At 69.8% G+C, this 56,475-nt stretch carries 53 protein-coding genes and 5 pseudogenes (1 of these 58 only partly in view); 35 read left to right on the top strand and 23 right to left on the bottom strand.

Features of this window, described 5'->3' with window-relative positions; translation table 11 throughout:
• The 5 genes and pseudogenes from CLM62_RS51880 to CLM62_RS26410 form a co-directional block, all read left to right on the top strand.
• A pseudogene (locus tag CLM62_RS51880) lies at positions 1-166 on the top strand (amidinotransferase); the annotation flags it as partial.
• Between the two features lie 317 nt (positions 167-483).
• Complete coding sequence (locus CLM62_RS26390) at positions 484-816, top strand: hypothetical protein (RefSeq protein WP_143659152.1); 333 nt, start codon at positions 484-486, stop codon at positions 814-816.
• Positions 817-2,181: 1,365 nt separating this feature from the next.
• A complete protein-coding gene (locus tag CLM62_RS26395) occupies positions 2,182-2,907 on the top strand; it encodes a DUF4142 domain-containing protein (protein ID WP_095752407.1) in 726 nt (241 codons plus the stop codon).
• A gap of 559 nt (positions 2,908-3,466) precedes the next feature.
• A complete protein-coding gene (locus tag CLM62_RS26400) occupies positions 3,467-4,186 on the top strand; it encodes a Crp/Fnr family transcriptional regulator (RefSeq protein WP_257004095.1) in 720 nt (239 codons plus the stop codon).
• 630 nt (positions 4,187-4,816) lie between these two features.
• On the top strand, positions 4,817-5,314 hold the full coding sequence (locus tag CLM62_RS26410; RefSeq protein WP_095752409.1) for an RDD family protein: 498 nt from the start codon (positions 4,817-4,819) through the stop codon (positions 5,312-5,314).
• Positions 5,315-5,442: 128 nt separating this feature from the next.
• Here the strand turns inward: CLM62_RS26410 and CLM62_RS26415 are convergent, their stop codons facing one another.
• Together CLM62_RS26415 and CLM62_RS26420 are read right to left on the bottom strand one after the other, a co-directional pair.
• Positions 5,443-5,955 (bottom strand): hypothetical protein, encoded by a 513-nt coding sequence (locus tag CLM62_RS26415; RefSeq protein ID WP_095752410.1) that lies wholly within the window; start codon positions 5,953-5,955, stop codon positions 5,443-5,445.
• A gap of 124 nt (positions 5,956-6,079) precedes the next feature.
• The gene (locus CLM62_RS26420; protein WP_095752411.1) at positions 6,080-6,700 is read right to left on the bottom strand and encodes a dirigent protein; all 621 of its coding nucleotides are present in this window, start codon (positions 6,698-6,700) and stop codon (positions 6,080-6,082) included.
• A gap of 805 nt (positions 6,701-7,505) precedes the next feature.
• Here CLM62_RS26420 and CLM62_RS26425 point away from each other — a divergent pair.
• The 3 genes from CLM62_RS26425 (at position 7,506) to CLM62_RS26435 (ending at position 11,242) form a co-directional block, all read left to right on the top strand.
• On the top strand, positions 7,506-8,333 hold the full coding sequence (locus CLM62_RS26425; protein WP_257004096.1) for a phosphatase PAP2 family protein: 828 nt from the start codon (positions 7,506-7,508) through the stop codon (positions 8,331-8,333).
• A gap of 141 nt (positions 8,334-8,474) precedes the next feature.
• On the top strand, positions 8,475-9,155 hold the full coding sequence (locus tag CLM62_RS26430) for a response regulator transcription factor (protein ID WP_095752413.1): 681 nt from the start codon (positions 8,475-8,477) through the stop codon (positions 9,153-9,155).
• Complete coding sequence (locus CLM62_RS26435) at positions 9,152-11,242, top strand: GAF domain-containing protein (protein ID WP_143659153.1); 2,091 nt, start codon at positions 9,152-9,154, stop codon at positions 11,240-11,242. Before CLM62_RS26430 ends, CLM62_RS26435 begins: the two co-directional genes overlap by 4 nt.
• Positions 11,243-11,268: 26 nt before the next feature.
• Here the strand turns inward: CLM62_RS26435 and CLM62_RS26440 are convergent, their stop codons facing one another.
• The 5 genes from CLM62_RS26440 to CLM62_RS26460 form a co-directional block, all read right to left on the bottom strand.
• Positions 11,269-12,003: a polyprenyl synthetase family protein gene (locus tag CLM62_RS26440; RefSeq protein WP_095752415.1), complete on the bottom strand. Its 735-nt coding sequence runs from the start codon at positions 12,001-12,003 to the stop codon at positions 11,269-11,271.
• Positions 12,004-12,100: 97 nt separating this feature from the next.
• On the bottom strand, positions 12,101-13,378 hold the full coding sequence (locus tag CLM62_RS26445) for a glycoside hydrolase family 5 protein (protein WP_095752416.1): 1,278 nt from the start codon (positions 13,376-13,378) through the stop codon (positions 12,101-12,103).
• Complete coding sequence (locus tag CLM62_RS26450) at positions 13,375-13,728, bottom strand: response regulator transcription factor (RefSeq protein ID WP_095752417.1); 354 nt, start codon at positions 13,726-13,728, stop codon at positions 13,375-13,377. The genes CLM62_RS26445 and CLM62_RS26450 overlap by 4 nt, the downstream gene beginning before the upstream one ends.
• A 202-nt stretch (positions 13,729-13,930) precedes the next feature.
• The gene (locus tag CLM62_RS26455; RefSeq protein WP_257004097.1) at positions 13,931-14,923 is read right to left on the bottom strand and encodes a glycoside hydrolase family 6 protein; all 993 of its coding nucleotides are present in this window, start codon (positions 14,921-14,923) and stop codon (positions 13,931-13,933) included.
• An 88-nt stretch (positions 14,924-15,011) separates the two neighbouring features.
• Entirely contained in the window at positions 15,012-16,145 is a 1,134-nt protein-coding gene (locus CLM62_RS26460; RefSeq protein WP_095752419.1) for a S8 family serine peptidase, read from the bottom strand.
• Between the two features lie 539 nt (positions 16,146-16,684).
• On the opposite strand from CLM62_RS26460, the gene CLM62_RS26465 reads away from it, so the two are divergent.
• The 7 genes from CLM62_RS26465 (at position 16,685) to CLM62_RS26495 (ending at position 24,550) form a co-directional block, all read left to right on the top strand.
• Positions 16,685-17,044 (top strand): GtrA family protein, encoded by a 360-nt coding sequence (locus tag CLM62_RS26465; RefSeq protein ID WP_373559190.1) that lies wholly within the window; start codon positions 16,685-16,687, stop codon positions 17,042-17,044.
• Positions 17,041-18,336 (top strand): glycosyltransferase, encoded by a 1,296-nt coding sequence (locus CLM62_RS26470; RefSeq protein ID WP_257004099.1) that lies wholly within the window; start codon positions 17,041-17,043, stop codon positions 18,334-18,336. The genes CLM62_RS26465 and CLM62_RS26470 overlap by 4 nt, the downstream gene beginning before the upstream one ends.
• Complete coding sequence (locus CLM62_RS26475) at positions 18,326-20,002, top strand: glycosyltransferase family 39 protein (RefSeq protein ID WP_257004100.1); 1,677 nt, start codon at positions 18,326-18,328, stop codon at positions 20,000-20,002. Before CLM62_RS26470 ends, CLM62_RS26475 begins: the two co-directional genes overlap by 11 nt.
• Before the next feature lie 24 nt (positions 20,003-20,026).
• Complete coding sequence (locus CLM62_RS26480) at positions 20,027-21,475, top strand: hypothetical protein (protein ID WP_257004101.1); 1,449 nt, start codon at positions 20,027-20,029, stop codon at positions 21,473-21,475.
• A gap of 62 nt (positions 21,476-21,537) precedes the next feature.
• Positions 21,538-21,975: a hypothetical protein gene (locus tag CLM62_RS26485; RefSeq protein ID WP_095752423.1), complete on the top strand. Its 438-nt coding sequence runs from the start codon at positions 21,538-21,540 to the stop codon at positions 21,973-21,975.
• The gene (locus CLM62_RS26490; protein WP_095752424.1) at positions 21,972-23,864 is read left to right on the top strand and encodes a PAS domain S-box protein; all 1,893 of its coding nucleotides are present in this window, start codon (positions 21,972-21,974) and stop codon (positions 23,862-23,864) included. The genes CLM62_RS26485 and CLM62_RS26490 overlap by 4 nt, the downstream gene beginning before the upstream one ends.
• Positions 23,861-24,550, top strand: coding sequence for a response regulator transcription factor (locus tag CLM62_RS26495; protein ID WP_095752425.1), 690 nt, complete (start codon positions 23,861-23,863; stop codon positions 24,548-24,550). Before CLM62_RS26490 ends, CLM62_RS26495 begins: the two co-directional genes overlap by 4 nt.
• Before the next feature lie 811 nt (positions 24,551-25,361).
• On the opposite strand, the gene CLM62_RS26505 is transcribed toward CLM62_RS26495, so the two are convergent.
• Positions 25,362-25,781 (bottom strand): DoxX family membrane protein, encoded by a 420-nt coding sequence (locus tag CLM62_RS26505; protein ID WP_095752427.1) that lies wholly within the window; start codon positions 25,779-25,781, stop codon positions 25,362-25,364.
• Between the two features lie 126 nt (positions 25,782-25,907).
• On the opposite strand from CLM62_RS26505, the gene CLM62_RS26510 reads away from it, so the two are divergent.
• Both CLM62_RS26510 and CLM62_RS26515 read left to right on the top strand, forming a co-directional pair.
• Positions 25,908-26,360 carry an RNA polymerase sigma factor gene (locus CLM62_RS26510; RefSeq protein ID WP_257004102.1) on the top strand — a complete coding sequence of 151 codons (453 nt, stop codon included), beginning with the start codon at positions 25,908-25,910 and terminating at the stop codon, positions 26,358-26,360.
• 2 nt (positions 26,361-26,362) lie between these two features.
• Positions 26,363-26,662, top strand: a complete 300-nt coding sequence (locus CLM62_RS26515; protein WP_257004108.1) for a zf-HC2 domain-containing protein — start codon at positions 26,363-26,365, stop codon at positions 26,660-26,662.
• Between the two features lie 202 nt (positions 26,663-26,864).
• Here CLM62_RS26515 and CLM62_RS26520 read toward each other — a convergent pair whose 3' ends face one another.
• On the bottom strand, positions 26,865-27,167 hold the full coding sequence (locus CLM62_RS26520; protein ID WP_257004103.1) for a zf-HC2 domain-containing protein: 303 nt from the start codon (positions 27,165-27,167) through the stop codon (positions 26,865-26,867).
• 472 nt (positions 27,168-27,639) lie between these two features.
• Here CLM62_RS26520 and CLM62_RS26525 point away from each other — a divergent pair, with 472 nt between their 5' ends.
• From CLM62_RS26525 to CLM62_RS50230, 3 genes and pseudogenes are all read left to right on the top strand, one after another.
• Positions 27,640-28,188, top strand: coding sequence for a sigma-70 family RNA polymerase sigma factor (locus CLM62_RS26525; RefSeq protein WP_257004104.1), 549 nt, complete (start codon positions 27,640-27,642; stop codon positions 28,186-28,188).
• Positions 28,185-28,490, top strand: coding sequence for a zf-HC2 domain-containing protein (locus CLM62_RS26530; RefSeq protein WP_257004105.1), 306 nt, complete (start codon positions 28,185-28,187; stop codon positions 28,488-28,490). Before CLM62_RS26525 ends, CLM62_RS26530 begins: the two co-directional genes overlap by 4 nt.
• 198 nt (positions 28,491-28,688) lie before the next feature.
• Positions 28,689-29,150 (top strand): annotated as a pseudogene (locus tag CLM62_RS50230) (maltokinase); the annotation flags it as partial.
• 187 nt (positions 29,151-29,337) lie between these two features.
• Here CLM62_RS50230 and CLM62_RS26540 read toward each other — a convergent pair.
• Positions 29,338-29,853: an RNA polymerase sigma factor gene (locus CLM62_RS26540; protein WP_095752430.1), complete on the bottom strand. Its 516-nt coding sequence runs from the start codon at positions 29,851-29,853 to the stop codon at positions 29,338-29,340.
• Between the two features lie 540 nt (positions 29,854-30,393).
• Positions 30,394-32,133: pseudogene (locus CLM62_RS26545) on the bottom strand (glycoside hydrolase family 9 protein); the annotation flags it as partial.
• A 1,626-nt stretch (positions 32,134-33,759) separates the two neighbouring features.
• Between CLM62_RS26545 and CLM62_RS26550 the strand changes: the two are divergent.
• The 8 genes and pseudogenes from CLM62_RS26550 to CLM62_RS26585 all read left to right on the top strand — a co-directional run.
• Positions 33,760-34,041, top strand: a pseudogene (locus tag CLM62_RS26550) (site-specific integrase); the annotation flags it as partial.
• Positions 34,042-34,117: 76 nt separating this feature from the next.
• Entirely contained in the window at positions 34,118-34,873 is a 756-nt protein-coding gene (locus CLM62_RS26555) for a HipA family kinase (RefSeq protein ID WP_095752433.1), read from the top strand.
• Entirely contained in the window at positions 34,870-35,286 is a 417-nt protein-coding gene (locus tag CLM62_RS26560) for a DUF3037 domain-containing protein (RefSeq protein ID WP_095752434.1), read from the top strand. Before CLM62_RS26555 ends, CLM62_RS26560 begins: the two co-directional genes overlap by 4 nt.
• A 162-nt stretch (positions 35,287-35,448) precedes the next feature.
• Complete coding sequence (gene fabG, locus CLM62_RS26565) at positions 35,449-36,210, top strand: 3-oxoacyl-ACP reductase FabG (RefSeq protein ID WP_095752435.1); 762 nt, start codon at positions 35,449-35,451, stop codon at positions 36,208-36,210.
• 13 nt (positions 36,211-36,223) lie between these two features.
• Positions 36,224-36,982, top strand: coding sequence for an SDR family oxidoreductase (locus CLM62_RS26570; protein ID WP_095752436.1), 759 nt, complete (start codon positions 36,224-36,226; stop codon positions 36,980-36,982).
• 192 nt (positions 36,983-37,174) lie between these two features.
• Entirely contained in the window at positions 37,175-38,755 is a 1,581-nt protein-coding gene (locus CLM62_RS26575) for an ABC transporter substrate-binding protein (RefSeq protein WP_095752437.1), read from the top strand.
• Positions 38,756-38,846: 91 nt separating this feature from the next.
• A complete protein-coding gene (gene ung, locus CLM62_RS26580; protein ID WP_095752438.1) occupies positions 38,847-39,530 on the top strand; it encodes a uracil-DNA glycosylase in 684 nt (227 codons plus the stop codon).
• Between the two features lie 113 nt (positions 39,531-39,643).
• The gene (locus CLM62_RS26585) at positions 39,644-40,165 is read left to right on the top strand and encodes a tetratricopeptide repeat protein (protein ID WP_095752439.1); all 522 of its coding nucleotides are present in this window, start codon (positions 39,644-39,646) and stop codon (positions 40,163-40,165) included.
• Between the two features lie 21 nt (positions 40,166-40,186).
• On the opposite strand, the gene CLM62_RS26590 is transcribed toward CLM62_RS26585, so the two are convergent.
• From CLM62_RS26590 to CLM62_RS26600, 3 genes are all read right to left on the bottom strand, one after another.
• Positions 40,187-40,720, bottom strand: coding sequence for a hypothetical protein (locus CLM62_RS26590; protein WP_095752440.1), 534 nt, complete (start codon positions 40,718-40,720; stop codon positions 40,187-40,189).
• Between the two features lie 110 nt (positions 40,721-40,830).
• The gene (locus CLM62_RS26595; RefSeq protein WP_095752441.1) at positions 40,831-41,343 is read right to left on the bottom strand and encodes a DinB family protein; all 513 of its coding nucleotides are present in this window, start codon (positions 41,341-41,343) and stop codon (positions 40,831-40,833) included.
• A gap of 19 nt (positions 41,344-41,362) precedes the next feature.
• Positions 41,363-41,992, bottom strand: a complete 630-nt coding sequence (locus tag CLM62_RS26600; protein WP_095752442.1) for a TetR/AcrR family transcriptional regulator — start codon at positions 41,990-41,992, stop codon at positions 41,363-41,365.
• 97 nt (positions 41,993-42,089) lie between these two features.
• Between CLM62_RS26600 and CLM62_RS26605 the strand changes: the two genes are divergently transcribed.
• Entirely contained in the window at positions 42,090-43,274 is a 1,185-nt protein-coding gene (locus tag CLM62_RS26605) for an FAD-dependent monooxygenase (protein ID WP_095752443.1), read from the top strand.
• A gap of 103 nt (positions 43,275-43,377) precedes the next feature.
• Positions 43,378-44,283, top strand: coding sequence for a Gfo/Idh/MocA family protein (locus CLM62_RS26610; protein ID WP_095752444.1), 906 nt, complete (start codon positions 43,378-43,380; stop codon positions 44,281-44,283).
• Here the strand turns inward: CLM62_RS26610 and lnt are convergent.
• The gene (lnt, locus tag CLM62_RS26615) at positions 44,207-45,772 is read right to left on the bottom strand and encodes an apolipoprotein N-acyltransferase (RefSeq protein ID WP_095752445.1); all 1,566 of its coding nucleotides are present in this window, start codon (positions 45,770-45,772) and stop codon (positions 44,207-44,209) included. The genes CLM62_RS26610 and lnt overlap by 77 nt on opposite strands.
• Before the next feature lie 69 nt (positions 45,773-45,841).
• Complete coding sequence (locus CLM62_RS26620) at positions 45,842-46,339, bottom strand: nuclear transport factor 2 family protein (protein WP_095752446.1); 498 nt, start codon at positions 46,337-46,339, stop codon at positions 45,842-45,844.
• A 92-nt stretch (positions 46,340-46,431) separates the two neighbouring features.
• On the opposite strand from CLM62_RS26620, the gene CLM62_RS26625 reads away from it, so the two are divergent.
• The gene (locus CLM62_RS26625; protein ID WP_095752447.1) at positions 46,432-47,052 is read left to right on the top strand and encodes a DUF4291 domain-containing protein; all 621 of its coding nucleotides are present in this window, start codon (positions 46,432-46,434) and stop codon (positions 47,050-47,052) included.
• A 22-nt stretch (positions 47,053-47,074) separates the two neighbouring features.
• Here the strand turns inward: CLM62_RS26625 and CLM62_RS26630 are convergent, their stop codons facing one another.
• The 3 genes from CLM62_RS26630 to CLM62_RS26640 all read right to left on the bottom strand — a co-directional run bounded on the left by CLM62_RS26630 (position 47,075) and on the right by CLM62_RS26640 (position 48,885).
• Positions 47,075-47,254 (bottom strand): hypothetical protein, encoded by a 180-nt coding sequence (locus CLM62_RS26630; RefSeq protein ID WP_095752478.1) that lies wholly within the window; start codon positions 47,252-47,254, stop codon positions 47,075-47,077.
• A 126-nt stretch (positions 47,255-47,380) separates the two neighbouring features.
• Positions 47,381-48,256, bottom strand: coding sequence for an undecaprenyl-diphosphate phosphatase (locus CLM62_RS26635; protein ID WP_095752448.1), 876 nt, complete (start codon positions 48,254-48,256; stop codon positions 47,381-47,383).
• Between the two features lie 158 nt (positions 48,257-48,414).
• Positions 48,415-48,885: a helix-turn-helix domain-containing protein gene (locus tag CLM62_RS26640; protein ID WP_095752449.1), complete on the bottom strand. Its 471-nt coding sequence runs from the start codon at positions 48,883-48,885 to the stop codon at positions 48,415-48,417.
• A 130-nt stretch (positions 48,886-49,015) separates the two neighbouring features.
• Here CLM62_RS26640 and CLM62_RS26645 point away from each other — a divergent pair, with 130 nt between their 5' ends.
• Positions 49,016-50,185 (top strand): thiolase family protein, encoded by a 1,170-nt coding sequence (locus CLM62_RS26645; protein WP_095752450.1) that lies wholly within the window; start codon positions 49,016-49,018, stop codon positions 50,183-50,185.
• A gap of 37 nt (positions 50,186-50,222) precedes the next feature.
• On the opposite strand, the gene CLM62_RS26650 is transcribed toward CLM62_RS26645, so the two are convergent.
• The gene (locus CLM62_RS26650) at positions 50,223-50,990 is read right to left on the bottom strand and encodes a TVP38/TMEM64 family protein (RefSeq protein WP_095752479.1); all 768 of its coding nucleotides are present in this window, start codon (positions 50,988-50,990) and stop codon (positions 50,223-50,225) included.
• 311 nt (positions 50,991-51,301) lie between these two features.
• Between CLM62_RS26650 and tuf the strand changes: the two genes are divergently transcribed.
• Both tuf and CLM62_RS26665 read left to right on the top strand, forming a co-directional pair.
• Positions 51,302-52,471, top strand: coding sequence for an elongation factor Tu (gene tuf, locus CLM62_RS26660; protein ID WP_095752452.1), 1,170 nt, complete (start codon positions 51,302-51,304; stop codon positions 52,469-52,471).
• 96 nt (positions 52,472-52,567) lie between these two features.
• Positions 52,568-53,413, top strand: coding sequence for a spermidine synthase (locus tag CLM62_RS26665; protein ID WP_095752453.1), 846 nt, complete (start codon positions 52,568-52,570; stop codon positions 53,411-53,413).
• Here the strand turns inward: CLM62_RS26665 and CLM62_RS26670 are convergent.
• The 3 genes and pseudogenes from CLM62_RS26670 to CLM62_RS51885 form a co-directional block, all read right to left on the bottom strand.
• Positions 53,375-54,676 (bottom strand): MFS transporter, encoded by a 1,302-nt coding sequence (locus CLM62_RS26670; protein ID WP_095752454.1) that lies wholly within the window; start codon positions 54,674-54,676, stop codon positions 53,375-53,377. The two genes, CLM62_RS26665 and CLM62_RS26670, sit on opposite strands and share 39 nt — an antisense overlap.
• A 76-nt stretch (positions 54,677-54,752) precedes the next feature.
• Entirely contained in the window at positions 54,753-55,766 is a 1,014-nt protein-coding gene (locus CLM62_RS26675) for a hypothetical protein (RefSeq protein ID WP_095752455.1), read from the bottom strand.
• A gap of 216 nt (positions 55,767-55,982) precedes the next feature.
• Positions 55,983-56,230: pseudogene (locus tag CLM62_RS51885) on the bottom strand (hypothetical protein); the annotation flags it as partial.
• A gap of 69 nt (positions 56,231-56,299) precedes the next feature.
• Here CLM62_RS51885 and CLM62_RS26685 point away from each other — a divergent pair.
• A protein-coding gene (locus CLM62_RS26685) for a DUF4442 domain-containing protein (protein WP_179382238.1) crosses the window boundary here: on the top strand, positions 56,300-56,475 show its 5' portion. 277 nt of this gene lie beyond the right edge of the window; 176 of the gene's 453 nt are visible here — the first part of the coding sequence; its start codon is at positions 56,300-56,302; the stop codon falls past the right edge of the window.

Genomic DNA, 56,475 nt, shown 5'->3' on the forward strand with positions numbered 1-56,475 from the left:
GGTGATCGCGGAGCGGCATCACACGAACATGCTGCGCGCGCTCGAGAAGTGGGGGTTCGAGCCGATCCCGTGCGACCTGCTGCACTACGCGCCGTTCGGCGGATCGTTCCACTGCGCGACGCTCGACGTCCGGCGCCGCGGAACGCTCGAATCGTATGTCAATTGATCGGCGCCACTTGCTCGGCCTCGTCCGGGGACGGTCGATCTCCCTTTGGGTCGAGCGGACGTCAGGTACTAGCCCCTCAGAGGTTCCGAAAGCCTTGTGATCCGCCCGCCGCTGCTGGCGGCATCCTCCCGGGCATCGAGTTCCCGATGACTCGGCGAACCCTTCCTCCACGCTACGCGCTGTAATCCCCCAAATACACAGGCGGCGCCGCCTATGAATTCCGGGGTTGTGGGTCGGTTTCGCCGACCGGAGCCTGTGTAGGGCTGTCCACCTGGGGTAATCGGGCAGAAAAACAGGAGGAAGATGAGGTGAGTACGATGCGAGTGCTGGCGTTCCTGCTGGTACTGGCCACCGGCGCATTCACGGCTATCGCCGTCGTGGAGAACTTCTCGGCCGGGCCTGACTACGCCGTGGAGATATTCGATAACCAGATAGCGACGCTGAATGCGCCGGGGCTCTTCCTTTCCGGCGTGGGGTTGGCGCTGATCTTCTGTTTGGGGCTGGCCGTACTCACCGCAGGACCGAAGCGGCGGCACCATGCACATGAAGCCGTGCCGGTCGCGTACACGTCAGAGCAACGGGAGGCCGATCGCGCCGTGTCGACGCAGGCGGTTCACCGCCGCCGCGGATGGCACATCTTCGGGCACTGAGGTTTTTCCAACCTCCGTTTACGGCGCTGAGGTAGAGGGTGAGGCGCTGCGGAGCGGCCGTCGTGTGACTGAGCGGACGGGAACGGCCGGCCGAGGACTCTGTGACCGGCGCTGGTGCACCCCCGGCTGTCAGAGCAGCGGTCTATAAGGCTGGCGGTGGATGTGGGCCATCGGTGTGGTGGCGGCGCGGTGGCCGTTGTCGTGGGTCATCATCACGCGTTGTGCAGCGTGTGGAACCTCGTGGTGGCGATGTTGTGTCGTCTGTGGGCCCGGCTCGGGGCTTACTGGCTCAAGTCCTCCAAGCGGGATAACCAGGCGGGCGTCATCCCTCGCACAGGTGGGTGGGGCCGGGCCGCAATGGTCATCTGCTCGGCGGTGACGGTCGTTGCCGCTGTGGTGCTGGCTGTTGTGGGCCGACTCACCTGAGAGTCGAAAGATGCCCAGAGACCGGGTTGGGGGTAAGCATGAGCGGCGCAAGACCGGCCTGGACTGCCGGTTCCGGGGTCTGCAAGTTGCTGCGTGATCAGCTCGTCGAGGTGATCAGTGGCGTCCGCTCGCAGGCCGCGCTGGTGGATGGGTTGGCTCTTACAGGTGTGGGTGGAAGCCCGGGCACCGGGGCGGAGGATGCCCGGTCGACGACCGGTGCCCCGCAGCCCGTAAGGCACGACGGATCAGTCAATTTCGGTGAGGAGGATGAAGAACCGTGACCTAACCGGGGGGCTTATTCATGTGGGAGACACGTGAACTTGTTCCGCCGCCCCATAGCGGGACAGGTGTAGGAGACGGCCCCGTGACTGTCGTGGGGGGAATCTGGACCGTCCGGGCGTTGCGCGTCCGTTTCCTGGCAGGCTGCCCCACCGGTCAGGTCACTCCGCGGCGCTGCGCGGTGCCGGACCCACATCTGGGTGGGGCCCCTGGCCTGATGGCGGCGGGAAGTTGTCCGGGGTCGGGCCCGACTCAGTGGCCAGTGTGCCGTCGTGCTGTTCGTGCTGTTCGTGCTGTTCATGCTGAGACAGCGCCGACCCGAGCGCGAAGAGTGTTCGTCGCCCACTTTCCGACCAAGATGCCCCAGCGGTCGGCCGGGTTCATCCTGGTGTTCTCCGTGAGCAGCGACGGCCCAGGACAGGTAGGACCGCCGCTTGAAGATCACGGAATTTTCTCATCCATTGCACCGATCGTCCGGATCAACGAGTGCCCCAGCTTGTGATGACCACACCAAGGCCAGCACCATCCCGCCTCCCGTAAGCCGAAAGCGACCCCGGTGGGAACCGGGGAGGTTTCCTCTCCGTGCTCCGGGAGCCCCGCGGCGCCTCGCGGACATCCTGCCCCGCCCGTCGGCGCATCCTTCGATCACCTGGAGGAGTCATGCCAGCGACCCGTCTTGGTGCCCTGTGCGCGGGAGCCGTCCTGCTCGCGGGCGGTACAGCGGGCGGTACAGCCGTCCCCGCCACAACCGTGGCCGACACGGCACCGGCAGAAGTCTCCGAGGCCGACGGCACCTTCCTCAGAGCCGCGCACCAAGGCAACCTGGCCGAGATCGCCGCCGGCCAGGACGCCCAGGCCCACGCGACGACCGCGTGTGTCATGCGAGTCGGCGCGCTCTTCGTCCGCGATCACCAGAAGCTGGACTCCGACGTGTCGAAGACCGCCTCCGCGCTAGGCGTGAAGCTGCCCACCGCACCGACCGCGGCCGAGCAGCGGGAGCTTGCCGCTGCCAGGGCAAAGGCCGGATCGTCCGCATACGACGTCGCTTGGCTGAACGCCCAGGACAAGGCCCACCAGCAGACACTTGCGCTGATCGACAAGGAGCTGAGGTCCGGCACGGACAGCCGCGTCAAGGCCGCCGCCAAGGCCGCGCGGCCGGTGGTCGCGATGCATGCGGAGATGGTCAGCGGCGGCACCTGCCGTGACACCATGCCCCCTGGAGACATCGACGCCGGTGACAGCGGTCAAGTGACCGCTGCCGAAGCGGGACACGAGGAGGCAGGCCTGGCCACGGTGATCGTCGGGCTGCTGCTGGCCGGGTCGGGAGGAGCGGTCTGGGCGGTACGCCGCCGTCGCAGCAGCGCAGACGCCGAAGCACGCCACTGAGCCGTGCGTCCGTTCCAGTGCCGTCGCCGGGCTCCTGCTGCGCTCGCCGCCGCTGTCGATGCAGGACCACGCCATCGCGGAATCACCGGCGTGAACCGGGGCGGCGCACCCGCCGCACAGGTTCCCGGGGGCCCAACCCACTGGAGCCCGGAGGCCGCAGTCCAGACGGCGACACCCGGCACCACTACGCCCCGCGCGACCGGCGCAGCAGTAGGGCGAGCGCCTGACCTGGTTGTGACCAGAGATGGTCGGGGCGGAGAAACCGTCCCGCCTCTCCGCCGTCTCGGCTCCTCCACCGCGGTGGAGGCGACGCCCGGCGCGACTGACGCCTCCCGCGTTCCGTAACCCCAAGAAAGGGAACCCGAGAAGAGGCGCCGCCGGGATGACACTCCCAGGCCGTGCTCCCCGGCGGTGCCGCACCACGCTGTCAGGTCCGGCCGACAGTCTCGGTGTCTCTGCGTGTCCCGACCGGGACCCGACACAGAGTGTCCGGACAGTACGGGGAATCCAGGAACACCCGGGAACGTGGGGGCCGTGACGGTGTGAGGAGACGGCGCACGTGACCGAAGCCGACCGGGACCAGGGCGTCCCGGACCGTACCTGGTGCCTGTCCGCGGTCGACGTCTTCCGCGACCTCGACGACGTCGAGAAGGCGGCCATCGCGGACATGATGCCGGTGAAGACGTATTCGTCCGGAGACCTGTTCTGTACCTCGCAGGAGCAGTGTGAGGCGCTGTACATCCTCAAATGCGGCCGGGTTCGCGTCTTCCGGCTCTCGACGGACGGGCGCGCCCTGACCTGCGTGATCCTCCACCCAGGGTCGATCTTCGGGGAGATGCTGCTCCTCGGGCAGCGCATGTACGGCAACTACGCCGAAGCCCTCGACGACGTGACCGTGGGCGTCCTGAGCCGCGCAGAGGTCGACCGCTTTCTGCTGTCGGACGCCCGCATTGCCACGCGCCTCACCGAGATTCTCGGGCGCCGTCTCGCGGACCTCGAACAGCGGCTGTCCGACACCATCTTCAAATCCGTCTCGCAGCGCGTCGCCGCCACACTGCTCAGCCTCGCCGCCGAGTCGACGCCCGATCAGTCACCGCGGCCCGAGGCTCCGTACCCGGAAGTTGCCCTCACCCACGGCCAGCTGGCCACACTCGTCGGCACCGCGCGCGAGTCGGTGACCAAGGTGCTGACCCGCTTCGCCGAGCTCGGGCTGGTACGGGTCTCGCGTGGTCACATCGCCGTCGTGGATCCGGACCGGCTCCGCGACGCGGCTGGATGAGCCGGATGGTGAAGGGCTGCGGGTTTCCGCGCTCGTTCCCGGCCGGATCGGGGCGGCAGGACCGATTATCCGCCGCGCCGTGTGCGGAAGGGCCTGCAGACGTTCCTGGTGCGGTGCCCGGCCGGAGCGCGAACCCGTTGCCGCGGCGGGCCGAGCGGCACGGCTCCGCCACGGATCGAGCACCAGCCACGTCGAGACGGCCGGCGAAGCATGCGGCGTTGACTGCGCCTGAGGAGCCCACCAGCAGATCGGGCGCGATGTCGTGCTCGGCCAGGGCGCACGGGAGGGCTCGGCGGGGCCGCGGGCGTGGCGTGTGCGCCGACGGCGGCGAGCAGAACCAGCAGGGCGGCGCCGGTACGGTGGGCCGGAGCGGCGGGTGCGCCGGCCGTCGCAAATGTCTCATCGGCGTGGGGGAGGGGCACCTGCTGCGCGAGGTGAACGACCGGACGGTCTCGGGTCCGCAGTCGCCCCCCGCCATGCCCGGCAGGTCGGTAGCGTACGGCGGGCAGGCAGGCATGGGGCCGGTCGTGTGTGCGGTCCTCCAGTCGGCTGTCCCCGGCATGCCGGGGTGTCCCTCGGCATACACGCTGGAGCAGGAGATCACCCGTCCGTCCCCTCAGGAGGCCGACGATGGCCACAGCCCTGTCCCTGCTCGACACTGAGGTTGTGGGGCGTCGCGTCGCGCAGTGCGTACTGGACGCCCTGATCTCCGCGCCGATCGTGCTGCCCATGGCGATGCTTGTGGACGTCGGCGCGAGCAGCGACAGCGGTACGACCGCCTGGGCGGTGCTCGCCGGGCTCATGTGCGGACTCCTCGCTCTGTTCTGGTACTGGGTCCTGCGTCCGGTCGGCTCCGGCCAGACCTGGGGCATGCGGTTGCTCGGCATCCGCGTGGTCAGGACCGACCGCTCGCCCCTGACCACGAACGCCGCGGCCGCCCGTGTGCTGCTCCTGGTCGTCGACGGCCTGGTCTGCGGCCTGGTCGGACTGATCGCGATGCGCCTGTCTCCCCGGCGTCAGCGACTCGGAGACGTAGTCGCCGACACTCTCGTCGTCCGTGATCGGCGAGCAGATCGGGCTGACGGCGACACGTTCGGTGCTGCCCTTGTCTGTTCACGGAGAGGGTGAAAAGCTCGCCTGTCCCTTCCACGGGCAGGTGGTTCAGGCGCTGGTGCTACGCCGATCCCGTGCCCGCCGCGGCACAGATCCGCGGCGGGCACGTCGTGTTCTGGCACGGCGTACAGGCGAGGCCGCCGTCAGGCGGGGGTGATCTGCCCGTTCTCGATTTGGAAGTTCTCGGTCGGTGAGCAGCCGATCGATGGCGTGACCAGCAGGCTGACGGCAACCGGTGCCGGCTCGGTGCTGGCGGTGGAGAACTCGCACACCGCGCGGCGGCCGGTCAGGGGGAACCAGAACCAGCCGTCCACGTCACCGACCAGAGCACGGTCCGACTCTCTCCACGCGCCGTCCTTGAAGGTGAAGACTTGGAGACGCACGGATGCCGCGAGTGGATCGGTCTGCGACCTCAGAGCGGTGAGTGTGAACTTGAAGTCCCGGCCCAGGACCGACGTGGCGATCTGTCGGCGCTCAGTTGCCTGAGGCTCAGTCTGCGGTTCCTTGTCCCGGCCGGCCGTCGGGCGGGTCTGCGGGTCGACCGGCAGCGGGTTCGGCGGGCCACCGGTGGTCGCGCCGATCGTGACGGTGGCGGTCGCGGCGGTGGCCAGGGCGACGCCCCAGCCTATGAGTGATGAGCGGGGATTCTTGATCACGACGTCTCCCGTGTGGTCGTTGAGTGTGGTCGCGGAGGTACTGAAGCGTGCCGATGACCGGGACCGGCGGGAACCGCTACTCCCGCCACTGCAACCCAGGGCGATGGCGGCACACCGTCACGCGCTACTTGCCAGGGAAGGACGGAGGCGTGGGCGTCGGCTGCTGGGACCGGTTGAGACCATCCCGGGACCGACTGGGCTGCACGTCGAGCACTTCGAACGTGAGTTGCCAGGTCGCCGGCGTCAACACCCGCTGTGTCACCTGGCCGCGCGCCTTACGGAACTCCCCGGTGCCTCCGGTGATCGCGTTGCTGACCGGGCTCGGCACAGGAATTCCGATTTGCTCGCCCTGGACTGTGATCTGTCCTTCCGGCAGCACCGCGGTAGACGAGCATTGTCCTGCGTTGCGTTCGAGGTCGGTGATAACGCAGAACCCACCGAAACGTCCGACGACGCGTTCTTCTTCCGACCCTCTGGTCGAAGACAGATTCCCGCTGAAGATGAACTGGTCGCCGACGCTGCGGCCCGGTGCACCCAGATCCAGCTCTTCACCCACTTGTAGCCCGGCCACCACGCGGATGGTGCGGCTTTTCTCCGAGGAGCCGTCGGCAGGGAGGGTTGCGGCAGGTATGGCCGTCTGCTGCGAGGCCACTTCAGCCGATGCAGGGAGGATGAGAGCGAGCACGGCAGAGCCACCGAGAACCGCAACGGCGAGGAATGGAAAGGGCCGACGAGTGAAGCCCATGGTTGCCTCCATGTTCTGGGAATGAACCGAGTCAGGTCGCCCGTGCTTTATACGACGCCGGTGTTTCCGGACGGCGATGCATGGGTCGGTTCACTGAGGGAAATCCGTCCGGAGCGGAGTTGGGGTCCGCGGACGAGAACGTATAAGAAGCGCTGCGGTATCACGGGCAGAGTTCTTCATGTTCGTTCTGGTCGGACGAATTTGCTCCGAGTTCATTCATGACGGACCCTCCGTCTAGCGGCAACGCTAAAGGCGGCGTTGGCGATGCGCTCAATAGAGGGCCAAGATTGGGGCCATTGGAGTGCATTCGAGGGACGTACCCTTGCGGTGGCCGTCCCGCCGTGGCACGTCAACACGGCTGCGCGCAGGAGCGCAGCCGCTCCATCGACCTGAGCGTCGACGCCGCAGCCGGTGAGGACGTTCGCGCCGAGATCTCCGTGAAGGTCCGCGCAACTTCTTGACCAGGGAATTCGTCCGCCCGGGTTCGCGGTGCGCGAGTGGTGGACCGACCGGCGACAGCGCTTCGCTCTGCTGCTCGCCATCCGCGGCTGACGTGGAGTGGTCGATCAGAGTGGTCGATCTCCCGCAAGGAGCCTGAACATGACCGTGTCACGAGCGCATGGGAACATATTCCTCAAAAAGGGGGAACTCCGGCCGAAATATGCCGGGTTCCCCGTCCGTGTGCCGTTGCGTCGTGCCGCGTGCGGACGGTGTTCCGGGCCGCGCGGCCGGGGGTTCCTGAGGGAGCCGGGAGTACGACATGGGCATCATGGCTCTTCCGCTGAAGCGGGCAGCACCTTCCAGGGTGCACACGAATCTCATCGCCCTGGTGGCGGGGGCATACGTGGCCGTCTTCGTGGCGGTGCTCACCCGGTCGCCCCTGCTGGAGTTCGACTGGCGGCTGGCCATGTGGCGGCCCTACAAGCAGTGGCCGCAGCTTCGTGGGTTCCTGGACATCCTCGTCGTCGCCGGTCAGCGGGGCCCGACGGTGACAGCGGTGCTGGCCTGGCTGGGTTGGCGCTCCTGGCGGAGCAGGAATCCGCGCCCGCTGCTGGTCTTCCTGACGGCGCTGGTGCTGCTCAACGTGAGCGTCGGCGCGGTCAAGCTGGGCACCGGACGTCTGGGGCCCAGCTACGCGCATGCCATCGGGTCCACCGAGCTCTTCCGGGGTGGTGACATCTTCCCATCCGGGCACACGGCCAACAGCGTCGTCATCTGGGGGACGCTCGCGTATCTCGCGCCGCGCCACCGCAGGGCGGCGGCCGTGGTGGCGGCTCTGGCCGCCGTTGTGGTCGGCCTGGCCACTGTCTACCTGGGCACCCACTGGTTCAGCGACGCGCTGGGCGGCTGGGTGGCCGGCGCTCTCGTGCTGCTGGCCCTTCCGTACTGCGAGCCGTTCGTCGAGCGTGTGACCGTATGGGGCGGGGGGCTCTGGGAGCGTCTGCGGACCGATCCTGTGGCCGGGTCCGTTCCGGCGGCCGTAGGCGCACTCTGTGTCCCTGGAGCGGAAGTGCCACGCCCCGCTACTCGTACGTTCATGTCGGGGCGAGTGGGACCCGCTGCGGAGGCGGGCGCCTTCCATCCCCGGGTGTGGAATGAGCGCGGGCCGCCGCGGGTTCCTAATGTGTCGTAAATGCCCCGTTATGTTCCCTGCGTGTCTGGGGTCAGCGGAATGAATGCCTGGGGCGACGCCGACCGCGTCGGCCTCGGGGCGCGTACCGCGGGCAAGCCGTGGTGGGCGCCGTGAGCCGGTGCTCGACAATGGAGATCACCAGTGGCAGTCCATGTTCTGATCGCGGAGGACCACGCGGTAGTCCGGCAAGGCTTGCGTGACTTCCTGAGCCTTGACGATGACATCGCGGTGGCCGGTGAGACGACCAACGGCCGGGAGGCCGTGCGGCTGGCCCGGGAGCTGAGCCCTGATGTCGTGCTCATAGATCTGATGATGCCCGTGATGGACGGCATCGAGGCCACGGAGCAGATCCGCCGGGAGTTGCCCGAAGTCAGGGTTGTGGTGCTGACGAGCGCTCTCGACGGCGCCTCGGTGATGGCGGCGGTCCGGGCGGGTGCGACTGGTTTCCTGCTGAAGACCGCGGAGGCCGACGAGCTGCGCCATGCGGTGAAAGCCGCGGCGGCTGGGCGAACGCATGTCTCCAGTGCCGCGGTCGCGCGCCTGGTGGACCAGGTCACGGACGCGACGCGACCGGAGCGTCTGACCGAGCGCGAGTCGGAGGTGCTGGTCATGCTGGCCCGCGGCAAGGCGAACAAGGAGATCGCGCGCGAGCTGCGCATCGGGCAGCAGACCGTGAAGACGTATGTCAGTCACATTTTCGACAAGCTCGGGGTGCACAGCAGGACGCAGGCGGTCACGCACGCCCTGCGGCTGGGGCTGGTGCCGTCCGCAGAACTCGCCCGCGGCATCGCCACGGCGGACGAGTACCCGTGGTCTGCATGACAGGCAACTCTTCCACCGTCCCCGAGGCGCCGGGCCCGACGCCGGACGTCGAGCCCGGCGAGCAAACTCGGCGGTCGGCAGGGGGCGGCGCCTCGGAGGTGGTCCTCCTGTTGGATCCCCAGGGGCATGTGCTGAGCGTCGGCACGGGTGCCACCCTCCCGGGCGGCCACGGCCCGGCCGACCTTGTGGGGCGGCATGTCTCGGTCCTCTACCCGTCCGAGAACGCGGCGTCGGGCGGCGCGGCCCGCGCGTTGGACGCGGCCGCGGGCCTCGGCACACACCGGGAGTGCGCCTGGCGGGTCCGCCCGGACGGGGTGCGCTTCTGGGCCGAGACGGTCATCACGGCGACCCGGGACGCGCACGCACGCCTGGCGGGCTACTGCGTGGCCGTCCACGACCTGACCGCGCGCTGGCGACACGAGAGCCGACAGCGGGCGGTCGCCGAGGTCACGCAGAGCGTCATGGAGTGCCGTCCCGGGCCCGAGGCGTTGGCACTGGCGGCGCGCCGGGTGCGGGAGTCCGTCGGCGCGGAGACGGCCCGCGTGCTGGCAGTGGACTGGGGCGACACGTTGACCGTGTGTGCTGCGGACGGCGTCGCGGACAAGGCGTCACGTGGCTTGCTGATGCCGGGCGAGTCCGCACTGGTGCGCGAGGTGGTCCGCCTCGGGCGTCCGAGGATCTTCTCCGACACCGACCATGAGCCGGCGAAGCTGCGCACAGCGCTGCGCGACGCCGGGCTGGCATCCGTCATGGACGTGCCCCTGACGGTCCGCGAACGGATCGTCGGGTTGCTGGAAGTGACGAACCGGCGGGGTGGACGCTGTTTCACCTCCGAGGACCTGCGGTTCGTGGAGCCGTTCTCCGGCCCGGTCGGCCTCGCGGTCGAGCGATCCCGCGCGGAAGAGGACCTGGACCGGCTCGGCCGTACATCCTTGGTCGGTCAGAACGCCGTACAGCAGGCGCTGAACTCCGTGGCCGCCGAAGCGGTCACCGGCACCGGTGCCGTGTGCTGTGTCATCTATCTGCTGGAACCGGAGGCAGGGCTGCGCCTGGCCGGATGCCACGGCAGTGTCGGTCCGCTGCCCTGTGACCGTGCGGAGCGCCCCGTCGCTCAGCCTGTCAGAGTGGCGATGGAGGCGATCACGAGAGCGGCCCCGGTGATCAGTGGCATCAGGGGCGACGGAGAGGACGCGGACACAGCGGTCGAGAGGGACCCGGAGTCCGCGAGAGAACCGGCCCCGGATTCGGGCGAGGTCCTGACTGCCGTGCCGCTGCTCTGCCGTCAGGAGGCGGTCGGCGCACTGTGCTGCCGCTTTCCACGGGGGCACAAACCCGGTGCCGAGGACCTCGGAGCGTTCCAGACCCTCGCGGGCAGGGCCGCCACCACGGTGGAGGCACAGCGGCTGCGGGCCGTGGCCCGGGAGCAGACGGCACGCGACGAACGGCGGCACCTGGCCCGCGAGCTGCACGACTCGCTCTGCCCGGCCCTGTACGGCATCGCGCTCAACGCGCGCGTCGCCCGCGAACTCCTCGGCCGCGAGCACACCGAGGACACGGGGGCGCACCGGCCGATCGACTCCGTGCTCCGGCTCACCGACGCGGCCCTGAGCGAGATCCGGACGATCCTGTGCCGGCTCAGCCCCGAGTCGCTGGAAACCGAAGGACTGGCCACCGCACTGAGCCGGTACGTCGGCCAGGTGCGCGTCCGGCACGCCATCGCGGTCGAGGCGAGCCTCTCAGCCGAACCGGACGTGGCACCGAAGGCCAAGCACGCGCTCTACCGGATCGCCCAGGAAGCCCTGCACAACGTCATCAAACACGCGGCGGCACGGCACGTCCTGCTCAGTCTGTCCACGGAGGCCGACACCGTCACACTCGTGATCACGGACGACGGTGTGGGCTTCGACACCAGCAGGCCCTTCCCCGGCCACCTGGGCCTGCGTTCCATGCGGGAACGGGCGCGGGAGGCGGGCGGCGCCTTGGACGTGGACAGTCGCCCCGGGCGCGGAACCCGGGTCCGGGCCGCCGTCCCGGCACGCGTGACACCGGACGGCTCTCGCGCCGAACGACCGCCGACGCAGAGGTGATCGTGCCGCGCCGGTCCTGCGGTGAGTCACCGCCGGGCGCGGGCGGCGGCCGCGTCACACAGCCCGGCCAGGGCGTCTCTCGCCGCGCAGTCCGGAAGGTCGTTGAGCGCGGCCCGCGCCTGGCGGGTCCGGCACAGAGCGTCTCGCAGCGCCCGTCGCGGTGCCGGCTGTGCCTGGGCCGGGCACTGTCCGGTCGGTGCGTCGGCCCGCAGGGGCACTTCGTCGGTCGGGCCCAGCACGTCGTCCGTCAGCCTGAGCGCCGTGCCGAGCCGCTCACCGTACCGGGCCAGGACATCCCCGACGCGGTCGTCCGCGCCCGCCGCCAGGCGCCGAGCCGCCCCGAGACACCCGTGAGCGAGCCCGTTTGCTCGGCTGCCACCTCGCGGTGGTTGAGCGACCGGGTCGCATCCCTCGTCCGGGCCCCTCCGGCCCAGGATCTGGCCGGTGACGACACGCGCGTACGCCGTCGTCTGGACGCGTACGGCCTGAGGGCCGAGGTCGGCCAGGATCTGTGAGGCGCGGGCGAACAGGAAGTCGCCCGCAAGGAGGGCGACCGAGGTGTCCATGGGTGCACCCGGATCCGGCCTGGTGCGCCCGGCGGCTTCCGCGTCGCGCACGCGTTCGTGGCCGAGTGCGGCACGGTGGGTGAGCTCGACGGCAACCGCCGTCGACACGACATCGGGTAGGTGCGGATCGCCGAACCGCGCCGCCAGCAGCACCAGCAGGGGACCGGTCCCGCCCCGGATGGATGAAACGGGCATCGACGCAGGCGTGCCGAAACGGCTGAGGGGCCGCGGACATGGTGTCCGCGGCCCCTCGCCGTCCACGCGCCCGGTGCTCACCGGGTTGCCCGTGGAACTACTCGGACGCCTTCTCGGTCTTCTTCGCCCCCGGCAGCGGCGACTGGTACATGGAGACCAGCGCCTTCTTGCCCGGATCCACGGTCTTCCAGTCGTCCTTCAGAACGCCGCCGGTGTCACCGGAGTTGGGGTTCCAGCTCCAGTAGGTGTAGCTGATGCCGTTCTTCTTCAGGTACTGCATGAGGCTCTTCTGCCAGACAGCCTCGGTGCTGTTGCCGGTGCTCTTCCTGCCGCCGAACTCACCGAGCAGCACGGGAGCGGTGTTGTTCTGCTTCAGGAATCCCCAGTGCTTGTCCCAGAAGGCCGGCATGTTGCTCGGGAAGCTCTTCTCCATGAACCAGTTCTGGTTGTACACCCCGGGTCCGTAGTCGTGCGCGGAGTACACGACCTTGTCGGCCTCCCTGAGCTTCACCGGGTGCTCCTTGGCGCCGCGCAGCTCGCCGCCCCACCAGGTCGACTCGTCCTTGTACTTGTCGTTGCCCTCGACGAAGACCAGCCAGTCCGGGTTGACCGAGTGGATCGTGTCGCCCGCCTTCTCGGCGGCCATCTTCCAGTCCGTCTTGGGGTTGCCGTCGCCCCAGGTGGCCTGACCGCGCGGCTCGTTGTGCAGGTCGGCGCCGATGACCTTGTCGTTGCCCTTGTACCGTTCGGCCAGCATCTTCCAGTCGGACAGCCACTTGCTTTCGGGGAGCTTGTCGGTGTACCAGAGCTCGCTCTGGCCGTACTGGTCCGGGCGGTGCTGGTCGAGGACGACCATCATGCCGTGCTCGGTGGCGCTCTCGACGACCTTGTCCATGATCTGGAGCCCGTTGAGCCCCTTGAGCTCGGGGTTCTGCTTGTAGTCGATGCCGTTGGGCTTGCTCTTGGCGTCGAACAGCTCGTTGGAGTAGGGGAGCCGGAGCGTGTTGAAGCCGGTGTCGACCATCTGCTCGACCATGGAGTCCAGGTTGCGCGCCCACAGGCCGTGCGGAGCGAACGTGCCGGTCTCCAGGCCGAACCAGTTGACGCCGGTCAGGACCACCTTCTTGCCGTCGGCGTCCACGATGTCGCCCCCTTGGGTGTGCAGCGGGCCGTGCACCCCGGAGGCGGCGGACGAGGAATCGCTCACAGAGTCCACCGTAAACGCGGTGACGGTTCCGCCGACGGCGGCGACCGCGACAGCCGCTCCCGCGGCACCGAGCAGCATGCGGCGGCTGAGACCTCGCTTCTTGTCCTCGGGTGCGGACTCGGGCGCGGACGTGGTCGGGTCGGGGTGGTTATCCATGGAGGAATTCATGCGCTGAGACTCCTGAGGAATTCGGGTGCGGCGGTCTTGAGAATGGTGATGGGGGGTGTTTTCGCCGACGATTTCGGACACTCCTGGCGCGGGTCCGTGGCTGCGGAGAGAAGGACGAGCAAAGCCTTGGGAAGGAGTTCGCCGAGCTGGTGGCCGAGCCGGTGCGACTGCCAGTTCGATGCGTCGGCGTCGACCAGGACCACGTCTGGGATCACGTCGTTGACCAGCTGAATTGCCTCGGCAACAGTGGTCACCGCGCCCACGAGTTCACATCCCGGCTCGTCCTCCACGAGATCGGTGAGGGCCGCGAGTGCCTGCGGATGAGGCTCTACGACGAGAACTCTTTTCATGGGTGGCGGACTCCTTCGGGCTTTTTCTGCATGCCCGAAAGGCTAGGAAAGGAGCCGCGATCGAATCGCCGTACGAGCGAGTGGATTCAGCGCACATCAATCGGCCGAATTCGGGCTACCTCGATTGAGGTAGCCCGAATTCGGCCGATTGATTACCTATTTTCCGATGTGAGGCGTGTAAGAGTGCGGGGTTGCGGCCGCGTCAACGGGCAAGACGGTAGGCGTACTGCGCGTCGAAGGTCCCCGCGGCCGATGTGCAGCCGTCCGCCTGGCCGGGTGGCTTCACCCAGAGATAGGCGTCGACGCCCAAGACGCCAGTGGCGGTCGTCGGGGTCTGCCCCAACCGTCGGCCCGGAGGATCACAGGCGCGGTGGCCCCGGGCGGGCCCAGCGCCGTTGCGGCTGGTGTCGATCACCATGGCCAGGCGGGAGCTGTCCAGCTCCCGGATCACGGAGTAGCCGTAGCCGATCTCGTCGCGGGTCGTGTTGAAGTTCGACACGTTCAGGGCGATCCCGTCCGCGTACCGTGTCGCGCCGGCGCGCCGGAGGCGGTCGGCCATGGTCCGCGCGGGGTGCCAGCCGGAGTTGCCCGCGTCGTAGTACACCCAGGTGTGCGGGGCGTCCCGGCGCAGCACGCTCCCCGCGTAGGACAGGGCCGCGAACCTGTTCTGCCGTTCCCGGGGGCTGAGGCAGTCGGCGAGCCCGAGAGCGTCTGGTTCGAGGACCACCAGTGCGTTTGCTGAACCGATTCCCCGGGCGAAGCCCTCGATCCAGTCGCGGTAGGCGGCGAGATCACCGGTGCCGCCGGTGCTGTGTCCGGAGCAGTCGCGGCGATGTACGGCGTAGGCGACCAGGACCGGCAGCGTGCCCTCGGCCCGGGCGGCATCGACCACCGCGCGCACGTCGTCTTCCACCTTCAGCGGATCCGGGTCGGTGAACCAGGAGCCCTGCGGTCGGGAGGCGATGCGCTCCCGGATGACCGCTGCCCGGGAGTCCCGGGGGTGCTCTTGGACCCAGCGGGCGGCCGGGGTGTCGGGGGTGGTGTAGAGGCGGGTGGCGGCGGGGAGGCGAGGCTGCGGAAGGGCGGGAGGCCGTGCGGCGCCGGAGCGTGGGTCCGGGAGGAACGGGGCGTTGGTCACTGCCGTGGCGACCGCGACGAGGAGACCGAAGGCGGACAGCAGAGCCGCCAGCCGCACTCTCCATGGACGCGGATGCGCGCGCCCCGGGGCCGGTGTTTCGGGGCGCGCGCGCTCTGGGACGGGGTCGTACAAGCCGCTCCCGTCGTCACTCGTCGTCCGTGGGCGACACATTGCGCCGGATCAGGAGCCATGCGATGACGGCCAGCACGAGCAGCGTCACCGTCACGGCCAGCACGATCAGTATCGGACCGGTGTCCGAGGACTCCGCGTCGGTGCGGTCCTGGGCGTCCGCCGTCCGGTCGGCCGACAGCGCCCGCGAGGAGTCGGACGCCGTGAGCGCCGCTGCGGGGGCGACGACCCCCGAGCCGTACCGGGCATCCCAGGTCGCCTTGCCCTGCTGAACGGCCGTGTCGGTCAGCCTCCGGGTGACATCGCTGACCGTCCACTTCGGGTGCTCGGCGCGCAGCAGCGCGGCCGAGGCCGCTACCCAGGACGCCGCGAACCCGGTGCCGGAGCCGGTCCAGTAGTCGCGGTTCCGGGCGGTGGTGAGGATGTCGACACCAGGTGCGGCCAGGTCCACGTCGTCACCGTGGTGGGAGTCCGGCCAGAGAGCGCCCTTCTTGTCGATGGCGGTGACCGAGAGGACTCCCGGATAGGCGGCCGGGTAGGTCTTGGCGTTGCCGGTCCGGCCGGTGTCGCCCGCGCCGGCGACTATCAGGGCGTCGCGGTCGGCCGCGAACTCGACCGCCGTCTTGAGGGCGGCGAGCGGGCGGGTGAAGCCGACGGTGACGTTGATGACTTTGGCTCCCTGGCGTACGGCGTCCATGATCGACCTCGCGGTCGCCGCGGTCAGGGCTGTGTTGTCGCGGTAGACCTTGAAGGGAAGGATGCGGGCCTCCGGAGCGAGCCCGAACAGGCCGTCGCCGGCGTAGTTGCGGCCGGTTCCGGTGATGACGCCCGCCGCGTGGGTGCCCTGTATCGCCGCGTTGCCCTCGTCGCGCGTGCCGTCGACGTCCGTGCTCTTGGCGATGCGGCCCGTGAGGTCGGGATGCGAGGCGTCGACTCCGGTGCCGATCACCGCGACCGTCACGCCCTCACCCCTGGTGATCTCCCAGGCCTGCTCAGCCTTGAGCGCGGTCAATGCCCACTCGGACTCGCGGAGCGCCCCGGAGTCCGCCGGAGCGGTCGCGGTGGGCATGGTGACAGCGAGCGCCAGCGCCGCGACGGCGGCTCCGGCGCGTGCGGCGAGCCTGGGGCCCGACGGCTTACGACCTGCCATGGCGAGGCACCTACCTTTTGGCGCTGATGGGATGTGAGGCCGAGCCGCTGGGGGTGAGAGGGCGACCCGGCCGTTCGAGCGCCGTTCGAGCCCGGGCTCTCGCGGGAGAACCGGGCCCGAACTCCCCTGCTCGCTCCATGGTCAGCAGCCAGTGGCGAGGCGCTGTACCCGCGAATGGGGGAGAAAGTGATCCCCTCTTCGGGGGAGGCCGAGGTTTCCGCCCGTCTCGTCTCTCGTCCTCCCGCGTATCCCCCAAATGGGGGTACGAAGAGCCTCCTCTGTAGGTATGGCCCAGGCTCACCCATTCCTGTGATGTTCGCGGCTGCTCATGAGCGCAGGCTGGTGAGCGTGAGGTCCCGGCGAGCGGGGCCGAGGGCGCTCTCCCACCTGGAGGAGCCGCGATGTACCCCTTCCAGACGGCACCCGTACAGACCGGCGAGCCGCGAACCGAGGCAGAACCATCGCGGACTCCTGCCGTCTCTGCAGCACAGGGCGGCTGGGCCCGAGAACTTCCGGTACGCCGGATTCTGCGCTTCGCGGTGGTCGGTGGTGCGGGAACGGTCGTGAACACAGTGGTTCTGTACATCCTGCACCGTCTGCTGCATGTGCCGCTCGTCGTCGCCTCGGCAGTGGCCGTCGAACTCGCTGTAGTTCACAACTACATGCTCAACGACCGGTGGACATTCGCGGCACGCGCGCCGTCCCTCCGGCGGTTCGGCAGGTTCAACGTGTCCATGCTGGGCGGCCTCGCCGTCAACGTGTTGGCCCTGTGGGCACTGGTGCACGGCGGAGTCCACCTCGTGGTGGCGAACCTGCTCGCCATCGGTGTCGCCTTCGCGGTCAACTACACCTCCAGCAGCCTGTGGGTTTGGGGCAGGAGCCGGGGGAGCAGCCGATGATGACGCTCCTGCTGTACACGGGACTGATCATGGTCTCCGTCCTGCTCACGGTGCAGTCGGCCCATGTGCTCTATCTGATGCTCTACACCTGGGACCAGCCGGACGCCGAGGAGAAGGCCAGGGCACCGGAGGAGTTCCTGCCGCCGCGGCTGTCCTTCAGCGTGCTGTTGCCGGCCCGGCACGAAGAGGACGTCATCCAGACCACCATCGACCGGGTGGTGCGTGCCCACTATCCGGCTGATCTGCTGGAGGTCTTCGTGATCTGCTCGGCGGACGACACCGGAACGATCGGCAAGGCCGAGGAGAAGATCGCCGAGCTCGGCCGGGAGGGCCTGCACAATGTCGAGGTCGTCGTCTTCGACGACAAACCCATCAACAAGCCGCATGGGCTGAACGCCGCGCTGCCGCACACGAGTCACGACGTGGTGACCATCTTCGACGCCGAGGACGACATCCACCCCGCGATCTTCGACCTGGTCAACACCGTGATGATCCAGGACGAGGTCAACGTGGTCCAGTCCGGCGTCCAGCTGATGAACTATCAGTCCACCTGGTACTCCGCCCTGAACGTTCTCGAATACTTCTTCTGGTTCAAGAGCCGATTGCATTACCACGCCCTTGAGGGGGCCATCCCACTCGGCGGCAACACGGTGTTCTTCCAACGCGACCTGCTCGTTCGCCTCGGGGGCTGGGACGATCGCAACCTCACCGAGGACGCGGACCTGGGCCTGAGAGTGTCGGCGGCGGGGGAGCGGGTGCGGGTCGTCTACGACGACCGCTACGTGACCAAGGAGGAAACTCCACCAACGCTCGGGCACTTCATCCGGCAGCGCACCCGCTGGAGCCAGGGGTTCATGCAGACGCTGAGCAAGGGCACCTGGAAGCAGATGCCCACCCGCAAGCAGCGGTGGCTGGCCTTCTACGTGCTGGCGTTCCCGCACGGGCAGGCGCTGCTGGGCCTGTACTTGCTGGTCTCCTTCGGCATGATCGTCTTGTTGAAGGTGCCGGTGCTGGTCGCCCTGATCTCGTGGCTGCCCGTGCTGATGCTCGTGGCGCACTTCGTCACCTCGGTGGTGGGCCTGTACGAGTTCACCGACGCCCACGGCCTCCAGGCCACCCCGAAGTCCGTCCTGCGCATGGCCATCGCCTGGTACCCCTACCAACTCGTCCTCGCCTACGCCGCGATGCGTGCTGTGCGACGTCAGCTGACCGGCCGTAACGACTGGGAGAAGACCCAGCACGTCGGAGCCCACCGGGCCCAGTCATCGGAGGCGAACTCCGATGTCGCGTGAGCCGAGGCCCAAGCTGGTGGTGGTCCACGACGGGGATCCCGCGGAGACCGGACGGGCCCGGGCGCCCACCGAGCGGAAACCGCAGCCGGTCATCACCATGCGCGACTTCCCCCGGCTCGGGCGGCGCGGGCGGATCGCGCTGGCCGCCGCCGTCCTCACCGGGCTCCTCACGCACGGCTGGCACCTGTTCCAGTACCCGCTGTACCTCACCGACGAGGGCATCTACATGCAGCGGGCCTGGTCCGTGGTCCGGCAGACCAGTCTGTCGCCATATACCTACGACTACGACCACGCACCCGGCGGCTGGATCCAGCTCGCGGGCTGGGCCTTCCCCCTGCCCAACCAGTTCGAGACCTTCGGCAACGCGGTCAACACCGGCCGGTTCCTGATGCTCCTGGTCCATCTCGTCAGCGTCGTCCTGCTCTTCGAGATCGTCCGGCGGCTGACCGGCAGCGTGCTGGCCGCGTCGGTGGCCGCTTTCTTCTACAACGTCTCGCCGCTCGCCGTCTACTACCATCGGCAGGTTCTGCTGGACAACCTCATGATGTTCTGGGTGCTGCTGAGCCTGTACCTGCTGCTCTGCCGCGACATGAGAATCCGGCACGCGGTGGGCGCCGGGGCTGCGCTGGGAGTCGCCCTGATCACCAAGGAGAACGCGCTCTTCTTCGTCCCCACCCTCGCCTACCTGCTGTATCGCAGAGCGAAGGGATCCACCCAGCGCCGGTTCGCCACATCGCTCTGGCCATTGGCGACGGCGGTCCCGGTCGGCGCATACGTCCTCTACGCCGTGCTGAAGAACGAACTCCTGCCCAGCGGGCTCGACTTCGACCTGAACAACCCGCCGGCCGACCACGTGTCGCTGCTCTACACCCTGTGGTGGCAGCTCAACCGCAACCAGGGATCCCTGCTCAGCTCGGGTGGGCTCCTGTACACCAGCTGGATCCCGAGGGACGGGCTGCTCCTGCTCCTCGGCCTGCTCGCCATGATGGCCGTCCTGTACTGGGGCTTCAGGAGCCGGGAACACAAGCTCGGGTTCCTGGTCGTCGGCACGATGGCCGTCGCCTATGCCTTCTATCTCGTGCGCGGCAGTGTGCTGCTGGACTTCTACATCGCCCCCATGATCCCGCTGTTTGCCATGAGCATCGGCATGGCGGCGGATCGGCTGCTCCGACGTCTGAGGCCCCGGGTGCGGATCGCGGTGCCCGCCGTGGCCGGGGCTCTGCTGCTGCTTGTACCGGCGACCGACTACGTCCTGACGATCAACGACGAGGGGCGCGTGACGATCGCGGACCAGTACCACCCGAAGCTGAACCTGACCCGCATGCAGGAGGAACAGGTCGCCTGGATACGGGAGAACGTGCCGGCGGACGCGCGGATCATCATGGACGACGACCTGTGGAGCGCACTGCACGACGTCCCTCCGTTCTACCCGTTCGCGCATTCCCATTGGAACGCCGCTTCGGACCCGGATGTGCGCGACAAGCTCTTCGCCAAGAAATGGCAGAACGTCGACTACATCGTGATGTCCAACAAGATGCGGCAGGCCATGGACGGAAACAACGGGGACGGCCGCGAGGACTGGATCCTGACCGCGCTGAAGAACGCGAAGAAGGTCTGGGAGACCGGACAGGGCGACATCCATCTGCAGATCTACCGGGTCGGTTAGTCCCGGGCCGAGGAGGTGAACGTGATGCCCGAGAACCCCGAGAACAGGGACAAGGACATACCTGAGAACACTGAACAGCCACCTGGCGGAGAAAAGGAGGCCGAAGGGAAGGGGACCGGAGAAAAGAAGATGCGGTTCACCTGGAAAAAGGTCCTGATGGCCGCCATAGCGCTCGTGGTCGTCGGCTCCCTCGTCCAGGTGATCGCGAGGAGCGGCGGTTTCGGCGGCGCACTCAACACCACCGGCGACAATCAGGAGAACTCCAAGAGGGAGCCACAGAAGATCAAGAAGCCCTCCCAGAAGCCAAAGACGATCGAGTTGGGGGAGCAGAAGATCCCCCGGGAGTCCGGCCCGATCATCGTGCTCAACCCCGGCCTGGTCACCCCTGGCGGCAAGGCGACCGTGGAGGGCGCGGGTTTCGACGCAAAATCCACCGTGGACCTGTTTCTGAAGACCTCGGCGAAGCAGAATGAGGGAAAGGGAATCTCCGCGGTGAAGACCGACAAGTCCGGGTCGCTCAACGCGCAGATCAATGTGCCCGAGAACGTCAGGAAGGGCGCCGTCCTGGTCGCGCAGCAACGCGATGCCGACAAGGTGGCCGAGGCCCAGCTGGTCTCGGGCGGTGTGGTCGGAACAGTGAAGATCAACAAGCAGGTGGGCAAACCAGGGGACTCGGTATCGCTGAGCATCAGGGGCTTCGGCGCCGGGGAGCGCATCGACGTCTTCTGGGGGCGGGTCGGCGGCAAGCCGGACGCCACTTTGACCGCCGATGGGTCCGGGGGCATCGGCCGGGCGGACGTCAAGGTCGGCGTCGCGCCGACAGGCGTCAGCACGCTGATCCTGGTCGGTAAGAAGAGCCAGACCACGGCCACGGCGCCCTTCCAGGTCCTGGGCCTGTACCCGACGCTCAAGTCGTCGCCGTACGCCCTGAAGGCGGGGCAACGGATCAACGTGTCCTCCGCCGGGTTCGCACCCCAAGAGCGCGTCCTCTTCTACATCAACAGCGCCAGCGGCGTCCCGGCGTTCACCGCGAACGCCGACGCGGACGGCAACGTCGGAGCCGTGAGCTTCGACGTGCCGTTCGGCCTGGAGGGCGAGCAGAGCGTGGCCGCGATCGGCGAGCGGACCCGGGCCGTGGTCCGCGCCGCCTTCCAGGTGATGCCGTACACGCCGACCGCCGAACCGAGCACGTACTCGGGCAAGGCCGGCACGAGGGTGAGCTTCTACGTCACCGGCTTCGCCGCGAACGAGACCGTGACCCTCTACGCGGGCGGCCCGAACGGCGAAGCGAAGAAGATCACGACGTTCCAGGTCGACGCCAAGGGCGCGGCGGAGGCCGTGGGCTCCTACCCGATCACCAAGGCGGACGAGGGCGGCGTGGCCTTCAAGCTCGTCGGCAACAAGAGCGGCGGCGAGGCCAAAGCCTCCGTCAACTCGACCCAGCAGGAGGGACAGCAGGGCCAGGGGCAGTAGACCTGGCGGGCCGAACGAGCGGTCCCGAAGCCGCAGAGCGACAGACACGTGAGGAGAGCACCATGAGTGTCGTCTTCGGGCCCAACAGCCGACGGGTCCTGCAGTTTCTCACCCACATCGAGGACCTGTCGCCGCGGGAGATCGACCGGGTGGCCGGCCTGTGGCGGCAGACCTCGAGCCAGACCCGAGCCGAGGCGTGGGCGGAGGTCCGGCGCACCACCACCGACACGGAGCGCTACCGCATCCTCGTGGCGGCGTCGGTGGCCCGCCGGGCGGCCCTGGACACGGCGCAGAGCCACCACCGGCACGACTGGGCGTTCTGGGCCGCGGTGTGGGACGCCGCGGCCGCGGTCGCCGTCTGCGACCGGATCGGTGGCCACTACGACGTCCTGATCGCCCCGGTCGCCGCCGTCATGCCGTCGCTCGGAGTGTGCAGGCGTGACCAGCTCGGCACCCGCCACCTGCCCGACGCCGTGCTCGGGAGGAGCGGGCAGCCATGAACCACGGCATCCCCGTCATGGTGGCCGACAACGACGCCGAGGTCCGCGAGGCGCTCGCGGACCTGGTCGAGTCGCACCCCGCCTTCGAGCTGGTGGGTCTGGCTGTCGACCACGCCCAGACCGTCTCGGTGGCGAGCCAGACGCAACCCCGGGTCCTGGTCCTGGACGTGCAGATGCCCAAGGGCGACGCCCCCAGCACCATACGTACCCTGCGCGAACGCGCACCGGAGACAAGGATTCTGGCCCTGTCCGCGTACGCGGACAGGGAGACCGTGACTGACGTGCTTGTCGCCGGGGCCGTCGGCTACCTGGTCAAGGGCGCCCCCGCGGAGGAGATCCTGGAGGCGATCACACGAGCGGCTCGTGGCCAGTTCAGCATGTCGGCCGAGCTCGCCGAGGCCTGCCTGGAACCGTTGCGGCGAGCGCCTAGACCACCGGTCCCGGGCGCCGGAACCTCGCCCGTACGGATCGACGAGAAGGCGTGCCTGGACGTGCTCGAACTGGCCCCGTGCGGCGTGCTGGTCACGGGTGCCCAGGACCGTGTGGAGCTCGCCAACGCGCATGCCCGGCGCATGTTCGGCTACAGCACCACCGAACTGCGCGGCAGGCGGCTGCGGGACCTGCTGCCCGAGCACCCCGGCGCGGGGACAGCGGGCGGACAACTGATCGCTCCCGTGACGCCGGGATTGCGCAGGGACGGCTCCGAGTTCCCGGCCCGGATCGGCGGAGGCCGGCTGCGGAGCGGGCGCCCGCGGTACGTGGTGTACGTGACGGACCTCAGCGAGGCGGGCGCGCCTGGTGACCGCTTGCGCCAGCTCGTCGACTCCTCCCCGGACGCCATGATGGTCGTGGACTCCGAGGGCCGCATCCGGCAGGCCAGTCCCCGTGCCGAGGCCCTGTTCGGATACAGCCGCGAACAGCTGACCGGCATGCTCATCGAGACGCTCCTGCCCGACCAGCCGCTGATCGTCTCACTGCGCGACTGGACCGACCCCCGCCAGGAGCCGGCAGGACACAGCGTGGAACTGGTCGGCCGACGCCAGGACACCAAGCAGTTCCCGGCCGATGTGAGCGTCAGCCCGCTGCGTACCTCCGAGGGTGTGTTCACCGTCCTGACCGTCCGGGACATCACCGAGGTGCAGCGCGCCCAGTTCGTCCTCGAGCGCAGCCTGGAACTCCTGGAGGGCACCGACCGCGACCGGCAGGCTCTGCTCAGCCACCTCATCCACGCCCAGGAAGAGGAGCGCAAACGCATCGCCGCCGACATCCACGACGACACCATTCAGGTCATCACCGCTGCGAGCCTGCGCCTCCAGCAGTTGCGCAGGCGGCTGACGGACCCCAAGGACGTGCAGGTGATGGACAAGCTGGACGAGACCCTCAAACTCTCCCTCAGCCGCCTGCGCCAACTCATCTTCGACCTGCGGCCCTCCAGCCTGGAGCACGGCAGTCTGACCACCGCTCTGCAGACCTTCCTCGACCGGATGCGCGCGGAGAGCGGCACGCGCTACAAGCTGGAGGACCGGCTGGAAGCCACGCTGCCCGTCGAGACCATGGTGGTGGTCTACAGGACCGCCCAGGAAGCCTTGATGAACGTACGCAAGCACGCTCGGGCGAAGATGGTTCGCGTACAGCTGCTAGGCGTCGACGACGGCTGCCTGATGCGGATCGTCGACGACGGTGTGGGTTACGACCCCCTGGAGGTAGAGTCCCGCCCCGGCCACCTCGGCCTCACCCTCATCCACGAACGCGCCCAGATGGCGGGCGGCTGGAGCCGCGTCGAGAGCGAGCCGGGAGTCGGCACCACCGTCGAATTCTGGGTACCGCTCACGGAATCCGGGACGGAGGACAACGGCTGTGCGTCCACGCCGAAGGACGCCCAGCGATGAACAACGCACCCGACCTCATCAAGGTGCTGCTCGTCGAGGACCACCGCGCCGTCGCGGAAGGACTGTGGGCTCTGCTCGACGAATACGACGACCTGACCGTGGTCGGCTGGGCCGACTCGGTCGTCGAGGCCGTGCCCATGACGGAGCAGCTCGCTCCGCAGGTGGCGCTGATCGACTACCGGCTGCCCGACGGCACCGGCGCCGACGCGGCGGCCCGCATCCGCGCCCGCGACCCCACCGTCGTGGTCGTCTTCCTCAGCGCCGACACCAGTGACGCCGCCCTCCTGGCCGCGGTCGAGGCGGGCGCCAGCGGATACCTGCTCAAGTCGGCGGGCGGTGACGAGATCGCCGCAGCCATTCGCGCGGCGGCCGCGGGCGAGACCCTCATTCCCGCCCGCACCCTGATGGAGGTCCTCGCCCGGCACCGCGAGAGCGTCCGGGTCTCCGCCCGGCAGACGGAACGACTTCAGAGCCTCACCGCCCGGGAACAGGAGATCCTCGCTCTCATGACCCAGGGCCTCGACAACAGGGCCATCGCCGACCGCCTGACCATCACCTACGCGACCGTACGCACCCACGTACGCGGCATCCTGGAAAAACTCGAAGCGCGCTCCCAACTGGAGGCGGTCGCCAAGGCCGCCGACTGGGGCTTCCGCCCGGTTCCGCCGGATCCAGAGGAGCCGTGAGCACGGCGAGTGGATACCACGCGCCGTGATCACGGCGAGTGGATACCGCGCGAGTGGATACCGCCTGTCTTGGGCTCGCGGATGCCCGCATAGACAACCGGCGCGCGTGCAGGACACGCCCCGGCCGCGGGAAGGGCGAAGCCCACCTGACGCTCGACGAGCATGCGGCATTTCCTCGCTTCCGGCCTGACGCTGCGGACACCAGGAACTCGCGGAAGGGTCCGCTGTGCCTGTCCGGTGTCTGCCCGACAACCCGGCCTCGAACGTCTGCGCAAGCAGGCCAGGACGCTGCCGCCCCCCGGCGCACGCGCCGAAGGCGCTCGCCCTGGTCGCCGAGGTACACCTGCGGCCGCAGCAGACGCTGAAGCTGGAGCCGAGAACGGTGCACCTAAGCACCAGAGCGCCCAAGGCCGCCCGGACGCCCTGCGATGACGGGGCGCAGCCGACGATGCTGGGGATGCCGGTCACTACATTCCGACGAAGGTCTTGTCGCCCCACTTCCCCGGGGCCTTGGCGACGGTGGCGCCTCGCCCCGGCACACGGCGCACCAGGGGGCCCAGAACCACAGCACCGCGTCCTTGCCCGCCGGCGAAGTGCCCGCGAACGCCTTGCCGTCCACGGTTGTCGTGGTGAACTTCGACTGAGCCGGTACCTTCGCCGCCGGACCGCCCGCGTCCGCCCCGGACGTCTTCACGCCGGTGCCTTCGGCGGTCTCTGCGGTGCCGCAGCCCGCGGCCAGCGCGGCGAAAGCCCCATCCGGCGGAAGACGGCGCCTCAGGGGGCGCTCCGCCTTGACAACAAAGGCGTGGCGTCAACCGATGTCGAACAGCGGACCGGTGATCGTCAGCCCGAGGGCGTCGTCGGCGTGCGAGATGAGAGCGAGCAGCATCAGCGAGGCTCCGGCAAGGGCCATGTCCTTTTGGAACTGGACCATTTCCATCTGCCGCGCCTGGGCGTCGCTTTCCTTCCAGAACGCGTGCATCAGCAGCGCGGTCGGGATCAGGAATACGGCCAGGAGTAGGGCGCCGAGGTCGGCCCAGATGCCGAGCAGGACGCTCAGCCCGCCGAGGAGGAGCAACAGACCGCTGCCGCGAATCACCGGGACGGAGGCCGGTGCGCCCTTGGACGCGGCGTACTCGGCCATTGTCTTGGTCTGCCTGAGGTGGCCGAAAGCTGATCCGAGGAACAGCGCCGCGAAAAGGAGGCGGCCGATGAGCACCAGGATGTCCATAACGGTCTCCGGGCGTGGAATGCTGCTGAAGCAGAAACCATCTGAATAAAGGCTACTCTCCGATCAGGTCCGCCGCGGTCTGAGCGGGAGTGGAATGCGGACTCAGGAGCGAAGGGTTCCGTCATCGTGGAGGAACGGTCGCCGCGCGCGCAGACGGAGCGGGACAGTGCATGCGCGCAGTGCGTGTTGCCCGACGACGGTCAGCAGCCGCGGGCCTGGCTGCTGACTCTGATGCACCAGGTACGCGCCGACCGGCCTCGCGACGGCGGATCACGCACGCTGGGCGATCGGGGTGTCGGTCCTGTTCCGGCATCGGCGGGCGCCCCCGGGCGCGCTGAGGAATCGCTCGTTGTCGGACAGGCGTTCTGCGACGTGGTGGAGGTCGCCGTGGCGGCTCTGCCGGTCAAGTACCGGCAGGTTGTCCGGCTGGTGGACATCGACGGTCTGTCGTACGCGGAGGCGGCCGGGGTGCGGGGCCTGAGCGAGGCGACCGTGACGAGCCGACTGCGCCGGGCGCGCAGGCGTATCCGCGTCCGGCTGGCGGCGGCCGGGCTGGTGCCGGGACGAGGTGAACGGTGAGCATGTGGTGGAAGCGGAGACAGCCGGCCGAGCGCAGCATGAACTGCGTGCAGGTGGCCCGGGTTCTGCAGGCGTACCTGGACGCGGAGACCGACGAGGTCACCGCCCGCAGGGTGGCGGCACATACGGAGGACTGCCGCCGCTGCGGCCTGGAGGTCGAGACCTACCGGAAGATCAAGAAGGCGCTCACCCGCGGTACGGAACCGGACGCCGACGCGGTGGAGCGGCTGCGCGGGTTCGCCGAGGGCCTACTGGGGCCCGGCACGGACGGGGAGGGAACGGAGCAGACGCCAGGGGCGTGACCCGGCCCGGGTGGAACGTGCTGGTCCGGCCGGCGGATGGAGGAGCTGATGTCCAGGGGCATTGAACATGAGTTCCGTGACATACCGAAGGGGTGGGCTGTGTCCAGCATTTGCTCAAGGGCCCCGGCTGACTGACGTCCGGTCGACGTGCCGGCCCGGGCCCTGGCAGGACAGCCGCCACAGTGGCGACTGTGACGGGTGCTCACCCACCAGGTATGCGATCGCCCCTGGTACCCGGGCCGGTATGCAGCAGGGACTCGCCGAACCCGCGCAGCCGCTCCACTGCCCGAGTGTCGGGCCGCTCGTGCCGGGCCAGCGACTTCTTGATCTCGCGGTACAGGTCGGCCTCCAGCCCGCAGTCGCGGCAGTCGTCCAGGTGTGCGACCACCCGGCGGGCGGTGGCCTCGTCGGTCTCCCCGTCCAGATACGGCTGCAGGACGCGGATGACCTCGGCGCAGCCCATCCTCCGCCGCGCCGTGTCCCGCCGTCTCGGCCACACCCTCATCCTGCACCTCACCTCGGTTCCGGACCGGCCGCCGCATCGACGTCGTCACCCGCTGAACGACGGCCTCGGAACCCGCGCGCCGACTGTCGCTGTTCGGGCACGCAGACGCGGGAACCGGACCGTCGAGCCGTACGCCTGGTCAGTCGGCTGCCCCATTCACAACCCAACGGATCGTCGAGGCCCGGAAACGGCCTTTCCACACGCAGGAAACCCGCCGACGGCGCCTCCACATTCCCCTTGGCCCGCTCCGGAACGGCACGTGCGCGCACAGAGCGTGGCCCAACCCGCGTGGGCACCGTCCCGCTGTGCCCAGTCGGTCGGCGCGGTCACCAACGCCGCACCGCCACGGGCGAGTCGGTGCCGCCAGACGGGGGGCGCCGTGCCCCGGTGAGCTGCCCGTCCGCGTACGCCCACCGCATTCCGTGGAATGCTCCGATTGGCCTGGGGGGGTTTCCAGCCCGTGGGAGACAGAGTGGCGCAACCGGCGGAGGTGCGGGACAAGGCGTTCGCGGAGTTCGTGCTGCCCGAGGTGGAGGTGCTGCTGCGGGTGGCGATGACGCTGACGGCGCAGCCCGCCGACGCCGAAGACCTGGTGCAGGACACCCTGCTGCGCGCGTACAGGGCGATCGACCGGTTCGACGGCGAGCATCCGCGTGCCTGGCTGCTGACCATCATGCGCCGGGCGGAGATCAACCGGCACCGCCGCCGCAGGCCTCACCTGCTCGACGACCCGGACATCGACCTGGACCGGCTGACCTCGGACGGCACGGTGGCCTCGCCCGAGGAGGTGGTCGTCGGCGAGGACTTCGACGAGGTGGTCAGCGTGGCGCTGGCAGGCCTGCCCGACAAGCATCAGCAGGTCGTACGCCTGGTGGATATCGGCGGGCTGAGCTATGCGGAGGCCGCCGAGGTGCTCGACGTACCGCAGGGGACCGTGATGAGTCGCCTTCATCGGGCCCGCAAGCGCATAAGGACGCAGCTGGCCGCGGCCGGGCTGGCACCGAAGAGGAGCAGGGTGTGATCGGGCACCGGGGCAGGGCGGCGCACCGCCGCGTGAACTGCAGGCAAGCTGCCCGCGCGCTGCAGGCGTGCCTGGACGGCGAGGCGGGCGAGGTAACCGCACGCCGAGTTGCCGAGCACGTGGAGGACTGCCGGCGCTGCGGCCTGGAGGCCGCCGTCTACCGGGAGATCAAGAACTCGCTGGCCGGCCAGGAGGTGCCGGAGACCACGACGGCCCGCCTGCGCGACTTCGGTACCGCGCTGCTCACCGCGGGACCGCCCGGGGCGTGCGACGAGACGGCCGGACTCGGCGGAGCCTGGTGACCATCTGGCGGTACGCCCAGCTCACTGCCTCGGGCCCGGAGGCTGTGGGGCACGGCTGGGTGCCGAGCCGATGGCCGCGCTCGTCCACGGCCTCTCTGACTTCGCGCGCTGCATTCTCACCCGACCCCGCCGGGCGGGGAGCCGCACTTGCCGTTCGGTGTATGTGGCGGACAGGAACGGTCCTGCCCGTAACACCCCCCACGGCAGCGCTGGTTCGCGGGCAGGGACCGCCCCGTCACGGGACTCGCGCTCGTCTCCGCGACCGAGTTGTTGCCGGTCGCGGCGTCACCGGGCCTGATCCGCCTCCTGGTTCGAGTACGGCAGGCGCCCCTGCCGTCGGCGAGTCCGACCGGGCCGTCAACTGCTACCAGTTGCTGCTCGGTGTGGGCGACACGCTGCCTCCGCGTCTCGCGCCCGCCCTGATCGGGGCCCCAACGGCTCGCTGGCCGGACGGGCGGTTTACGAGGCATTGCACGACCCTCAGTTGGCCGAGGTGCTGTTGGAGCGGCTCCGGGGGCCCGGCAGCGGTGCGGACGCGTGCCGGCGCCGGTCGTCTGGTTCGAGGCGCACACGCAGGAGAGCGCACCCGGAGCACCGCTCCTGCTCGGGGCGCTGCGGCCCTGTCTGAAGGACGCTGTGAACGGCTGGGAGCTGGTGCTCGTGCGAACAGGCTGAACCCTCCTCACCGAGGTGGTGCCCAGCCTCGCGCCGTCCCGGGCGCTCGGCGGCCGATCAACACTCGGCGATCAGGCGGTGAGTGGCCGTGTTCGTCGCACTGCTCCTGCCGTCCGGGTCGAGTGGCCGATCTTCACCGGAGGCAACGCCTGCTCTTCTAATGCCTGCTCTTCTACGGAACAGGCCCTGCCGTGGCCAGTCGGGCCCTCATCTGTCTGCGGGCCCGGCGCACGCGGTGCATCACGGTGCCCTCCGGCACGCCGAGCAGCCCGGCAGCCTCCGTGTAGCTCAGCCCGCCCATGTCCACCAACCGCACCGCCAGCCGGTACTTGTCCGGCAGTGAGGTGAGCGCCGCGCCGACGGCCTCGTCGAAGTCGCCATAATTCACCACGTCCTGCGGTGATACGGCTGCCCCGGCCGACGCCGACCGGTCGAGACCGGTGCCCGGGGCAGCGAGCCGGTGCTGCCGGTCGATCTCGGCCCGGCGCATGAGGTCCAGCAGCCAGACGCGCGGACGCTGACCGTCGAGCCGGTCGATGGCGTGGTAAGCGCGCAGAAGCGTGTCCCGCACCAGGTCCTCGGCGTCGACGGGCCGTTCCGTCAGCGCCGCTGCCGCCCGTAGCAGTACCTCCACCTCGGGCAGCACGTATGCCTTGAAGGTCTGTTCCCGCGCCGCTACCTGACGCATCGCCCGACGCCTCTTTCCGTGCTTGCATCCTCTTCCACACTGGCACCGGATCGGGTGTCGCACCACTTGTCGGCACATTCACCTGTGACATGGCGTTCTCCGGGAGCATGCCAGGAGGCCCGCGTGTGGCCATGGCCGTGGCCCGGGGCGGGCGACCGCGCCGCCCCGGAGTTCGGCCACCGTGTCGAAGCCGGCCTCGCGCTCACGCCACCTCATACGGTGATGCCTCCTTCCGAACCCGCTGCCCGTCGCCGCGGCCGGTTCCGTCCTGCGATCAGCCGGTGGTGGAGCTCGCCGGGGTGCCGGCCACCGCTGAGTATCCGACCGGTCTCAGCACGAGGCGGCCCGCCGCCCGATGCGGACGTCGGCGCGCATGCTCGGCCGCCATGCTCGGCGTACGCCGTCTCTCTATTGACAAGATCCTCGAGGACTGCTGCCCCTGCCTGGCTGGCGGAAGCCACCGACATCACCGAGTTCGCGCACCGGAAACGGCCCGGCAGCCGATGCGGCTGCCGGGCCCTCGCTGTCTCCTCGTCGGGGTCAGGCCCCCTGGTCGTCCAGGTACGAGGCCACCCACGCCAGCGGGGCGTTCCAGTTGATGGTGATCTCGTTCGTGGACCACGACTCGATGTCGTCGAGGTAGCACTTCGCCGGGGCGCACCCCTTGAGCTTGCTCTGGGCGACCGGGTCGTCGATCGACGAGTTCGGACCGCCCGCCACGGTGCCGGGCGCCGGCTGCGGCAGCTTGGCGTCGATCTGCTTGGCCCAGAAGCGGTGGTGCTGGTTGTGGGCGTACCGCTCGCCGTAGCCGGTGACGTACGACCGGCCCATCGGGTTGCGGCCCAGGAGGTAGTCCATGCCGCTCGTCGCCGCGTCGCGGTACTTGTCCTCGCCGGTGATGTCGTGAGCGGTGGCGAGGACCACCATGTTGTTCAGCACCTGGCCGTTCGAGCCCCACGCGTAGCCGCTGTTGCCGGGGGCGTACGGGACGCCGTACGCGGCCTTGCGGGCGTCCGCGGCGTAGCGGTCGGCGGCCTGCGTGACGGTCTTGCGCACCGCCTTGACCTCGGAGCCGCTCAGCTTGTTCGGCACGGTTGCCAGGTCCAGGGCGCCGAGCCCGCCGACCGACTGCCAGGAGATGCCGCCGCTCGGGATGAGCGCCTTGCTGTCGTTGTGCAGCGGGGACTTGAGCACCGCCTGGCGGTACTCCTTGTCACCAGTGGTGATGAACAGCTCGGCCGCGGCCCAGTAGAACTCGTCCTTGACGTCGTAGTCGCTGTAGGCGCCGCCGCCCGTGGCGTCGCCCGGGTCGGCGTACATCTCCGGGTTGGCCTGCGCCGCGTCCCAGGCGGCACGCGCGGCCTTCAGAGCCTTGGCGGAGAACTCCTTGTCGTACGGCTCGAAGAGGCGGGCGGCCTGCGCGGCGGTGGCGGCCAGGTTGAGGGTGGCCGCGGTGGACGGCGCGTGCAGCTCGCGCTTGCCGTTGCTCTCGTGGGCCTTCAGCGGCAGGCCCGACCACTGGCTGTCGTGGACCTTGTGGTGGGCCATACCGGCCAGCTTCTCCCCCTGGGGCACCTGCATGCTCAGCAGGAAGTCCATCTCCCAGCGGGCCTCGTCGAGGATGTCCGGGGTGCCGTTGCCCTGCTCGGGCACGACGAGGCGGCCGTCACCCAGCGCGTCACTGTCGGCGCCCTCGGTGTTGAGGGTCCGCTCGTAGCTCGACATCAGCTGCGCGACCGCGATACCGCCGTTGACGACGTACTTTCCGTAGTCACCCGCGTCGTACCAGCCCTTGCTGACGTCGAGGGTGTAGTCGCACACCTTCGGCTGGCAGGGAACCTTTTCGTCGCTGGAACCCCGGGCACTGTCGACGTGGCCGGCGGGGCGGGCGTACTCCTTGCCGACGAGGTCGGCGTCGATCTCGATACCACTGCGGTTCTGGTAGAAGTACGAGAGCGAGTCGGTGCGCAGCTGTGAGTAGATGTCGTCGCCGATGGCGAACCGCTCGCTCTTCTGGCCGCCGACGGTGACGGTGTAGCCCTCGCCGGAGTCGCGGACCTGGCTGAAGTCGAAGGTGTGGACGTTCTCGCCGGAGGACGCGTCCACGCCGCCGGGCTTGGTCGTGCCGCTCGCGACTTCCTTGCCGTCCCTGTCCTTCAGCGACCACGCCAGCGGCTTGGTGGCCTTCGTCACATAGGTGCCCTGCTTGGGGCTCTCGGTGAGGTAGCCGACCTGGTTCACGCGGACGGTCGGGGCGGAACCGGTCTTGGAGGCGGCCGGCTTGGAGATGCTCGGCGCGGCCGCGGCGGCCGCGCCCGCCTCCGCACCGAATCCGGAGGCGATGGTCGGCACGGCGATACCGCCGGCGACGACACCGGCCACGGCCGCGACGGCCAGCCTGCGGCGTCCGCCACGATTCAGCCGGTCGAGCACGCGGGCCGAGCGGGAGAGGGGGCTGGGCACCAGAGGGTCCTTCCGAGACGGGGCTGAGGTGAGCTGTCCGCGGGTGAGCCCTGCGGACCCGGACCACCGGTCCGATCGGCGGGGTGTTCTCCCGCCGCCGCATCGACTGTAGGAAAAGGACAGGGGCGCAATCGTCGTACGCCCGAGCGAAGTTGAGGACCCTCGATCGAACGGCAGGCGCGTACCTCAATTGAGGTAGACCCCCGAAATCACCGGGTGAGAGGTGTACGGCACGATCTCCGCCCGCCGTCGAGCCCTCGAGTCGCGTCTGAGTCGCTACACACCGTGACGGCAGATGGTGAACCGATGAAGCCTGCCAGGCGCCCGGCGACCAGAGCCATCAGCGCCGGTAGCAGCTGCGGACCACACTCCGTGAGGCGTCTGCGGCCACCGGCCCATCTGCGGTCGGATCTCGATGACTCCCAGTAGGGCTTGGTCAGTTGCATTTGTCGTGTTAGCCCCGGGCGCACCGCCAGAGCTCCCCAAGCGGATTCGCCCACCGAGCTTGAGCAGTTGCGCCTCCTCGCCGACGGCATCCACCGTTGGGACAACGCCCAAGGCGGCGGGTCATGGTCGGCGACTTCGTCGGCCGCTCGATGGCGTGGGCCGTACAGGTGTCCGTCGACTGCCCGCCGGCGCTTCGCCCGGAACTCCTCGGCAGCGTTGCACGGCTGGGCATCGTCGTCGGCGCCACGCACTTCGACGCCTACGCCCACGATGAGGCCGCGTTCTCCATCCTGGCCCGACAGGCCATCTGGCTCGGCGATGGTCGCCGGCCACAGCGACGACTACGCCCGCTCTCGCGGCATCTCCCGTACGAAGCTGGCCCCAAGGAGGTCCACCTGACGACTCCCGCACGATCTGTTCGCTTCACTGCCCCGGCCCTCTTGGCGCTCGGCGCCCTGAGGCATGGACCGCTCAGGCGATGGAGGACTGCGGCGCCCTGTCCACGGCGCACTGTCTCTGTGTATGCGGGGCAGGGCTGTTCGGCGAGGGCCGGCTGCAACGCAGCTACTGCCGGGACCGATAGGTCCTCGTGTACATCGCGGTACCATCCGGCGCCGCAACTCGCCACGTAGCACAGGCCGTTGGTGCCGCCAAGCGCGACATCGCCCGCAACCTCGATCGCCTCACTGGTGCTGGTGACGGATGGCGCGACCCCCGCTCTCCGCTCGTACGGCCTGGCCTCCTGACCGAAGCGGAGAAAGGGGCGAGGGCAGGCCCTCGTCGTGCAGGGCGATACATAGCAGACGATCCCCGGTTACCGAAGCCGGCGATCGTACAGCGCATTGATGGTGTTCGCAGTCGCCCCATACGCTCCGTCGCAAGGAACACCACCTCATGTGCCGATACGCGATACGCCCTCCGCGCCAAAGACAGCACCTGCACGGTCTGTTGGCAGGCAGCCCACAAAACAGACGGATTCGCGCACTGCCTTCGTCGCGCGCCAAGGGAGCGGAACCCTGGCAGTGGGCGGCGGCCCCGAAGGACGGCTTCCACGTGCTGCGGCACACCTATGCCTCGATCATGCTGGAGGGCGGAGAGTCCGTCGTGACCTCGGCGCGGTGGCTCCGGCACTCCTCGCCCGCGATCACCCTCGGTTACTATGCTCACTTCATGCCGGAGGCCGGAAGCAAGGGGCGAACCGTCATCGACGGACTGCTCGGGGAGCAGGGAGAACTGCATGCCAGTCGAAACTCCCCAGATTCTCCCCAGGGCCGTTGACGGCCGATTCCCGCTGCTACGTCCCTTCGAGGTGGGTCGTGGATTGCAAGGCTGAAGAGACGGGTGGCCTGGGAAAGTGCTGAAAGAGGTCATTGCGACCCGCTACATCACGCCCCTGCGTGAGGGCGGCTCGCTGCCGGGGCTCGTCGAGGCCGACGACCACGGGACGTACGTCATGAAGTTCACCGGCGCCGGGCAGGGCCGCAAGACGCTGGTCGCGGAGGTCGTCTGCGGGGAACTCGCCCGGCGACTCGGCTTCCGGATGCCCCGCCTGGTGACGATCGACCTCGACCCGGTGCTGGGGCTCGGCGAACCCGACCAGCAGGTGCAGGAGCTGCTGAGGTCCAGCGGCGGCATCAACCTCGGCATGGACTTCCTGTCCGGCGCGCTCGGCTTCGACCCCCTCGCCTTCGCGGTGAGCCCCGAGGAGGCCGGGCGGATCGTCTGGTTCGACGCCCTGGTGAACAACGTCGACCGTTCCTGGCGCAACCCCAACCTGTTGATGTGGCGGGGCGAGGTGTGGCTCATCGACCACGGTGCCACCATGATCTGGCACCACAACTGGCTCGCCGCGGAAGGCTCCGCCGCCCGCCCGTACGACGCCTCGGACCACGCCCTCAAGCCCTTCACGCCGGACGTCACCCGGGCCGCCGCCGAACTCGCGCCCCTGGTCACCGAGCAGCTCCTCGCCGAGGTCACCGCCGAGATCCCGGACGCCTGGCTGGCCGGCGAGCCGGGCTTCGACACGCCGGACGCCCTCCGGCAGGCCTACGCACGGCCACTGCTGGCGCGCGCCGCCGTCGTCCACGACCGCATCGAGGGGGCCAAGTGAGCGAGCGCCACATCATCAAGGCAGGCCAGGGGAGCGGCCGGGACATCTTCGAGTACGCCCTTCTGCGCGTCGTACCCCGCGTCGAGCGCGGCGAGTGCATCAACGCGGGCGTGCTGGTCTACTGCCGTGCCCAGGCCTACGTCGGCGCGCGTACCCACCTCGACGAGGCGCGGCTGCTGGCGCTCGACCCGGCCGCGGACGTGGCCGGCGTGCGCGCCGCTCTCCGTGCCGTCGAAGGCGTCTGCACGGGCGGCGAGGCGGCGGGGCAGGCCGCGCGCGACGACCCCGGACGGCGCTTCCGCTGGCTGATCGCGCCCCGTTCGACGGTCGTCCAGCCAGGGCCCGTGCACACCGGGCTGACCACCGATCCGGCCGCCGAGGCGGACCGGTTGCTGGACCTCCTGGTGAGGTAATGGATCACATGGACCCGGTTGCCGTTGACACCGGGTGCCAGGGCTTCTAGCGTCACGTCTGCCGAAGGTACTAAGCGGTCGCTCATCAGATGGGCGTACCCTTCTCAACGGATGTCTCAAGGGCTTTCTCAAGGGCTTTCTCGAGGGCGAGGAGAACCAGCAATGTCCACCACTGAGCAGCGGGTCGCCGTGGTCACCGGCGGAGCGCGCGGCATCGGCGCCGCCACCGCCGTACGACTGGCCGCCGAGGGCCGCGCGGTCGCCGTGATCGACCTCGATGAGGCCGCCTGCAAGGACACCGTCGAGAAGATCACCGCGGCGGGCGGCAAGGCCCTCGCGGTCGGCTGCGACGTCTCCGACGAGGCGCAGGTCGAGGCGGCCGTGGCACGCATCGCCCAGGAGCTCGGCGCGCCGACCATCCTGGTCAACAACGCCGGCGTGCTGCGCGACAACCTGCTGTTCAAGATGAGTGTCTCCGACTGGGACACGGTCATGAACGTGCACCTGCGCGGCGCGTTCCTGATGTCGAAGGCCTGCCAGAAGCACATGGTGGACGCGGGCTTCGGCCGGATCGTCAACCTCTCCTCGTCCTCCGCGCTCGGCAACCGCGGCCAGGTCAACTACTCCGCCGCCAAGGCCGGACTGCAGGGCTTCACCAAGACGCTCGCCAAGGAGCTCGGCAAGTTCGGCATCACCGCCAACGCCGTCGCCCCCGGCTTCATCGCCACCGAGATGACCAAGGCCACCGCGGACCGCGTCGGCATGGGCTTCGAGGACTTCAAGGCCGCCGCCGCCACCCAGATCCCGGTGCAGCGCGTCGGCGAGCCGGAGGACATCGCCAACGCGATCGCCTTCTTCACGGGCGAGGCCGCCGGTTTCGTCTCCGGCCAGGTGCTGTACGTGGCCGGCGGACCGCTCGACTAGGGGAGGAGGGAACATGACTTCGGTGGAACTCTCCGGCAAGGTCGCGCTCGTCACGGGCGCCAGCCGAGGCATCGGCTACGGCGTCGCCGAGGCGCTGCTCGCGCGCGGTGACCGCGTGTGCATCACCGGCCGCAACGAGGAGGCCCTCAAGGAGGCCGTCGAGAAGCTGGGCGCCGACCGCGTCATCGGCGTCGCCGGCAAGGCCCACGACGAGGCCCACCAGGCCGTCGCCGTCGAGCGCACCATGGAGGCCTTCGGCCGCGTCGACTTCCTGGTCAACAACGCCGGGACGAACCCGGTGTTCGGGCCGATCGCCGACCTCGACCTGAACGTGGCGCGCAAGGTCTTCGAGACCAACGTGGTCTCGGCGCTCGGCTTCGCGCAGAGGACCTGGCACGCCTGGCAGAAGGACAACGGCGGCGCGATCGTCAACATCTCCTCCGTCGCGGGCGTCTCCGCCTCGCCCTTCATCGGCGCGTACGGCATCAGCAAGGCCGCGATGATCAATCTGACCCTCCAGTTGGCGCACGAGTACGCGCCCAAGGTGCGCGTCAACGCCATCGCCCCGGCCGTGGTGAAGACCCAGTTCGCGAAGGCCCTGTACGAGGGCCGGGAGGAGGAGGCCGCCGCGGCCTACCCGTTGGGCCGGCTCGGCGTGCCCTCCGACATCGGCGGCGCCGCCGCGTTCCTCACCTCGACACAGTCCGACTGGATCACCGGCCAGACGCTCGTCGTGGACGGCGGGATCTTCCTGAACGCCGGCGTGGGCTGACCCTCGTCAATCTCGACACGGGCGCTCGTTGACGGTAACGGCGCCCGTGTCCACGTAGAGGAGCCCTCACAGGCCCATGACAACGTAGTCATGAGCGAATCGATCAAGAGAGCTATTTCTGGGGAGGCTTATGGGGCGAGCGCTGCGGTATTGTCTGCCGACCCTTGGTACGGCATTTCGAGGAGCAAGCGCGTGTTCATGCGGAACCGATACCTGCCGCCGCTCGCGGCCCTCGCGTCCATATCCATGGTGGCCGGATGTGCTGTGTTCTCCTCGGACGCCTCCGGAGACGAGGCGCCGCTCGTCGTGGGAACCACCAGTGCTCCGGCCACCTTGGATCCCGCGGCTTCCTGGGACAGCTCCTGGGAGTTGTTCCGCAATGTGTACCAAACACTCCTGAACTACACCCCCGGTGGGGCCGAGCCCGAGCCCGACGCCGCCGAGAGCTGTGGTTTCACGGACGACTCGAGCACCGCGTACCGCTGCACGCTGCGCAAGGACCTGAAGTTCTCCGACGGGCACCCGCTGGACGCCAAGGCCGTCAAGCACTCGTTCGACCGGATCAAGGAGATCAACGTCAATGGCGGTCCCGCGGGTCTGCTGGGCACTCTCTCGCGGGTGCAGGTGAAGGGCGACCGTGAGGTCGTCTTCCATCTCAGCCAGCCGGACGCGACCTTCCCCCTGGTGCTGACCACGCCCGCCATGTCGATCGTGGATCCCGAGGAGTACCCCGCGGACGCGCTCCGAAAGGACGGAAAGATCAGCGGCTCGGGGCCCTACAGCCTTGCTTCCTACGAGGAGGGCAAGAAGGCCGAGCTCGTCCGCAACGACAACTACAACGGCATAGCGAACCGCAAGAACAGCGCCGTCACCATCCGCTACTTCCAGCAGTCGGACGAGATGGTCAAGGCACTCAAGAACAAGCAGATCGCGGTCGTCTATCGCGGTCTCGGCGCCTCGGACACCGTGGACATCGAGGCCAACCAGGAGGCGGAGGGGCTCCAGCTCGTCGAGAACCCCACCACCGAGATCAGTTACCTGGTCTTCAACCCCAAAGACCCGTGGGCCGCGAAGCCCGCGGTCCGCAAGGCGGTCGCCCAGATCGTCGACCGCCCGGCGCTCGCGCACAACATCTACAAGAACACCGTCGAGCCGCTGTACTCCATGATCCCCAGGGGGCTGGTGGGCCACACCACGGGCTTCTTCGACGACTTCGGTGCCCCCAGTGTGTCGAAGGCCAAGCAGATCCTCACGGAAGCGGGCATCACCGATCGGGTCCCGCTGAAGCTCTGGTACACGAGCGACCGCTACGGCTCGACGACCAAGCCCGCCTTCGAGGAGCTGAAGCGGCAGCTCGAGGCCTCCGACCTGTTCACGGTCACCCTCAAGAGCCGCCCCTGGAAGAGCTACGTGGAGGGGTATCAGAAGGGCGAGTACCCGGTGTTCGGGCGCGGCTGGTTCCCCGACTTCAACGACCCCGACAACTTCATCGCGCCCTTCGTGGGCGAGCAGAACGCGCTCGGTACCCCGTACGACGCACCTGAGATCACCGGCAAGCTGTTGCCGGAGTCCCGCGCGGAAAGCGACCGCGGGGCCGTGGCCAGGCAGATCGAGGAGGCCCAGCAGATCCTCGTGGACGACGCGCGGCTGCTGCCCCTGTGGCAGGGCAAGCAGTACGTGGCCGCGAGCGAGGAGATCGCCGGTCTGGAGAAGGTCATCGACCCGGCGACGATGATGGTCATGTGGGAGCTCTCCTGGAAGACCAGCTGGTAGGGAGCCGCTTGTGCGGTCCGCGGGCAGGCTGTCAGTGCTCGCCTGTAGGTTCTGTGGCCTGGACGTGACCGCACACCGTAAGGAAGTCGACGTGACCGACATCGCCATGCTGCCCGAGTCCTGGCGCGGGGTTCTGGGCAACGAGCTCCAGCAGCCCTACTTCAAGGAGCTGACGGAGTTCGTCGAGGAGGAGCGGGCGAAGGGTCCCGTCTACCCTCCGCGCGAGGAGGTCTTCGCCGCGCTGGACGCCACGCCGTACGAGCGGGTGAAGGTCCTCGTCCTCGGCCAGGACCCGTATCACGGCGAGGGCCAGGGCCACGGCCTGTGCTTCTCGGTGCGTCCCGGGGTGAAGACCCCGCCGTCCCTGCGCAACATCTACAAGGAGATGCAGGAGGAGCTCGGCCTGCCCGTCCCGGACAACGGCTATCTGATGCCCTGGGCGCGGCAGGGCGTCCTGCTGCTCAACGCGGTGCTCACGGTCCGGGGCGGCGAGGCCAACTCGCACAAGGGCCGCGGCTGGGAGAAGTTCACCGACGCGGTGATCCGCGCGGTGGCCGACCGGCCCGACCCGGCGGTCTTCGTACTGTGGGGCAACTACGCGCAGAAGAAGCTCCCGCTGATCGACGAGACGCGGCACGTGGTGGTCAAGGGCGCGCACCCCTCCCCGCTGTCGGCGAAGAAGTTCTTCGGCTCGCGTCCGTTCACGCAGATCAACGAGGCGGTCGCGCGGCAGGGCCACGAGCCGATCGACTGGCGCATCCCGAACCTCGGCTGAGCACTTCCGCCGGGCCGGTTCCCCGTCGAACCGGCCCGGTGCCGCCTGACCGGGATTGTCCGCCGGTGGCATTAGCGTCGGCAGGGACAGCCGATGAGTGCGCGGAGGACACGGTGGCCGAACGACAGGGGCAGACGACCGCGGACGCCGTGATGACGCGGATCGGGCAGGTCGCCATCCTGCATCACGCGGGGGACCGTGAGGAGGCCCGGCACCGGTTCCTGGACCTGTGGGCGGAGATCGGCGAGGACGGCGACCCGCTGCACCGCTGCACCCTCGCGCACTACCTGGCCGATACCCAGGACGACCCTTCGGACGAACTCGCCTGGGACCTCAGGGCGCTGACCGCCGCCGAGGAACTGACGGACGACCGGCTCGCCGAGCACGAGGGGGCGCTCGCGGTGCGGGCGCTGTATCCCTCCCTGCATCTGAATCTGGCCGCCGACTATGTGAAACTCGGCCGCGCGGGGGCCGCCCGCACGCATCTGCGCCGGGCGCGGGGCGCGGCCGATGCGCTGGGCGAAGACCGGTACGGGGACGGGGTGCGGGCGGCGATCAGCCGGCTGGAGCTGCGGCTGGGGGAGGGGGACTCGTCCGGAGGGGGAGCGTGGGGGCCGCCGCGACAGCGGCCCTGAAGCCCCCTGACGTCCCTCGCGTCAACGCCCGTACGTCTGCCGGCAGATGAGCGCCTCGGGACTGTCCGCGCGCCAGCCACCGTACCGCTTGCCGAGGGCGCAGACGTCCTGCTGGTTCCCCGGGATCGGCTTCGGCTTCGGCTTCGGCACGTCGGGAACCTCGATGCGCGGCTCAGGGGGACGCCGGGCCTCGGGCCGCCGGGGCTCGGGGCGGGCCGGCCGGGGGTGCGAGCGACCGGGCGGCTGCTTGCGTGCCGGTGCCGCGGCCGGGGGGACGGGGCCGCGCGGTGCGGTGGCGGCCGGTTGCGGTCGGCGGGGTGGGCCGATCATCTCCAGGGCCTCGCGGGCCGGCGCCTGTACGACCTGCGGCTGCGCCCGGTCGTCCGAGCGGGAGGGGTCGTCCGAGCCGGGCGGGGCGTCCGGGCGGGGCGCCGACGGCTGGGACGGTACCGACGCCGGGCCGGAGACGGGCGGGCGCTGGACCGTCACACAGCCGGCGAGGGCCGAGACTGCCACGGTGACCAGGAGCGCTGCGGTGGTCGTCGTTCGATGCACGCGCGCAACTCTTCTGGGTCGGGCGGCCTTTGGACAGCGGACAAGCGGAGGATGCCCCGCACGGGTGATCCCCGGCCCCGTACGGCGGGCTCGGCCCCCCGCGGCTGACGTCAGTCGCCCGTGGCGCCGTCGACGCGCTCGCGGATCAGGTCGGCGTGGCCGTTGTGACGCGCGTACTCCTCGATCATGTGCGTGTAGAGCCAGCGAAGGTTGTAGCGCTCGCCGGTGCGCCGGTGCTTGCCCTCGCTGAGGTCGTCCAGACCGAAGCGGGCCGCGTTGCGCCGGGCGGCCTCGATCTCCGACTGCCAGGTGCCGTACGCCTCCTCCCAGGTGTCCGCCTCGGTGAGGTGGAACTCGCCGTCCGGGTCGGCGTCGCTGAACCAGATCGGCCCCGCTTCGTCGTTCACCAGCACCTTGCGGAACCAGCCCCTCTCCACCTCCGCCATGTGCCGCACCAGCCCCATCAGGGACAGCTCGGACGGCTCCACCGAGGCGGTCCTGAGCTGGGCGTCGGTCAGGCCCTCGCACTTCCACGCCAAGGTCTGCCGGTGGTACTCCAGCCAGCCCTCCAGCATGGTGCGTTCGTCGGCGTTGGTGGCGGGTTCACGGCGTTCAGTGGTCATCCCCGCATCCTGTCCCAACTCACCCGAGGTCTCCAGGGGTTTTCGCGTCCTCGGGAGCGCCGCCGAGCATGCCCTCCAGCAGCTCCCGCAGCCCGGCCCGCACCTCGTCCAGGCTCGGCACCTCCGCGTGGAAGGAACCGGCCACGCAGCTGAACATCAGCCCGTCCGCCCAGGCCACCAGCGACAGCACGTGCCGGGCCGGGTCCGTCGAGCCCATGGCCGTCACGAGGGCGGCAAGCTGGTCCCGGAAGCGGGCGCCCGCCGCGTCGAAGTAGGCGCGCAGTTCGGGGCGGCGGGTCGCTTCGAGGGCCAGTTCGTAGCGGGCGAGCGTCAGCTCGCGGTTGCGGGTCAGGGCGCGGTGCGTCGCCAGGGCCAGCGCGTCGACCAGTGCGGCGAAACCACCCTGCGGGTCCGGCATCTCGTGCAGGGCCAGTACCCGCGCCTCACGCTCGGCGAGGCGGCGCACGGCCAGCTCCAGGAGCGCCTGCCGCGTGCGGGCGAGATTGGAGGTGGACCCCTGGGGGAGCCCGGCCGCCTCGTCGACCGCCCGGTGGGTGAGACCGCGCATCCCGCGCTCGGCGAGCAGGGCGAGAGCGGTGTCGGCGAGGAGGTCGGCGCGCGAGGCGCTCGGGGTGGCGCGTACGGACATGGAGGTCAACCTATCTCTGTCACTACGGCTGTAGTACAGTCGACGCGTCAGCTCACTACAGCTGTAGTGAGAAGCTGTCGGGAGGTCGGGAGGACCCATGGCACAGTCGAGGCACGCGGTCGTGATCGGCGGCGGGATCGGAGGCCTGACGGCGGCCGCGGCCCTGCACCGGTGCGGCTGGCAGGTCACCGTGCTGGAGCGGGCCCGCTCGCTGGAACCGGCCGGCGCGGCGATCTCCCTGGCGCCCAACTCCCTGCGCGCGCTGGACGTCATCGGCCTCGGCGAAGAGATCCGCGATCTCGCCGCCTGGGAGGGCGACGGAGGACTGCGCACCCCGGGCGGGCGCTGGCTCGCCCGCTCCGACGCCGCCGCGACGGCCGAGCGCTTCGGCGGCCCGCTCGTCCTGCTCCACCGGGCCACCCTCATCCACAGCCTGGCCGCACAACTCCCGCCGGGGGCCGTCCGTACGGCCGCCGCCGCGACCCTCGCCGACCCGGGCGCCGCCGACCGTCCCGCCCGCGTGAGCACGCCCGACGGAGAGCTGGAGGCCGACCTCGTGGTGGCCGCGGACGGCATCCAGTCCGCCGTACGCCGAACCCTCTTCCCGGACCATCCCGGTCCCGTGTACTCGGGGTTCACCACCTGGCGGGTCGTGATCCCGGTCCCCGGCGCCGAGTTCGCCTCGCACGAGACCTGGGGCCGGGGCCGCATCTGGGGCACGCACCCGCTGAAGGACGGCCGGGTCTACGCCTACGCCGCCGCGACGGCCCCCGCCGGGGAGCACGCGCCCGACGACGAGAAGGCCGAGCTCCTCCGCCGCTACGGCGACTGGCACGACCCGATCCCGGCCGTCCTCGCCGCCGCCCGCCCCGAGGACGTCCTGCGCCACGACGTCCACCACATCGCCGAGCCGCTGCCCGCCTACCACCGAGGCCGGGTCGCCCTCGTCGGCGACGCCGCGCACGCCATGCCCCCGACCCTCGGGCAGGGCGGCAACCAGGCCATCGAGGACGCGATCGTCCTCGCGCACCACCGCGAGGACCTCGCCGCCTACTCGGCGGCCAGGCTGCCGCGTACGACGGCGATCGCCCGCCAGGCCGTCAAGGTGGGCCGCCTCAACATGATGACCAACCGCCCGTTGATGGCCGTACGCGACACCGCGGTCGCCGCACTGTCGAAGGCGGTACCCGGCCTCTTCCTGCGGAGTTTCGAAGGGATCGCCGACTGGCGGCCGCCGCAGCAGCCGTATGCTTCCGACGTGACCCCGGCAGGCAACCGCTAGAGGAGACCCCCGTGCTGTGTCTATCCGGGGGACAACCCCCGGACCCCCGGCAGAAAAGCAGGTCGGCGGCTGTCGCCGGCGTGGAGCGGCGAGGTGAGCTCTTGTGAAGGTCGGCTGCATCGGACTCGGTGACATCGCGCAGAAGGCGTATCTGCCGGTGCTGGGCGGCCGTCCAGGCGTTGAACTGCACCTGCAGACCCGCACGCCCGCCACACTCACCCGGGTCGCCGACAGCCTCCACCTCCCCGACGGGCAGCGCCACGCCGACCTCGACTCCCTGCTCGCCCAGGACCTCGACGCCGCCTTCGTACACGCGCCCACCGCCGTGCACCCCGAGATAGTGGGCCGGCTCCTCGAGGCGGGCATCCCGACGTACGTCGACAAGCCACTCGCCTACGAACTCGCCGACTCCGAACGGCTGGTGGCGCTCGCCGAGGAACGCAACGTGAGCCTGGCCGTCGGCTTCAACCGGCGCTACGCCCCCGGGTACGCGCAGTGCGCCGAGCACCCGCGCGAGCTGATCCTGATGCAGAAGAACCGGATCGGGCTCCCGGAGGAGCCGCGCCTGATGATCCTCGACGACTTCATCCACGTCGTGGACACCCTGCGCTTCCTGATACCCGGCCCGGTCGACGACGTCACCGTGCGCGCCCGCGTCGTCGACGGCCTGCTCCACCACGTCGTGCTCCAGCTCGCCGGGGACGGCTTCACCGCGCTCGGCGTGATGAACCGGCTGAGCGGATCGGCGGAGGAGATCCTGGAGGTGTCCGGTCAGGACACCAAGCGTCAGGTGGTCAACCTCGCCGAGGTGATCGACCACAAGGGCCAGCCGACCGTGCGACGGCGCGGCGACTGGGTGCCGGTGGCCCGGCAGCGCGGCATCGAGCAGGCCGTGCTCGCCTTCCTCGACGCCGTACGCGCGGGCAAGGTGCTCAGCGCCCGGGACGCGCTGGCGACTCACGAACTGTGCGAGCGGGTGGTACGGGCGGTGCGGGGGCAGGCCGCCTGACCCGCAGCGACCGTACGCCCTCGCCCGCGGCCCACGCGACGAGGATCAGCAGCGCCGCCTTCACGGTCCAGTCGCCGTGGCGGACGTACGGGGTGGTGCCGTGCGCCAGCGGTACGTCGTACACCTGGGCGGTGATGGCGCGGGTGTCGAGCAACGGGCCGACGCGCTGTCCACTGGCGCTGTAGACGGCGGACACGCCCGTCAGCGTCGCGTGCACCATCGGGCGGCCCGTCTCGGCGGCGCGCAGCGCGGCCAGCGAGGCGTGCTGCTCGGGGGCCCAGCTCTGCTGGAAGGTAGAGGTGGCCGACTGGCCGATCAGTACGTCGGCGCCGTTCTCGGTGAGATGGCGGGTCATGTCGGGGAAGGCGGTCTCGAAGCACACCATCGGCCCGACGCGCAGCCCTTCCCCGACGTTCATCACGACCTGCTCGGAGCCCTTCCTGCGGTCCTCGCCCGCGGCCTCGCCGACGGAGGTCGCCCAGCCGAGCAGGGAGCGGGCCGGAATGTACTCGCCGAAGGGCACGAGCCGCATCTTGTCGTAGCGGTCGCCGGTGAGGCCGTCGGGTCCGACGAGGATCGAGCTCTTGTAGATGCCGGGTTTGTCGGAGCGCCGGGCGTCCACGTTGACCAGGATCTCGGCGCCGGTCTCGCGGGAGAGCGCCGCGATCCGCCGGGCGAGGTCGGGCCGCCGGCTCAGATCGAAGCCGACGCTGCTCTCGCCCCAGACGATCAGGTCGACGTCCTGGCCGACGAGCCGCCGGGTCAGCTGCTCCTCGCGTTCGAACCGGGTGTTGCCGCCGGTCACCACGCCCGGCTGGACGACCGCGATCCTGACCCGGTCGTCGGTGTCGGGACGCGGCGACCACACCCAGACCGCCGAGGTCACTGCCGCCGTGGCGACGAGGCAGGCCACGGCCGGTATCCGGGACTCCCGCACCGCCACGAGAACGACGACCGCCACGTTGACGGCCACCACCAGGAAGCTCAGCAGCCACACCCCGCCCACCGAGGCCAGCCGCAGCGCGGGTTCCACCTGCCACTGGGTGGACCCGAGCATGCCCCAGGGCCCGCCGAGCCCCTGCCAGGAGCGGACCAGCTCGACGGCGATCCAGCCCGACGGCAGGACGAGCAGGGCGGCCGCGATCCGGCCGCGGGAGGGCGTTCCGGCGAGGCAGCGGCGCACCAGCAAGCCCCAGGGGGCCCACAGCGCGCCCAGCAGCGCGGCGATGACGAACGTGAAGACGTGCAGATTCGGCAGCAGCCAGTGATGCATCGCCAGCATGAAGCCGAACCCGCCGGACCAGCCGTCGTACGCCGCCCGCTTCCAGGTCGGTGCCGAGCGGACGAGCAGGATCCAGGGGACGAGGGCGACGTAGGCGCACCACCACAGGGACGGCTCCGGAAACGCGAGCACGGGAAGGGCGCCCGCCAGTGCGGCGACGGTCGAGCGCCGCCACGGGGAGGCGAGCCAGTGGCCGAACGTCTTCATACGGCGTCTCCTACCCCGGGAGTCTCCAGTGTGCGCACAGCGGAGGACCCCGGGACAGGGGGCGTCCGCTCAGTTGATCATAGGATCGAGGTGGGGATTCGGCAGGCGGCGCCATTTCTCCTGCGCGATCACCTCGCGCAGTCGCCAGCCGTCGTACGTGCGCAGCAACCCGAAGGAGTACCGGCCCCCGCTCACGAAGTCGGGGGCGGTCGAGCCGTCGGCGTTCCCGTCTTCCTCTCCGGCGAGGCGCATCGGATTGATGTAGTCGGCCTGCATGCGGGCCGTGTCGCCGGTGTCCTGCTCCAGGGTCCCGAAGCGGAGCCGGCGGTTGACGATCAGATGCTGGCGCATCGCGAACAGCCGCATGCTCTCCGCGAGCCATGCGGCGACCTTCACGGCGTCGCCCTCGATGCCGCCGGCCGAGCGGTAGTCCGCCCGCCCGTCGGATGTGAACAGCCCCCTGTACGCCTCCCAGTCGCCGTCGTCCACCGCCACCGCGTAGTCGGTGATCAGTTCGTCCACTGCCAGCCGGTCCATCACGGTGGCGAGCTCCACACGCTGCGTCATCGGCTCAGTGTTGGGCATCGGGAGGGCGTCGCCAAGGGGGGCGCGGCGATATTCGGTGGCCGTTACCGGTTGTGGGGGCCGAGTCTGTTCATGTGAACGATCAGTCAGTCTCTGTTGCCCAGCAAGAGCCCAAGTTCCGTGTACGTGCCCGCCAGACGGAGTCCACGGTCACCGTCTACCAGGCGTACCGGCCCGAGATCGGGCGTGTCGCCGCCCGCCACGGTCGCTTCCCGGCGTCCTGGAAGCGGGACCGGATGACCTGGATCAAGCCGTCGTTCCTCTGGATGATGTACCGCTGCGGCTGGGGCACGAAGGAGGGCCAGGAGACCGTCCTCGCCGTCGAGATCAGCCGGGAGGGCTTCGTCAGGGCGCTGCGCAACGCGTGTCTGTCGCACTACGTGGCCGACCTGCACGGCGACCGGGCCGCCTGGAAGCGGCAGCTGAAGCAGGCGCCCGCGCGCGTGCAGTGGGATCCCGAGCGTGATCTGCACTTCAGTCCGCTGCCGTACCGGTCGCTGCAGCTGGGTCTCGCGGGGGAAGCGGCGGCGCGGTACGCGGACGAGTGGATCGTGGCCATCGAGGACGTGACGCCGCTCGCCACGGAGATCCACGGGCTGGTCCGTGAGGGTGAACTGGAGCGGGCCGCGGGGCTGTTGCCCGAGGAGCGGCCCCTTACCGTCGAGGAGACGGTGCTCGCGGGGCTGCGGGCCTAGGGGGCTAATTGGAACGTCGGCTTCAGGCCGCCTCGATGACGTCTCCGCGGATCGCGGCCGCCCACTCGACCACCAACAGCTCGTACTCAGCGCGCTCCTGGGTCGAGAGGGTGCCGCCCGCACGCAGCCAGAGGGCCCGGATCTGCTCGTTGAGCTCGGCAGCAGACCGCACGGAACCAGGGGTCACGGAATCGGGGGACATGCGCACAAGCCTAGGGGCAAGCACTGACGGTCCGCTACCGGATGGCTACTGATCCTGTATGCGATTGGTCACGGGCGGGCGGCGCGCGCACCGGGGCGTCAGCCCGCCGGCGCGCGCACCGGGGCGTCAGCCCGCCGACTCGGCCGCGTGGGGGCTCAGGGCGCCCATGGTGACCAGGACGACGATGACCACACCGAGCGCTATGCGGTACCACACGAAGGGCATGAAGCTCTTGGTGGAGATGAACTTCATGAACCAGGCGATCACGGCATATCCCATCCCGAAGGCGATCACCGTGGCGAAGATCGTCGGGCCCCAGGAGACGTGGTCGGTCTCCATCGCGTCCTTGAGCTCGAACAGGCCGGAGGCGAGCACCGCGGGGATGGCGAGGAGGAAGGAGTAACGGGCCGCGGCCTCGCGCTTGTAGCCCATGAACAGGCCGCCGCTGATGGTGGCGCCGGAGCGCGAGACGCCCGGGATGAGGGCACAGGCCTGGCAGAGGCCGAAGATCAGGCCGTCCCTCACGCCCAGGTTCTCGAGGGCCTTGCGCTGCTTGGGCGCACGGTGCCGGCCGCCGTTCTCGTCGCGCGCCGCCAGCCGGTCGGCGACACCGATGATCACGCCCACGACGATCAGCATCGTCGCGGTGATCCGCAGATCGCGGAACGGCCCCTCGATCTGGTCCTTGAGCGTCACTCCGAGCACGCCGATCGGGATCGAGCCGACGATCACCAGCCAGCCCATCTTCGCGTCGTGGTCCTTGCGCATCGCCTTGTTCGTGAGCGAACGCGTCCAGGCCGAGATGATCCGTCCGATGTCCTTGCGGAAATAGATCAGCACGGCGGTCTCCGTGCCGATCTGGGTGATCGCCGTGAAGGCCGCACCCGGGTCCTCCCAGCCGGAGAAGGCCGCCGTCAGCCGGAGGTGCGCACTGGAGGAGACGGGGAGGAACTCGGTCAGCCCCTGGACGAGTCCGAGGATGAGGGATTCAAACCAAGACATGAAGTTACGGAGTCCAAGCGCTGATCGTGGTGAGGAGCGAAGGGCGCACCGCGCCGGCGGGCGCGGTGTGATCACAGGTGTCGAGGGGCAGCGTAGCGTCCCCCGATGACAGCCCCGGCACAGGGGCCGCGAAGCGGTGACTCGGGCTGCTCAGCGGGTTACGCCGCCGTCGGCCCCGCCACTGTCCAGCCCGGGCTCTGGGGGTGGGCCGTCAGGTCCTCGTGGCGGACGGGGGCGCCGCAGGCCTGGCAGATGAGGACCGGGACCAGTTCGTTGCCGCAGATGTGCTCGTGCACCATCGGGCGGTCGCCGTCCTCGCGCAGGTGGCGATCGCCCCATTCCATCAGGGTCATCAGGACCGGCTCCAGTTCGAGCCCCGCCTGCGTGGGCCGGTACTCGAAGCGTTGCGGGCGCTCGCTGTAGATCCGCTTCGTCAGGATCCCGGCGTCCACGAGCCGGCGCAGCCGCGTGGCGAGGATGTCGCGCGGGGCGCCGATGTTGCGTACCAGCTGGTCGAAGCGGCCGTTGCCGAGGCACACCTCCCGCAGGACGAGCAACGAGTACTTCTCGCCGACGAGCGCCAGGGCATCGGCGATGGAGCAGGGGCGCGGGTCTTTGGGAGCGGCCATGGCGCCCAGTTTAGGGGAGGGTTTGATTGTCCAACCCAGAGGGTTCGATTTTCCAACCTAGCGGGCTATGGTGAGTTCGGATTTCCTACTCACTGGTAATCGCTCACTGGTATTCGTGGAGGCCGGCACCATGCGTGACGCAGTCGTCGTCGAAGCCGTACGCACCCCGATAGGCAAGGGCAAGCCGAACGGCGCCCTCGCGCACGTCCACCCCGTGGAGCTCCTCGCCCACACCCTGCGCACCCTCGTCGAGCGCTCCGGGGTCGACCCGGCGCTGATCGACGACGTCATCGGCGGCACCGTCGACCAGGTCGGCGAGCAGGCCATGAACACCACCCGCTACGCCGTCCTGTCCGCGGGCTTCCCGGAGACCGTCCCCGCGACCACCGTCGACCGCCAGTGCGGCTCCTCCCAGCAGGCCGTGCACTTCGCGGCCCAGGGCGTCATCTCCGGTGCCTACGACCTCGTCGTCGCGTGCGGTGTCGAGTCGATGAGCCGCGTGCCGATGTGGTCGAACGTGCCGGCGGGCAAGGACCCCTTCGGCCCCGGAGTCGCCGAGCGCTACGAGGAGGGACTCGTCCCGCAGGGCATCAGCGCGGAGCTCATCGCCGCCAAGTGGTCGATCACCCGTGAGCAACTGGACGCCTTCGCGGTCTCCTCGCACCGCAAGGCCGCCGCGGCCTGGGACGCCGGACTGTTCGACGCCGAGATCGCGCCCCTGGAGGGCGTCAGCCGCGACGAGTGCGTACGGCCGGGCACGACCCCCGAGATCCTCGCCGGCCTGAAGCCCGCCTACCACGACCCGACCTTCGCCGAGCGCTTCCCGCAGATCGAGTGGAACGTCACCGCGGGCAACGCCAGCCCCATCAACGACGGCGCCTCGGCCGTACTCATCACGTCCAGCGAGACCGCGGCCCGCCTCGGCCTGCGCCCGCTCGCCCGACTGCACAGCTTCGCCGTCACCGGCTCCGACCCGATCCTCATGCTCACCGGGGTCGTCCCGGCGACCGAGAAGGTGCTGCGCAGGGCGCACCTGTCCCTGGAGGACATCGACCTGTTCGAGGTCAACGAGGCGTTCTCCAGCGTGGTCCTGGCCTGGCAGCAGGAAACCGGGGCCGACCTCGCCAAGGTCAACGTGCACGGCGGCGCGATCGCCCTCGGCCACCCCCTCGGCGCGAGCGGCACCCGCCTGACGACCACCCTCGTGCACGCGATGCGGGAGCGCGGCGCCCGTTACGCCCTGCAGACGATGTGCGAGGCGGGCGGCCTCGCCAACGCGATGGTCCTGGAAGCGGTGTGACTGGAAGCGGTGTGACTGGAAGCTGTGGGAAAGGGGGCTAACGGTCCCGGAAGTGGTGCCGCTTGCGCCAGGCCACCACCGCGCCCGCAAGCGCCGGCAGCGCGATGCAGGCCATCGCGATCAGGAAAGCCGGTGACGTCGGTGCGGAGGCGCGGGCGCCGGCGACGACGTACGCGGCGGTGTTCGGGATCGAGCCGAGCGCCGTCGCCAGCAGGAACGGGAAGTACCCCATGCGGGAGACAGCGGCGCAGTAGTTCGCCGCCCAGAACGGCACCCCCGGGAACAGGCGTGCCGCGAGCATCGAACGGAAGCCGTGCCGGCTGAGCTGCCCGTCGGCGGCGTGCAGCCACCGGCCGCGCAGCAGCGGGCGCAGGGCGTCCTGGCCCAGCACCCGGCCGAGGCCGAAGGCGACACCGGCCCCGAGCACCGTGCCCGTGATGGAGACACCGAGGCCCAGCTGCGAGCCGAACAGCGCGCCCGCCGCCAGATTGAGCAGCGGCCGCGGCACGAACGCCACGGTGCACAGTCCGTACGCCACCGCGAACACCACCGCCGCCGCGGCTCCGCCGAGTTGCGGCGGCCAGCCGTCCGCCAGCAGCCGCTGCGGCTCGAAGAGCAGCACGGTCGAGGCGGCGCCCGCGAGCAGGGCGATGAGCAGGGACAGGCGTGACCACGGCGAGAGCAGCACTCTCGTGCAGCGCGCGGCGAGGCCCACCGGAGCGGGAACGGCGACGGCGAGCTCCGTGGCGGCGGCCCGGGGAGGGGCCGTGGCGGTGCCCCCAGAGCGGGTGGTGGCATCGAGCATCCAGTGACGGTAACCGACGGACATGTGTGATCGCCGTATGGATCCCGTCCGTTGTGCGGGCCGGCACCGCCAAAAACCATTCGACGTGGGACAACGCGTCGGCAATGATCTGCGTCATGTTCCGGTACGCCTTCGTCCTCGCAGCATCCGCGGTCGCGGATGCTCCGAAGGCTGCCGTTCCCGTCTTCCTGGCCGCTGTCGACGGCGCCCGAAGCTGACCCTCTCCGGATCGTCCGGCGGACCCCGCAGGGGGAGGGTCGGCGAGTCCTTGGGGTCCCCACTCTCCTTCGAAGAGGTTTCGAGGTACCGCCATGCCCAAGACGGCATACGTCCGCACCAAACCGCATCTGAACATCGGCACGATGGGCCACGTCGACCACGGCAAGACCACGCTGACGGCCGCCATCACGAAGGTGCTGGCCGAGCGCGGCTCTTCCACGTTCGTGCCCTTCGACCGCATCGACCGGGCGCCCGAGGAGGCGGCGCGCGGCATCACCATCAACATCGCGCATGTCGAGTACGAGACCGACACACGGCATTACGCCCACGTGGACATGCCGGGCCATGCCGACTACGTCAAGAACATGGTCACCGGAGCCGCGCAGCTCGACGGGGCGATCCTCGTCGTCTCCGCGCTCGACGGGATCATGCCGCAGACCGCCGAACACGTGCTGCTCGCCCGGCAGGTGGGCGTGAACCACATCGTCGTCGCCCTGAACAAGGCCGACGCGGGCGACGAGGAGCTCATCGACCTGGTCGAGCTGGAGGTGCGTGACCTGCTCACCGCGCACGGCTACGGCGGCGACGCGGTGCCTGTCGTACGGGTCTCGGGGCTGAAAGCGCTGGAAGGGGACCCACGTTGGACCGCGTCCGTCGAGGCGCTCCTCGACGCGGTGGACACGTATGTGCCGATGCCCGAGCGGTATCTGGACGCGCCGTTTCTGATGCCGGTGGAGAACGTGCTGACCATCACCGGCCGGGGGACGGTGGTGACCGGGGCCGTGGAACGGGGCACGGTGCGGGTCGGGGACCGGGTCGACGTGCTCGGGGCCTCCGTGGAGACGGTGGTCACGGGGCTGGAGACGTTTGGCAAGCCGATGGAGGAGGCGCAGGCCGGGGACAACGTGGCGTTGCTGCTGAGGGGTGTGCCGCGGGATGCGGTCCGGCGCGGTCATGTGGTTGCGGCGCCGGGGAGTGTGGTGCCCCGTCGTCGCTTCACCGCGCAGGTGTACGTCCTGTCGGCGCGCGAAGGTGGTCGTACGACGCCGGTGTCGACCGGTTACCGCCCGCAGTTCTACATCCGCACGGCGGATGTGGTCGGTGACCTCGACCTCGGTGAGGTGGCGGTGGCGCGGCCGGGGGAGACGGTTGCCGTGTCCGTGGAGCTGGGGCGGGACGTGCCTCTGGAGCCCGGGCTTGGTTTCGCCATCCGTGAGGGTGGGCGGACTGTTGGGGCGGGGACCGTGACAGCCGTTCAGTGAGGGTGGTGCTTGTGCGTGGGGGACTGCGGGCCGGTTGTGGCGGGTCGCAGTCCCCCGCGCCCATTTGGACCTGCTGCACAAAGGCACAATGGGAGGGTGAACGAGCCCATCCCCGTCACTCTCCCCGTCGATCAGGGCGTTGCCAAGCTGATGCCCGACATCGACCGGAAGCGGGCCTGGCTGCTGACCGTCGACGGGGCGCCGCAGTCGTACGTCGATCTGGATGAGCCGGCGTATCTGGAGTTCGAGTACGCGCGGCGGCTCGGGCATGTGCTGGACACCGTCGCCGAGGCGGGGCGCCCGCTGGACGTGCTGCACCTCGGTGGGGGCGCGCTCACCCTGCCCCGGTACCTGGCCGCGACCCGGCCCGGCTCCCGGCAGGACGTGGTCGAGTCCGACCGCGCCCTGCTGGAGCTGGTCGTGGAGCATCTGCCGTTGCCGGACGGCGCGGGTATCGCCCTGCACGCCGCCGATGCCCGCGCCTGGCTGGAAACCGCCCCCGCGGACTCCGCCGACGTGCTCGTCGCCGACGTCTTCGGCGGCTCGCGCGTCCCGGCGCACCTGACGTCCCTCACCTACGCCCGCGAGGCCGCGCGCGTCCTGCGCGCCGAGGGCGTCTACCTGGCCAACCTGCCCGACGCCGCGCCCTTCGCCTTCCTGCGCTCTCAACTCGCCACCTTCGCCGCGGTGTTCGAGGAGCTGGTGCTGATCGCCGAGCCGGGCGTGCTGCGCGGGCGCCGCTTCGGCAACGCGGTGCTCGTCGCCGCGCACCGCCCCCTCGACACGGCCGCCCTGGCCCGGCGTACCGCCGCCGACGCCTTCCCCGCGCGGGTCGAACACGGGCCCGCCCTGCGGGACTTCATCGGCGATGCCGCGCCGGTACGGGACGAGGACGCCGTACCGTCACCCGAGCCCCCCGACGGGGCGTTCGGCATCGGGTGAACCGGTCCCGACCTCCCGCATCATGTCCTTGGTGTTCCGCCGCAGATTTCGTACGTCCGGCATGCACAGCACCGCCGCCGTGACCACCACGACCAGCGCCGAGCAGCCCCACAGGGCCTGCGGCCGGCCGAACGCCGCCTCCGCCGGGCCGGTGAGGGCCGTTGCCAGCGGGACCAGGGCGACCGAGCCGAACCAGTCGTACGCCGAAACGCGCGAGAGCTTGTCCTCCGGTATCTCCTGGTGCAGGGCGGTCATCCAGGAGACGCCGAAGACCTCCACGGTCGCACCGGCGGCGAACATCGCCACGCACAGGGAGGCCACCGACACCGGGACGGCCAGTGCGGCCGAGGGCAGGGCCAACGGGAAGACGCACAGGGTGCCCGCGAGCAGTAGGCGGCGCGGTTTCCAGCGGGTCATCAGCAGCGCGCCGGCCACCGTGCCCGCCCCGAAGCAGCCCAGGGCCAGGCCCCACGGGCCCGCGCCGCCCAGGTGGTCCCGGGCGACAAGAGGGCCGTAGACCGCGTCGGCGGCCGCTACGACCGCGTTCGCGATCGAGAACTGGACGACGATGCCCCACAGCCACGGCCGGCCCGCGAACTCCCGCCAGCCGTCCCGGAGATCGGCGAGCATTCCGCCGCCCGGCGCGCGCGGCGGAATGTGACTCACGTCGAGGAAGGACCGCAGCGCACCGGCGGCCGCGAACGCCGCCGCGTCCGCGGCGAGCACCCAGCCCGGCCCGATCGCGGCGACCATCGCACCGCCCAGCGCGGCACCGCCGAGCGCCGCGCCCTGCATCGCCATCCGGAACACAGCGAAGGCACGGCCTGCCTGTTCGCCCTGCACCGAGGACAGCAGCATGCCCTCGGCCGCCGGGCCGAAGAACGCCTGGCCGGTGCCGCCGAGCGCGGTCAGCAGCATCATCTGCCACAGCCGCGGTTCCCCGGCGAGGACCAGGACCGCGAACGCGCCCTGGGAGACGCAGTTGAGGGCGTTGGCCGCCACCATCACCCGATGCCGGGGCAGCCGGTCCGCGACGGCGCCGCCGATCAGCAGGAAGACCACCAGCGGCAGTGTGCGGGCGGCGGCCACCAGCCCCACGTCGCCGCCGTCGCCGCCCGCGTCGAGGACGGCGAACGCGGCGGCGATCAGCGCACCATGGCTGCCCAGGTTGGTGACGACCGCCGCGGCGGTCAGCAGGCCGTAGTTGCGGCCCGCCCAGGCGGGTCTGCGGGAGCGGCGGGACGAGCCGGAGGCTGAGGTCACCGGCCGACTATCGCCGCCGGGGCCCGACTTGCCAAACCGTTCAGGACAGTTCTGGCCGGTCAGGGCACGGCAGGGGTCATCCCGTGGGTTCGCCGTGCAGCCGGACCGTGCTGAGGATCTTCAGGATCGTCTTCTCGGGCAGCTCGTCGCTGACGCCCTTCGCCCCGTAGAGGCTCCAGGCGACGTAGTCACCCGCGGAGTTCTTGAACGCGAACGTCGTCGCCTTGCCGTCGGAGTCGCACTTGTCCTCCTTCTTCACGCCCTTCGTGTACGCCGATGCGACGCTGCCCTGGACGCCTGACGCCGTGGTGAACGGCTTCGGCTTGACGAGGGTGAGCAGCTTCTTCGAGGCGTCCGACTGGTCGGTGTAGCCGCCGAACGCCCACCAGGCCGAGTCGTTGCGTGCGACCTCGTCGGTGTTCTTGGCGCCGTTCTGGCCCTTGGTGCCGGCCGCCGCCAGGTTCGAGTCGCTGGTCCGCCCGTCCTTGTCGGCGTCGGAGGTGCACCACTTCTCCTTGAAGTAGGCGGGTGCGGACATGCCGATGAGGGCGGAGCCGTCGCCCTTCTTCTCGTCCTCGAAGCCGATGAACGTGCCGGGCGAGTCGATCGTCCAGTCCGCCGGGACGTCGAAGGCCGTGCCCCACTTGGGGTTGACGACGACCTTCCAGCCTGGCACGGTCGGCTGCTCCGCCTCACCGCCCCGCGGGTTGTCCGCGGAAGGGGAGGCGGTGACGCTCGGCTCGGTGGTCGGGCTCGCGGACTTGTTGCCGTCCTTGCCGGTGACGTCGTCCGCCTGGTCGTCCTTGTCGCCGCCGAGGACCAGGAATCCGGTCACACCGGCGGTCACGACGACGGCCAGTGCCGCCACGATCGCGACCAGCTTGGTCCGGTTCCCGCCACCCCCGCGCGGCGGCTCCGGAGTACCGACCGGCGCCGGAGTCCCCCACTGCGGCTGCTGCGCATAGGGGTTGGGCTGCTGGAATCCGGGTTGCTGGTACGGATTCGGCTGCTGGTACCCCGGCTGCTGGTACGGATTGTTCTGCTGTTGCGGATTCTGCTCGCCCCCGGGCGGCTGCTGTCCTGGCCACATGGGCAGCCACCCTAGTGCCGCCAGGGACACGATTCGGTCACCGTGCCTTGTCAGGGACGTAGCAATCACGACGTGGCAATCACCGTTCGTCCGTGGGCGTGTTGAGCCGCACGGTCTTCATGATCTTCTCGACGGTGGCGTCCGGGTGCCGACACTGGCCAGTGGCGTGTAGTCCGTCCGTCCGGCGTAGGCGGTGGGTGGCGCGGCCCGGGCGCCGCCGCCCAGCAGGACGGCCCCGGTCACGGCGGCGGCCACGACGACGACCGCGGCCGTGGCGATCGCGAACGTCTTCGTACGGCGCCCTCCCCCCGGTGGTCCGGCCGGAGCGCTGGGCGCATCCCATGCGGGCGGTTGCTGTTGTAAGGATTCGGCTGCTGGTATCCGGGCTGCTGGTAGGGGTTTCCGTCGGCCGGCTGCTGCTGCGGATTCTGTCCGCCCCCCGGCGGCTGCTGTCCTGACCACATGGGCGGTGAGAATACGGCGATCACCGAACGGATCTGGCCAGATTAGCTACTCGTGGGTAACCTGCGGGCATGAGCGCAGACCAGATGTCGATCGGCGAGATGCTCGCCGCCACGGTGCCGATGGCCAGGACCTTGAACCTCGAGTACCTGGAGACCACTCCGGACAAGGCCGTGGTGGCACTGCCCGACCAGAGCGACTACCACAACCACGTCGGAGGGCCGCACGCCGGAGCGATGTTCACGCT

The sequence above is a fragment of the Streptomyces sp. SA15 genome (assembly GCF_002291145.1).
Lineage (GTDB): Bacteria > Actinomycetota > Actinomycetes > Streptomycetales > Streptomycetaceae > Streptomyces.

Coding starts and splice junctions, on each gene's coding strand:
- CLM62_RS26390 (WP_143659152.1), top strand. CDS start 484: ATGCGAGTGCTGGCGTTCCTGCTGGTACTGGCCACCGGCGCATTCACG.
- CLM62_RS26395 (WP_095752407.1), top strand. CDS start 2,182: ATGCCAGCGACCCGTCTTGGTGCCCTGTGCGCGGGAGCCGTCCTGCTC.
- CLM62_RS26410 (WP_095752409.1), top strand. CDS start 4,817: ATGGCCACAGCCCTGTCCCTGCTCGACACTGAGGTTGTGGGGCGTCGC.
- CLM62_RS26420 (WP_095752411.1), bottom strand. CDS start 6,700: ATGGGCTTCACTCGTCGGCCCTTTCCATTCCTCGCCGTTGCGGTTCTC.
- CLM62_RS26435 (WP_143659153.1), top strand. CDS start 9,152: ATGACAGGCAACTCTTCCACCGTCCCCGAGGCGCCGGGCCCGACGCCG.
- CLM62_RS26440 (WP_095752415.1), bottom strand. CDS start 12,003: ATGCCCGTTTCATCCATCCGGGGCGGGACCGGTCCCCTGCTGGTGCTG.
- CLM62_RS26445 (WP_095752416.1), bottom strand. CDS start 13,378: ATGAATTCCTCCATGGATAACCACCCCGACCCGACCACGTCCGCGCCC.
- CLM62_RS26450 (WP_095752417.1), bottom strand. CDS start 13,728: ATGAAAAGAGTTCTCGTCGTAGAGCCTCATCCGCAGGCACTCGCGGCC.
- CLM62_RS26460 (WP_095752419.1), bottom strand. CDS start 16,145: ATGGCAGGTCGTAAGCCGTCGGGCCCCAGGCTCGCCGCACGCGCCGGA.
- CLM62_RS26470 (WP_257004099.1), top strand. CDS start 17,041: ATGATGACGCTCCTGCTGTACACGGGACTGATCATGGTCTCCGTCCTG.
- CLM62_RS26475 (WP_257004100.1), top strand. CDS start 18,326: ATGTCGCGTGAGCCGAGGCCCAAGCTGGTGGTGGTCCACGACGGGGAT.
- CLM62_RS26480 (WP_257004101.1), top strand. CDS start 20,027: ATGCCCGAGAACCCCGAGAACAGGGACAAGGACATACCTGAGAACACT.
- CLM62_RS26485 (WP_095752423.1), top strand. CDS start 21,538: ATGAGTGTCGTCTTCGGGCCCAACAGCCGACGGGTCCTGCAGTTTCTC.
- CLM62_RS26490 (WP_095752424.1), top strand. CDS start 21,972: ATGAACCACGGCATCCCCGTCATGGTGGCCGACAACGACGCCGAGGTC.
- CLM62_RS26495 (WP_095752425.1), top strand. CDS start 23,861: ATGAACAACGCACCCGACCTCATCAAGGTGCTGCTCGTCGAGGACCAC.
- CLM62_RS26505 (WP_095752427.1), bottom strand. CDS start 25,781: ATGGACATCCTGGTGCTCATCGGCCGCCTCCTTTTCGCGGCGCTGTTC.
- CLM62_RS26515 (WP_257004108.1), top strand. CDS start 26,363: ATGTGGTGGAAGCGGAGACAGCCGGCCGAGCGCAGCATGAACTGCGTG.
- CLM62_RS26520 (WP_257004103.1), bottom strand. CDS start 27,167: ATGAGGGTGTGGCCGAGACGGCGGGACACGGCGCGGCGGAGGATGGGC.
- CLM62_RS26540 (WP_095752430.1), bottom strand. CDS start 29,853: ATGCGTCAGGTAGCGGCGCGGGAACAGACCTTCAAGGCATACGTGCTG.
- fabG (WP_095752435.1), top strand. CDS start 35,449: ATGTCCACCACTGAGCAGCGGGTCGCCGTGGTCACCGGCGGAGCGCGC.
- CLM62_RS26570 (WP_095752436.1), top strand. CDS start 36,224: ATGACTTCGGTGGAACTCTCCGGCAAGGTCGCGCTCGTCACGGGCGCC.
- CLM62_RS26595 (WP_095752441.1), bottom strand. CDS start 41,343: ATGACCACTGAACGCCGTGAACCCGCCACCAACGCCGACGAACGCACC.
- CLM62_RS26600 (WP_095752442.1), bottom strand. CDS start 41,992: ATGTCCGTACGCGCCACCCCGAGCGCCTCGCGCGCCGACCTCCTCGCC.
- CLM62_RS26605 (WP_095752443.1), top strand. CDS start 42,090: ATGGCACAGTCGAGGCACGCGGTCGTGATCGGCGGCGGGATCGGAGGC.
- lnt (WP_095752445.1), bottom strand. CDS start 45,772: ATGAAGACGTTCGGCCACTGGCTCGCCTCCCCGTGGCGGCGCTCGACC.
- CLM62_RS26620 (WP_095752446.1), bottom strand. CDS start 46,339: ATGACGCAGCGTGTGGAGCTCGCCACCGTGATGGACCGGCTGGCAGTG.
- CLM62_RS26630 (WP_095752478.1), bottom strand. CDS start 47,254: ATGTCCCCCGATTCCGTGACCCCTGGTTCCGTGCGGTCTGCTGCCGAG.
- CLM62_RS26635 (WP_095752448.1), bottom strand. CDS start 48,256: ATGTCTTGGTTTGAATCCCTCATCCTCGGACTCGTCCAGGGGCTGACC.
- CLM62_RS26640 (WP_095752449.1), bottom strand. CDS start 48,885: ATGGCCGCTCCCAAAGACCCGCGCCCCTGCTCCATCGCCGATGCCCTG.
- CLM62_RS26645 (WP_095752450.1), top strand. CDS start 49,016: ATGCGTGACGCAGTCGTCGTCGAAGCCGTACGCACCCCGATAGGCAAG.
- CLM62_RS26650 (WP_095752479.1), bottom strand. CDS start 50,990: ATGCTCGATGCCACCACCCGCTCTGGGGGCACCGCCACGGCCCCTCCC.
- tuf (WP_095752452.1), top strand. CDS start 51,302: ATGCCCAAGACGGCATACGTCCGCACCAAACCGCATCTGAACATCGGC.
- CLM62_RS26675 (WP_095752455.1), bottom strand. CDS start 55,766: ATGTGGCCAGGACAGCAGCCGCCCGGGGGCGAGCAGAATCCGCAACAG.